The 57671-nt window shown below is 65.7% G+C and carries 35 protein-coding genes, 3 tRNA genes and 3 rRNA genes (2 of these 41 running past the window's edge); 5 read left to right on the forward strand and 36 right to left on the reverse strand.

What is annotated here, in order from left to right; translation table 11 throughout:
* The 3 genes from C8271_RS10190 to C8271_RS10200 form a co-directional block, all read right to left on the reverse strand.
* A tRNA-Met gene (locus tag C8271_RS10190) sits at positions 1 to 2 on the reverse strand; it reaches 75 nt to the left of the window's first position.
* 52 nt (positions 3 to 54) lie between these two features.
* Positions 55 to 127, reverse strand: a tRNA-Thr gene (locus tag C8271_RS10195).
* An 85-nt stretch (positions 128 to 212) separates the two neighbouring features.
* Positions 213 to 294, reverse strand: a tRNA-Tyr gene (locus C8271_RS10200).
* A gap of 268 nt (positions 295 to 562) precedes the next feature.
* Here C8271_RS10200 and C8271_RS10205 point away from each other — a divergent pair.
* On the forward strand, positions 563 to 1051 hold the full coding sequence (locus tag C8271_RS10205) for a YajQ family cyclic di-GMP-binding protein (protein ID WP_106507190.1): 489 nt from the start codon (positions 563 to 565) through the stop codon (positions 1049 to 1051).
* A gap of 108 nt (positions 1052 to 1159) precedes the next feature.
* On the opposite strand, the gene C8271_RS10210 is transcribed toward C8271_RS10205, so the two are convergent.
* The 31 genes from C8271_RS10210 to pheS form a co-directional block, all read right to left on the reverse strand.
* Positions 1160 to 1429, reverse strand: coding sequence for a hypothetical protein (locus tag C8271_RS10210; RefSeq protein WP_106507191.1), 270 nt, complete (start codon positions 1427 to 1429; stop codon positions 1160 to 1162).
* Positions 1430 to 1473: 44 nt separating this feature from the next.
* The gene (locus tag C8271_RS10215) at positions 1474 to 1734 is read right to left on the reverse strand and encodes a WXG100 family type VII secretion target (protein ID WP_106507192.1); all 261 of its coding nucleotides are present in this window, start codon (positions 1732 to 1734) and stop codon (positions 1474 to 1476) included.
* A 332-nt stretch (positions 1735 to 2066) separates the two neighbouring features.
* Positions 2067 to 2336, reverse strand: coding sequence for a hypothetical protein (locus C8271_RS10220; RefSeq protein WP_245921096.1), 270 nt, complete (start codon positions 2334 to 2336; stop codon positions 2067 to 2069).
* Between the two features lie 51 nt (positions 2337 to 2387).
* Complete coding sequence (locus tag C8271_RS10225; protein WP_106507193.1) at positions 2388 to 2648, reverse strand: WXG100 family type VII secretion target; 261 nt, start codon at positions 2646 to 2648, stop codon at positions 2388 to 2390.
* A gap of 399 nt (positions 2649 to 3047) precedes the next feature.
* The gene (locus C8271_RS10230; RefSeq protein ID WP_106507194.1) at positions 3048 to 3530 is read right to left on the reverse strand and encodes a hypothetical protein; all 483 of its coding nucleotides are present in this window, start codon (positions 3528 to 3530) and stop codon (positions 3048 to 3050) included.
* 101 nt (positions 3531 to 3631) lie between these two features.
* Positions 3632 to 3901 carry a WXG100 family type VII secretion target gene (locus tag C8271_RS10235; protein ID WP_106507195.1) on the reverse strand — a complete coding sequence of 90 codons (270 nt, stop codon included), beginning with the start codon at positions 3899 to 3901 and terminating at the stop codon, positions 3632 to 3634.
* Positions 3902 to 4079: 178 nt separating this feature from the next.
* On the reverse strand, positions 4080 to 8543 hold the full coding sequence (locus C8271_RS10240) for a type VII secretion EssC family protein (protein ID WP_106507196.1): 4464 nt from the start codon (positions 8541 to 8543) through the stop codon (positions 4080 to 4082).
* 80 nt (positions 8544 to 8623) lie between these two features.
* Entirely contained in the window at positions 8624 to 9334 is a 711-nt protein-coding gene (locus C8271_RS10245) for an FHA domain-containing protein (protein ID WP_106507197.1), read from the reverse strand.
* 91 nt (positions 9335 to 9425) lie between these two features.
* Complete coding sequence (locus C8271_RS10250) at positions 9426 to 11081, reverse strand: serine/threonine-protein kinase (RefSeq protein WP_106507198.1); 1656 nt, start codon at positions 11079 to 11081, stop codon at positions 9426 to 9428.
* Positions 11078 to 14326, reverse strand: a complete 3249-nt coding sequence (locus C8271_RS10255; RefSeq protein ID WP_106507199.1) for an FHA domain-containing protein — start codon at positions 14324 to 14326, stop codon at positions 11078 to 11080. The genes C8271_RS10250 and C8271_RS10255 overlap by 4 nt, the downstream gene beginning before the upstream one ends.
* The gene (locus C8271_RS10260; protein ID WP_106507200.1) at positions 14323 to 15198 is read right to left on the reverse strand and encodes a PP2C family protein-serine/threonine phosphatase; all 876 of its coding nucleotides are present in this window, start codon (positions 15196 to 15198) and stop codon (positions 14323 to 14325) included. Before C8271_RS10260 ends, C8271_RS10255 begins: the two co-directional genes overlap by 4 nt.
* Positions 15195 to 17174, reverse strand: coding sequence for an RDD family protein (locus C8271_RS10265; protein ID WP_106507201.1), 1980 nt, complete (start codon positions 17172 to 17174; stop codon positions 15195 to 15197). Before C8271_RS10265 ends, C8271_RS10260 begins: the two co-directional genes overlap by 4 nt.
* Positions 17171 to 19675 (reverse strand): transglutaminase domain-containing protein, encoded by a 2505-nt coding sequence (locus C8271_RS10270; RefSeq protein WP_106507202.1) that lies wholly within the window; start codon positions 19673 to 19675, stop codon positions 17171 to 17173. The genes C8271_RS10265 and C8271_RS10270 overlap by 4 nt, the downstream gene beginning before the upstream one ends.
* Positions 19672 to 21075, reverse strand: coding sequence for a DUF58 domain-containing protein (locus C8271_RS10275; RefSeq protein ID WP_106507203.1), 1404 nt, complete (start codon positions 21073 to 21075; stop codon positions 19672 to 19674). Before C8271_RS10275 ends, C8271_RS10270 begins: the two co-directional genes overlap by 4 nt.
* Entirely contained in the window at positions 21072 to 22046 is a 975-nt protein-coding gene (locus tag C8271_RS10280) for an AAA family ATPase (RefSeq protein WP_170957859.1), read from the reverse strand. The genes C8271_RS10275 and C8271_RS10280 overlap by 4 nt, the downstream gene beginning before the upstream one ends.
* Positions 22047 to 22130: 84 nt before the next feature.
* Positions 22131 to 28337: an Ig-like domain-containing protein gene (locus C8271_RS10285; protein WP_245921097.1), complete on the reverse strand. Its 6207-nt coding sequence runs from the start codon at positions 28335 to 28337 to the stop codon at positions 22131 to 22133.
* Positions 28338 to 28511: 174 nt separating this feature from the next.
* Positions 28512 to 29522 (reverse strand): polyprenyl synthetase family protein, encoded by a 1011-nt coding sequence (locus tag C8271_RS10290; protein WP_106507204.1) that lies wholly within the window; start codon positions 29520 to 29522, stop codon positions 28512 to 28514.
* 363 nt (positions 29523 to 29885) lie between these two features.
* Positions 29886 to 30003: ribosomal RNA gene (gene rrf, locus C8271_RS10295) — 5S ribosomal RNA — on the reverse strand.
* Positions 30004 to 30107: 104 nt separating this feature from the next.
* Positions 30108 to 33163: ribosomal RNA gene (locus tag C8271_RS10300) — 23S ribosomal RNA — on the reverse strand.
* A gap of 364 nt (positions 33164 to 33527) precedes the next feature.
* Positions 33528 to 35046 (reverse strand): 16S ribosomal RNA (locus C8271_RS10305).
* Together the 16S, 23S and 5S rRNA genes form the textbook arrangement of a ribosomal RNA operon.
* Before the next feature lie 726 nt (positions 35047 to 35772).
* On the reverse strand, positions 35773 to 37041 hold the full coding sequence (tyrS, locus tag C8271_RS10310) for a tyrosine--tRNA ligase (protein WP_106507205.1): 1269 nt from the start codon (positions 37039 to 37041) through the stop codon (positions 35773 to 35775).
* Positions 37042 to 37240: 199 nt separating this feature from the next.
* Positions 37241 to 38731, reverse strand: a complete 1491-nt coding sequence (argH, locus tag C8271_RS10315) for an argininosuccinate lyase (protein WP_170957955.1) — start codon at positions 38729 to 38731, stop codon at positions 37241 to 37243.
* 5 nt (positions 38732 to 38736) lie between these two features.
* The gene (locus C8271_RS10320; protein ID WP_106507207.1) at positions 38737 to 39966 is read right to left on the reverse strand and encodes an argininosuccinate synthase; all 1230 of its coding nucleotides are present in this window, start codon (positions 39964 to 39966) and stop codon (positions 38737 to 38739) included.
* A 107-nt stretch (positions 39967 to 40073) separates the two neighbouring features.
* Complete coding sequence (locus C8271_RS10325) at positions 40074 to 40619, reverse strand: arginine repressor (protein WP_106507208.1); 546 nt, start codon at positions 40617 to 40619, stop codon at positions 40074 to 40076.
* Positions 40616 to 41602 (reverse strand): ornithine carbamoyltransferase, encoded by a 987-nt coding sequence (gene argF, locus C8271_RS10330; protein WP_106507209.1) that lies wholly within the window; start codon positions 41600 to 41602, stop codon positions 40616 to 40618. Before argF ends, C8271_RS10325 begins: the two co-directional genes overlap by 4 nt.
* Positions 41602 to 42843, reverse strand: coding sequence for an acetylornithine transaminase (locus C8271_RS10335; protein ID WP_106507210.1), 1242 nt, complete (start codon positions 42841 to 42843; stop codon positions 41602 to 41604). Before C8271_RS10335 ends, argF begins: the two co-directional genes overlap by 1 nt.
* Positions 42830 to 43840: an acetylglutamate kinase gene (argB, locus tag C8271_RS10340; protein ID WP_106507211.1), complete on the reverse strand. Its 1011-nt coding sequence runs from the start codon at positions 43838 to 43840 to the stop codon at positions 42830 to 42832. The genes C8271_RS10335 and argB overlap by 14 nt, the downstream gene beginning before the upstream one ends.
* Positions 43837 to 45006: a bifunctional glutamate N-acetyltransferase/amino-acid acetyltransferase ArgJ gene (gene argJ / locus C8271_RS10345; RefSeq protein ID WP_106507212.1), complete on the reverse strand. Its 1170-nt coding sequence runs from the start codon at positions 45004 to 45006 to the stop codon at positions 43837 to 43839. The genes argB and argJ overlap by 4 nt, the downstream gene beginning before the upstream one ends.
* A 109-nt stretch (positions 45007 to 45115) precedes the next feature.
* Positions 45116 to 46192 carry an N-acetyl-gamma-glutamyl-phosphate reductase gene (gene argC / locus C8271_RS10350; RefSeq protein ID WP_106507213.1) on the reverse strand — a complete coding sequence of 359 codons (1077 nt, stop codon included), beginning with the start codon at positions 46190 to 46192 and terminating at the stop codon, positions 45116 to 45118.
* A 137-nt stretch (positions 46193 to 46329) separates the two neighbouring features.
* Positions 46330 to 48930 carry a phenylalanine--tRNA ligase subunit beta gene (pheT, locus tag C8271_RS10355; protein WP_106507214.1) on the reverse strand — a complete coding sequence of 867 codons (2601 nt, stop codon included), beginning with the start codon at positions 48928 to 48930 and terminating at the stop codon, positions 46330 to 46332.
* Between the two features lies 1 nt (position 48931).
* Complete coding sequence (pheS, locus tag C8271_RS10360; RefSeq protein ID WP_425428210.1) at positions 48932 to 50035, reverse strand: phenylalanine--tRNA ligase subunit alpha; 1104 nt, start codon at positions 50033 to 50035, stop codon at positions 48932 to 48934.
* Between the two features lie 169 nt (positions 50036 to 50204).
* Between pheS and C8271_RS10365 the strand changes: the two genes are divergently transcribed.
* From C8271_RS10365 to C8271_RS10380, 4 genes are all read left to right on the forward strand, one after another.
* Positions 50205 to 51305: an S-(hydroxymethyl)mycothiol dehydrogenase gene (locus C8271_RS10365; protein ID WP_106507216.1), complete on the forward strand. Its 1101-nt coding sequence runs from the start codon at positions 50205 to 50207 to the stop codon at positions 51303 to 51305.
* Positions 51302 to 51916 carry an MBL fold metallo-hydrolase gene (locus C8271_RS10370; protein ID WP_106507217.1) on the forward strand — a complete coding sequence of 205 codons (615 nt, stop codon included), beginning with the start codon at positions 51302 to 51304 and terminating at the stop codon, positions 51914 to 51916. Before C8271_RS10365 ends, C8271_RS10370 begins: the two co-directional genes overlap by 4 nt.
* A gap of 411 nt (positions 51917 to 52327) precedes the next feature.
* Positions 52328 to 53956, forward strand: a complete 1629-nt coding sequence (locus C8271_RS10375; RefSeq protein ID WP_106507218.1) for an HNH endonuclease signature motif containing protein — start codon at positions 52328 to 52330, stop codon at positions 53954 to 53956.
* 62 nt (positions 53957 to 54018) lie between these two features.
* Positions 54019 to 54564: an HIT family protein gene (locus C8271_RS10380; RefSeq protein ID WP_170957860.1), complete on the forward strand. Its 546-nt coding sequence runs from the start codon at positions 54019 to 54021 to the stop codon at positions 54562 to 54564.
* 189 nt (positions 54565 to 54753) lie between these two features.
* Here the strand turns inward: C8271_RS10380 and C8271_RS10385 are convergent, their stop codons facing one another.
* On the reverse strand, positions 54754 to 56952 hold the full coding sequence (locus C8271_RS10385; RefSeq protein WP_106507220.1) for a bifunctional copper resistance protein CopD/cytochrome c oxidase assembly protein: 2199 nt from the start codon (positions 56950 to 56952) through the stop codon (positions 54754 to 54756).
* Positions 56949 to 57671, reverse strand: partial view of a TrmH family RNA methyltransferase gene (locus tag C8271_RS10390; RefSeq protein ID WP_106507221.1) — the 3' portion only. Its footprint extends 225 nt past the window's final position; only the last 723 of its 948 coding nucleotides appear in the window; its start codon lies beyond the right edge, outside the window — the gene reads right to left on this strand; the stop codon is at positions 56949 to 56951. Before C8271_RS10390 ends, C8271_RS10385 begins: the two co-directional genes overlap by 4 nt.

Consider the following 57671-nt stretch of genomic DNA (forward strand, 5'->3'; position numbering starts at 1 on the left):
GCATGATCGATGCGACGGCCCGACCTCACAGAGGTCGGGCCGGTCATCCATCAGAGCCCTGAAAGGGAATCGAACCCTTGACCTTCTCCTTACCATGGAGATGCTCTGCCGACTGAGCTATCAGGGCAACCCGGTGAACGCTACACGCTTCGTGCCCAGGGGGCAATTCGCACGCGGCGACCGGTGCCTCGGATCACATGGATCTTCGGCGGTGGCAGGTGAGGGATTCGAACCCCCGTAGGCAATGCCAGCTGATTTACAGTCAGCCCCCTTTGGCCACTCGGGTAACCTGCCGGGTCGACCAGTCCGGAGCACCACACGGAATCCAACCGAGATTCTGCCGACGCCCGCGAACGGACCTGGAACAGCATACCGGCCACCCGGCCTCGAGGCGAACCTTCTCCCGGAGGCTGAGCCATGAGGCTGGTCACAGGTCCTGTATCGGCGCGGCTAGAGTGGGCGGATCAACCCCGATCATCCGCTGCTGCACCGACCGTCGGTCGCTGCACTCACCCACTTATCACTGCATTCATCTCACTGTCACTGCATTCAGGAGGCTCAGATGGCTGATTCCTCGTTCGACGTCGTCAGCAAGCTCGACCGCCAAGAGGTCGATAACGCCGTCAACCAGGCGATCAAAGAGGTCGGCTCCCGCTACGACTTCCGCGGCACCGGCGCTTCCGTCGCACTCAGCGGCGACGAGATCGTGATGACTGCGAACGCTGAGGAGCGCGTTATGGCCGTGCTCGACGTGCTGCAGACGAAGCTGCTTCGTCGCGGGGTCTCCCTGAAGGCCATCGAGGTGGGTGAGCCCAAGCAGTCAGGTAAGGAGGTGCGCCTGACTGCCGCACTGAAGGAGGGAATCTCCTCCGAGGATGCAAAGAAGATCGCGAAGATCATCCGCGATGAGGGCCCCAAGGGGGTCAAGGCGCAGATTCAGGGCGATGAGCTGCGGGTCAGCTCCAAGAGCCGGGACAACCTGCAGGCTGTCATTGCGCTGCTGAAGGGCAAGGATCTCGACGTCGCCCTGCAGTTCGTGAATTACAGGTAAGCCACTCCGCGGCCCGTCTCTGCTGACCCCGCTGCAGAGACACGGGCACAGCGCACATGCACGAGTGCCCCGGCCCTGATGGGCCGGGGCACTGCGTTGTGGGCGTGATCAGCCCTGGTTCGAGGTGTCGTCCTGCTCGTCGGCGTGCTTGTTCAGCTCGTCACCCTTGCCCACAAGAACCTGCTCGAGGTTGGCCACGGCGCCGTTCTGGAAGTTGTTCCAGTCATCGAGGAAGGCGTCGTAGTCCGGGCCGAGCCACTCGACGCCGCTGACGATGGTGCCGGCGTCGGCGATCGCGCTCGCCATGTCCGAACCGGTGGTGTTGAGGAGCTGCGCGACCTCGCGCCCCTCGTCCGGGTTCATCCCCTTGAATGACATTGTGTCCCCTTACTCCGAAAGCTCGATCAGTGTGATGGCGGTGCTCAGGCAGACGCGTCGCGCTGCTCGGTGGCGTTCTGACGGGCACGCTCGGCGAAATCCTCCGCCTGCTGCTTGACCTGCTGAACCAGCTGCTGGACGCTGGAATCGAAATCAGCGACGTACTGCTCGCGGTCATCACCGGTCCAGTCGAGCTCGGCCACGCGGTTCTGGGCCGTGGTGTACAGCTCCTGGACACGCTCTCCAGCCTGCTGGATCTGGTTAGCCATCTGCTCGACAGCCTCCGGGTCCATCCCCTTCTTCATGGTCTTCCCTCCATGTGTGTTCCCTCGGGTCACCCGGATTGACGATCCGAGCCGTGATCCTGGGCCCCTGCGACCCGTGATCTCCAGGTGATGGCTCCACTCTAGGCAGGTGGGGCATCCCGCGCGATGGGGACTAGTACCCATGACCTACCCCGACGGCTCCCCCTGGTCACCTGCCAGCAGAATGCGAGGTCAGGCGGCTGCCAGCGTGAGAACCCCGTGTGCGTCGAGCGCGCCGCCATCCCCATTCACCGTTCCTCCCCAATGACAAGAGCCCCGACTCCCAGAGGGAGCCGAGGCTCTTGTCGTGGCGCGAGCGATCTCGCCGGGGCTCAGCCCTGGTTCGAGGTCTCGTCCTGCTCGTCGGCGTGCTTGTTCAGCTCGTCAGCCTTGGCGGTGTACGCGTCGGCCAGAGCCTGCTTGGCGCCGCTGAGGTAGGAGGTCCAGTCGTTGGTGAAGTTGTCGTAGTCGGGGCCCACCCAGGCCACGGACATAACCTCGGAGTTGACGCTGTCGTGCGTGTCGCTGAGGACCGTAGCGGCCTCCTTGACCAGGTTAGCGGTCTCGCGTCCCGCCTCGGGATCCATTCCCTTGAAAGCCATGATTCTCCCCTTTTCTGAAAGTCAGTCAGTTGTTGGTATCGGTGACCGCGGTCAGTTCGACGCCTGGTCCTGGGCGTCGGCGTTCTGGCGCAGACGCTCGGCGAACTCGGTGAGCTGCTGCTGGCAGGTACGCGCGGCGTTGCCCACCTCGCTCTCGAACTGGCTGATGTACTGCTGCTGGTCCTCACCGGTCCAGTCGAGCTCGTTGACCTGGTTGAGGCGCAGCTCGTAGTTCTGCATGACGTTCTCGCCGAGCTCCTCGACGCGACCCGCCAGTGCGCGCACAGCCTCGGGATCCATGCCCTTCTTCATTGTGTCCCCCTCCGTGGTGACAGTGTTGGATGGTCCATCACGTCGGTGGTTCTCGGTGGCTCGGGGCCTGTCCTCGATCCGCTCCGTTCGTGATGGCTTCACACTATGCGTACCGCACAACACTTGGCGATGGGGAGAACTACCCACCCTGGTGATTTTTTGGAGACGCCCCGCTCAGGCCCCACATCTACGCAGGTCACAGCGCCGTGGATGGGTGCGAATGGGGAGGAAGGGCCGGCGGAACCGCCGAAAATCTGGCTCTGGGATGCCGCATGGTGTCGCGTCAGCCGTATGGCGTCGCGTCACAAGACTGTGGAGCACAGAGCGAGGGCCCCGCCCGATGCCGGCGAAGCCCTCATTCTCGATACGTCGTCGGTCTCCACGACCGACGCCGTCGCGTCACAGTCCAGTGATGGCCACCGAGTCCTGGATCCCGCGCACGACCTCGATCTCCTCCTCGGCCCCCTCAGCACCGCAGCTGCCAACGATCTCGATGACATCCACAGCAACGTCTTCGCGAGAGATCACCGCGTAGCGCGCTGCCTGCACCACGGTGGGACGCCCAGGCTGCGTGTACCCGTACTCGCTCGCCACCCACGTCGTGCCCTCAATGTCAATCTCCCCCGTGCCGAGCTCCTCCAGCTCCGGCAACGATGCCTTGCGCTGTTCGAGACCGTTTTTCGCCGCTTCAAGCGTGAACTCGGGGCCGAAACGCTGCACCGTGACCACCACATTGGCCCGGAAGCGCCCCTCAACGCGGGGCTGCGCGACTGCAAGCTGCACCCCCGGAACAGTCAAGGTTTCCCAATCGTCCGGAACGGACAGCGAAACGGTCGGAGGTCCGGGAAAGACCTCGCTCGGGTAAGAAATGGTCTTGCTCATATCGACGCTCCGTTCCTCCCACCGGTGGCCGCGATCAATCTACCAGTATGAGAGCGGCCCGGGTCACATCAGACCCGAGCCGCTCCCCATCCCTCATACGGTCAGTTCGAGGAGGTCGCCTCCTGCTGACCGGCGTTGCGGTCAGCGCTCTCACCGAGCTCGTTCACGGCGTCCTTGACCTGCAGCAGTGCAGGCACCATCTCGCCCGCCCACTGGTCGCGGAAGCGGTCCGCATCCGGGCCGGTCCAGTCGACTCCCTCCAGCCCACTGGTGAGCTCCTGCTCGATCCGCAGAATCTCATCCGCGGCATCACGCAGCTGGCCCGCCATGCGACGGACCTCTTCAATGTTCATGCCCTTGACAGCGTTCACGGCTCGGGTTCCCCTTTCCTGGTCTGCGACTCGCCCGCGCCCCCATCGGGTGCACCGGCCCCTGCCTCGGGATCACTCTAGAGGGGCTTCATCACCGGGGCGATGGGGAGGAGTCCCCATGTGGACATCCCGCGATCGCATGCGGATGACCCGGCCCCAGAGCTCTTCCCTCCAGGCGTCATGTGGTGATCTGGGCGGTCTGAAGCTTCACCGCACGCCCGCTGTAGACCAGGAAGCCACGGCCCGCCGGGAAATCAGCCCGACGAATGCGGCCCAGGTTGGTGCCCAGCAGGGAGTCACCGTCCATCTCACCGGGTTGCAGCAGCAGACCGCGACGCCCCGCCTTGAACGGCTGCGCGAGCAGATACGCCTGCGACCAGGAGGCAGACTCGTTCTCGCCCACCACGAACTGCCCCTCGCGGGTGCACGCTCGAATGAGCTTGTCCAGGTCGTTCTCCACGCCGGTGCCCGTGAAGTCAGCAACGCCGTCGATGAACAGTGCCAGCTGTCCCTCCGGCACCGCACCACTCTCGACGGCGCTGAACAGCTGGCCCGCGAGCTCCTTCACGGTCTCCGGGTCTGATCCCTCCACATCCCAGACGGGAAGGCCCGTCAGAGGCGTGCGTCGAGAGGAGAATCGCACCAGGCGCATTGGGTTCGGCATCGCCTTCAGGCCGCTGGCGATCGTCAGCATCGCCGTGGTGCGGCCGGAGCTCATCGGCCCGGTGACCATGAACGCGCCACGCGGTTCGTAGGTGACCTCGGCCAGTGTCTCGTCGCCCATGCCGATAACAGGCATGCCGTCCACGACCGGGCGCAACTGCGAGAACTCCACGCGCTCAGGCAGACGGAGCACCTCGGGCGCCTCCGGTACGCCGGCGCGGCGCATCGCCTTGGCGAGCTTAGAGACCTCGCGCGACTGGATCGCCACGTTCGCATCGCCGCCGTGGACGGCGATCTGAACCTCATGGCCCTGCAGAATGGCGCGGCCAGGAGGTGACTTGCTGTCCAGGATGTCTTTTGCCTCGCCGAACGCGAGATAGTCGTCGACGCTCGCCATGCGGTGAATGAGCCGCCGCTGGATCGAGGAGCCCAGGGACGTCGGGATGGCGTTGGGTCGATCACCGGTGACGATCACATGGATGCCCACCTGACGGCCATCGGTCGCGATCTGCACGAAGGTGGTGAACCACTTGGTGAGGTTCGAGAAGTCGTACGCCTCACGGAAGGCGGCCATGCCGTCCACCAGCAGCAGGATGCGCGGGGTGTCCGGTTTCCCAGCCAACTCGCGGTATTCGGACACAGATCCGGCACGGAGCTTCGCGAAGTCACGGGCCCGCTCGTCAATCGTCTGCCGCAAGGTGCGCAGCAAGCGGATCACGCGCTCCTCGTCATCGCCCGGCACGATCGATCCGACGTGCGGCAGCTCCTCCAGCATGGTCAGGCCAGAGGCACCGAAGTCCAGGCCGTACACCTGCACAGGGCCACCACGCACCGTGGACGCTGCAGAAATGGCGATCGTGCGCAGCGTGGTGGACTTGCCGGAACCACCGGTGCCGTAGATCGCCATATTGCCGTCCTGGTCCGGGAAATAGGAGACAGTCGGCTGAGCCTGATCCTCCGGCACGTCCATCACGCCCAGCAGCAGCTCTTCGTCGGTACGCCGCGTCGGAAGACGGGAGAGGTCGTACGCTTCGGCTAGCTCGGACAGCCACGGCTTGCGCGGGGCCGGCACACCCGCCTGCTCAGCCGCTTTGGTGATGGTTGCGACCATGCGGGAGATGTCATTCGGACCGGGGTCCTTGACCTCCTTCTTCGGCGGAGCTGGGATATCCCATTTCTCGCCGGTGCCGAAGTCCTTCTCGACCACGTCGATGCGGGCCCGCTCCGGTTCGTCGGTGGTCCAGCCTCCGGCATACCCCGTCTGGAAGGTGGCGATACGGCCGGGGCCGGTCTTCGCGGCGGCACGACCGGGAATGCCGGGATCGAAGTGGGCGGCCATCTTGTCGCCCAGGATGTCCTTGGAGTCTGCTTCGTCGGCCATGCGCAGGGCGATGCGCAGGTTGGTGTTCGCGCGCAGGTTGTCCTTGATCACGCCAGCGGGCCGCTGGGTGGCGAGGATCAGGTGCAGTCCGAGTGAGCGGCCACGGGCGGCGACGTCCACGACGCCGTCGACGAACTCCGGGATCTCCTTAGCCAGAGCTGCGAACTCATCGACGATGATGATCAGGCTCGGCGGCGCCTCGGGGTCACCGGTGCGCTCCAGCGAGACGAGGTCCTTGGCCTTCTTCCGGTTGAGCAGGTGCTCGCGGTAGTGCAGCTCAGCGCGCAAAGACGTCAGGGCGCGGCGCACGAGGTGCGGGGAGAGGTCGGTGACCAGGCCGACGGCGTGCGGCAGTGTGATCGCGTCGGCGAACGCGGCACCACCCTTGTAGTCCACGAACAGGAAGGTGACGCGGTCCGGGCTGTGGGCGGTGGCCATACCCATCACCCAGGCCTGCAGGAACTCTGATTTACCGGCACCGGTGGTGCCGCCGACGAGGGCGTGCGGGCCCTGGGTACGCAGGTCGAGGTGGAAGGCGTCCTGACCGTTATGGCCGATCAGCCCGCGCAGGTTCGCATCATGCTTACGGCGCTGCGGTTCGCTGCCATCGCGCGGGGTCAACGAGTTGTTCTGCTTCCAGCGCTCAATGATGGCGCCCGGGTCCTCCGCCAGTTCCATCCCGCCGAGCTTGAGGTAGGAGATCGCGCGCGGCAGATCGGAATCGTCGTCGATCGGTACGCCCGCGTCGACGACGGGGGACAGATGACGCGCCACACCGGCGGCGACGTCGACCGAGACGGTCTCGACGCTCACGGGGTAGAACCGTTCACCGAGTCGCACGTGGCCGGCACTGGCACCCTCGACGGACTCATCCACCGAGATGTAGGTGCGGCAGGCGGCCGGGAGGGCGGCGACGTTGGAGGCGCACCACACGATGTGCACGCCGACGTCGGGGCCGCGCTCCGCGAGGCGCACTAGGCGAGCGCGATCCACCGGCGCATCATCCTCGATGATGACCACCAGGTTCGGAGTGATGGGCTCCGGCGGGATGTCCGGTTCCTTGGTGATGTCCGTGGTCATCGGGGTGCGCAGCTGCGGCGCTTCACCGCCGCCACGTTGTTCGATCAGCTCTTCGATGCGGCTGAGCAACGACGTACCGCGCCCCGGGGTGTCCGCAAGGTGGTCACCGGGCAGCGGCGAGTGGGGACTGGAGGTGTGCGGCAGCCATTTCAGCCACTCCCACATGTCGCGGCTGGAACGCGAGGTGATCGCGGCGATGGCGATCTCCGCCGGGGAGTGCAGCGCGAACAGCTGGGTGATAATGCCGCGTGCCACACCGTCGGCGGCGTCCCCTCCCCCGGCGATGCCGATGTTGCCCGCGTACCGAAGCTCAGCAACGATCGGCACACCCGCGATGAGCTTATACTCCTCGTGCATGTCATCGAGCATGTCGTAGTACTTCGGGATGGCGTCGTTCTCTGCCGGCATCTCGATGCCCACGCGAGACTCGGCCACGCCCAGGCCCAGGCGCACGGTCGCGAAAGCGTTGTGCTCAGGTCGGTGGGTCCACAGCAGCCGCCCCAGCCGGAACGCGGCGTCGACGGTGTCCGCTGCGGAGGGCGTCTCCACCAGACGTACCGCTCGTTCGAGATCCTGTGCCGCGGTGACCCGCCGCTTCAGCGAGGCGAGCCCTTCTTCGAAGTTCTTGATCTGTCGTTCGAGGACCTTCTTCTGCTGGAATTTGCGGTTCAGGAAGCCGGCGGTCGCCATCATCGGCATCATGAACACGAACATGAGCGAGAACGGGCTGCGGGTCATCGAGAACATGAAGGCGCCCATGAGGATCGGCGCGAACATCATGAAGATCGGGAAGAACTGCGGCTGCGGCTCTTTTGGGGGTGTTGGCGCCTTCATCGGCCGGTAGGGGAAGCGCGGCACCACACGCGGAGACCGGTTGAACTCCACCACCGGCGAGTTCGGTGTCGTGCCGCCCAGACGGTGCAGGGCGATCACGGAGAAGGTGGTCTGACCGATCAGCACGGTGTCCGCCGGGCCGACGACGGCGCGTTGCACCTGTTCACCACCGATGACGACACCGTTGGAGGAGTGCAGGTCGACGATCTCGATGGAGTCGCCCACGTTGATGCGGGCGTGACGTTTGGACAGCATTGGGTCGGCGATGCGGATATCAAGGTCACCTTCGCGGCCGATCACGCTCGACCCGCTGGGCAGTGGAAACTCACGGCCTGCCTCTGGTCCCGACAGCACGCGCAGCAGTGCGACGGCCGCGCCGCGTGACTCGGATTTCGTGGCGTACTCGCTGCTGGAGCGCGCGATGGAGACAATGGATCCAGAGCGCAGACCCGCCTGGATGAGGTCGATCTCGCGATCGAGGGAGCGCACGCCTGCAGCACCGGGACCAGCGCCCGGATCCTGCACCTGCAGAGTGAGACCCTCGGGCGCCTCCACCTCCGAGCGCAGCGGGTCTGCGAGATACAGAGCATTGGCTACATCGGCGACCGTCGCGGTGGCATCGGCCGTCACCTCAAGATCGGTCAGCCTGTCCTCCGGCCGCCGCAGCGTGAGCTTGATGCGCATGGCCCTTCCTCCCTCATTCCGGGCTCGTGCCCGGCCTCCTCAGCCGGCCATATAGCCGGCTCATCTTCACGATGCCGGGGTCAGTCCTCGTCCTCATCCTGTGCCTGGTCCAGCAGCGGCAGATCCGCGGTCGTCACCAGACGCGAGAACACGGCATGCTCGACGAGTCGAGCGCGCCGGTTGCTGGCAAGCTTGCCGGGTCCACCCCGCAGGCCGCGCACCCCCATGCGGTCCAGCTTGTCGCACACGTTATCGAGCTTGCGGTTGAACTTCGTCAGCGCCCACCCCAGCCGTTTCGCGGCCTGCGCGGATGTGGGAACGGAACTCATGCCACTGCCTTCACGCACGAGCATCGGTTCGGCGAGCGCAAGGATCAACAGCTTCTGGCTGGCGGTCAGCTGAACCGACCCCACCGTGGTCTCCCCCACCGGGTCATCCGCCGAGGCGATCCGTTCGAAGTCGGGCGACTCGGCGTGCACCGACAGATCGTAGGTGGTCGGTCCCGCGGTGAAGACCACCTTCGTTTCATCGAATACCAGCGGGATCCGGGCCCCGGGTGCCAGCCACGCCTGCATCGACCCGCTGCCATCGGTGATGGTGGCGGACAGGCGCGAGCCGATGTTCACCAGCCACCACATCGACTCGACCTGCAGGATCGACAGGAACTTCCGGTGGAGGAACGGGTTGTCGTCATCCACGTTGAGGTCCGCGTCGCGGCCGATAGTGAACTCCTGTCCGTCAGCTACGCGGAACCATTCGCCGCAGAATTCCACAGAGATCGAGGACGCCATCGTCAGTTCCTTTCAATCAACACGTCGTGCAGTTCAGCAACGGCTCGCCACAGTCCTGGCCGGGAACACCCTGCGGGGAATGCACAGGGCATCATGTTCCCTCCAGGCAGGTGGTGGCCCAGGCGCTTGTCGTGCCGTCCTTGGTCATCGCACGCACACGGACGCATCGTTCGGGCAGGTTGGGAGGCACGTTCAGCACGGTGCTGTTACGTCCGTACACCTCAACCGGTTCGGAATAGTCCTGGTAGTTCTCGGGCAGGTCCTGCCACTGCACCGCGTAGTACACGTCCGCGGTCGCTTCTGGAGGCAATGACCACACCACCTGGGCGCGGCCGCCGAGACCGTGCTCCTCAGGGACGATGAGCTTGACGGACAGGTCTCCCGGCGGCGAGATCGAGGTAGGCCCGGCAACGGGAGGCGGGGCCGGCGCCGGGTCATCCTTCTCATCGCCGAACATGCTGCGCACCAGCAACGTGGACCCCACCCCGAGAGCGATCACGAGGAACCCGGCGATGAGGACGAATGGCCAGACCGGGGTACGTCGCGTCGGGGTGTCGTCCTGCGGCGCCGGGGCGGCCGACTCATTCGCCGACATCGGTGTGTGTGCACGGGGCAGTGCGGCTCCTGCGGGACGCAGCACCGTGGATTCCCCGGATTGCGTCTGGTCCAGCGCGGACATGGATGACGGCGCCGACATCGGCGAGGACAGTGCCGGGGCGACGCCCGCGTACCTGTCGAGCTGCGGCTTCGACGGCTCGCCCGTGGTTCCGGGGGACGCCGGCCCCGTCGGGTCGACCGTGGCGACCTTGCGGATACGGGTGTGGGACTCGAGCTCGTCGTCCCCGTCGGCGTCTGCGGTGGTTGCTCCGCGGTCGTCCAGCACGTCCATCTGCGTGACCGGCAGCGAGAGCGCCATCTCGGCCTGCTGGAGGGCACGGCCGAAGGCGAGCGCAGAGTCATATCGACCTGACGGGTCCTTCGCCATGGCGACCGACAACACGCGGTTCAGTTCGGGCGGCACGTCGGGGCGGGAGAGCGGGCGCAGCGGCTCGGTTTCGATGCGGGTGATGAGGTCCGCCGCAGTGTTGCGCTGGCCTACACGCTCGAACGGGGTGTGCGAGGCGAGCAGCGAGTACACGGTCGCCGCCAGGGAGAACACGTCGGAGCGCACGTCGGCACGCGGCGGGTCGGCGAAGAACTCCGGCGGCGACCACGGGATCGACATGCCCTGGGAGTCCTCGATGTCATGGCCCTGGCCCGAGGTGATGGAGATGCCGAAATCCGTCAGTGCCGGACGGTTGTAGTCCGTGACAAGGATGTTCGCCGGTTTGATGTCGCGGTGCAGGATGCCGGCGCGGTGGGCGGTTTCCACGGCACCCGCGATCTGGACGCCGACGCGCAACGCCTCCGACACCGAGATCCGTTCTTTGCGGAAGCGCACTCCATAGTTCGGGCGTGAGCAGAACTCCATCACGATGTACGGGCGGTGCTCGCTGGAGACGTCCGCCTGGTAGATCGTGACGATCGAGGGGTGCGTGGACATCGTGGCCATCACGTTGGCCTCGGACTCGAACTGCTGGCGCACCGTGTCATCGAGAATGCTCGCGAGCAGCACTTTGATGGCCACGCGGCGCTGCGGCCGCAGCTGCCGGTACAGGAACACGTCGGCGAATCCGCCGGATCCCAGCAGACGCTCGAAGTCGTAGCCAGGCAGTGAGGGTGGTGGGGACGGCGGTCGTGGCGTCACGGCAGCCCCCTCATGAGCAGCACGACGCCATCGCCCAGGTCGAGTGTGTCGCCGGAGATGAGCCCCACACCTTCGCGTGGCCGCAGCCGTCTGGCCGCGTTGCCTGCGCGAAGCAAGGTGGTGCCGTTGGTGGTGCCGAGGTCAACAGCGAGCACGCGCCAGCCTTCCAGACGCAGTTCGAGATGGGAACGGGAAACATCCTGCTGCGGGCTGGGCACGGTCACCAGCTGCGGCACATCCGACCCGCTCACACGGGAGGCGCGAGGCCTCCGCCCGATAATGGCGGAGCGTTCCAGGGTGAATGATCCGCCGGTGGAAATCTCGACGCTGCCCAAGACAGGCCGCGTCACAGTCTCGGTGGCCCCGCCGAGCGCTGCACCGCAGACGAAGCAGGCTCCGCGCTCCGGGGGGTTCGCGTGCCCGGCCGGGCACACCACGCCAACAAGTTGCGGCGCTGAGGTGTTCGAGCTGCTGGAGCGCGGGGTCCCACGGTGCGTGTTCTCGCTGCGTGCCGAGGCGGGATCGCTCCCGGGGCCTGTTGGGGCGGCAGGTGCGTGCTGCGGCGCCGCCGACGCTTGGGGCACAGGTCCCGCAGCCGGCACGGGGTGCGGGGCGCTCGCATGGCGCGGTCCCTGCGGCGAGGCGCCCTGAGGACGCATGCCCTGGGGAGGGTGCCCCTGCTGGGGCATGCCGGGGGGCGCTGCCGCAGGTGCCTGCGGGGAGGCTCCATGAGGTGGCTGCCTGGGGGCATCGAAGCCCTGCGTTGGATGCGGGCCGGCAGGGCGCTGCCGCATCTGCGGTGGCGCCGGACGGTGAACGGGCTGCGGCGCAGCAGGCGACGCGAACGAGCCGTGCTGCCACGCGGCAGGCGGTTGTGGCGCCCCCGGAGCGTGTCCCGCGGGGCCCATCGGAGCGGCTGGACGCTGTGGCCCGGCCGGGTAATGGGGGCCGACGGGGTGCTGCGGGGCACCGTATCCCTGCGGGGGCACCGCGGGAGAGCCCACCGCAGGATGTCCAGGCCCGTACTGTCCTGGCGCAGGCTGCTGCGGCGGAATCTGCTGAGCGGCGGAGCCTGGCACCGATGTCGCCGACGGGTATGCCGGGTTCTGGCCAGCTGGCGGCGAGGGCTGTTGCGAGACGTGCTGCGCCCGGGTGGGTGTCGGCGGCCGTTCGGGCATGTGGACCTGCGGGTATGCAGTCGGCGGTGGTGGCGGGGCGGCCGCTCGGCGAGCTGCCGTGTGCGCGATCTCCGGTGCTTCACGGCCAACGCCCGGCACCCAGTCGATGAAATCGCCGCCGATTGTGGACGATGCCGCATCCGCTGTGGCACCGAGCGGCTGGGCCAGCGCTGAGGTCTGCTCGTTCTCGGGGCCCTGCTGCGGAGATTCCGGCTCGGGTTTCGGCTCGGGCGCGGGAGACTTCTCCTTCTGCGCCGGTTCGTCCTCGTGCTCATCGTCGCGCTTGCGCACGGCGGCGTCCTCGATACGTCGGAAGATCGTCTTGCCGAACAGGTCGTCGTACTCGTCGGCACCGTCGTCCTCGGTCTCCGCTGGGAGCGATGGTGCGGATGCCGGAGCGTTCTGGGCGGGAGCAGCAGCCGCGGCGCTCTCGGCGTCGTCCTCGCCGGCATCCTCGTCGTCAATCGGCGCGACGAGGGTGACGGGTGAATCGTCGTCTTCTGGCGGCTCTGGCGTCGGCATCGAGGTGGCGGAGCTCCGCGGGGCTGGCTGCGGGCGCGCGGGCTCCCCCGGCATCGCAGGCTGTGCTGGCGCCGCGGAATCCGCAGACGCTGCGGCGGCTGCGGAATCCTCCTCGGCGGGAGCAGTCGGCTCTGCGGGCTCAGCAGGAGCACCGGGCTCGGGCTCGGCCCCGGCCGATGCAGGCGGCTCTGCGGACTCGGCACGAGCAGCTGGCTCTGCGGGCTCCACAGGAGCAGTCGGCTCTGCGGTCTCTGCCTCAGTCGAGGCAGGCGGCTCGACGGAGTCAGTGTTCTGTGTCGGCGCTGGATCATCTGCCGGTGCGGGACTCGGCTGCACAGGGCTTTCGCCCGCAGGACTCGGCTGTGGCGGAGTCTCCTTAGGCTGCGGGGCCTGCTGAGGCGCAGGGCTTTGCGCAGGAGCGGTCTTCTCCTTCGTCGGCGCCGCACGCCGACGATCGAAGAGAGATGTGCTGACCAGCCGCCGGCGAGGCCGTTGCCCGCTCTGAGGACTCGACGCTGTCCCCTGCGCCGATGCAGAACTGGCGGTGGCCCCGTCCGCAGAGGGAGCAGCCGCCGGAGTCGTCTCGGCGGCAGGCGCGGTCGAGGCCGACGCGGCCGATGCGGCTGCCGTCGACGCAGCTGGTGCAGCGGGGGCCACGGCATCCTGCGCAGCGGGAGCGGGCTGTGCCGGAGCGGGCGCTGCGGGAGCGGGCTGTGCCGGAGACGAACTGAAGAGGTTGTCGAACACACTCGGCCCTGCGGGCTTCTCCGGTGTCTCGGGCTTTGCGGGACCGCGTGTCGAGGATGTGCGTGAGGGCGATGACATACGCCGTGTGGCAGCCGTCGCGGAACGCGGCGACATCGAGGAGAACGATCCCGAGGACGAGCTCGACGTGGACGGCTTGGGCTTGGGTGGAGGCGGAGGCGCTTCGGCCCGCTTTTTCTTCGCCTCCTCGGTCTCGATCGAGCGTCCGTCGTCCTTGACCTGCTGTGCTAGCGCAGAACGCGCGTCATCGTCCAACGATGAGGGGTCCACCAGTGCGTGGACGAAGCCACGGATGCGTGCCATGCCAGCCTCGATACGAAGACCACCGGTGCTGCTCTCTTCGGGCAGGTCACCGAAGGCGACGCGGCGAACCCCGTCGAAGGTTTTCGTGACCACGGGTTCGTCGTCGGTGCCGATGACCTGCTGAGATCCGTCGGCCGTGTAGACGCCGATCGGGGTCGATCCCTTGACACAGATCGTTGTGCTCTCACCGTGGGTGAACCCGAACATCACGGCCTTGAGGTCATCGGGACCTTCGAAACCGGCCTTCTCGATCAGTGCACTCATCAGGGCATCTGCGGAGTCAGGCCGGTCCTTCAGCACGGTCCAGGCGGCGTCGATCAGCGACTTGCGAGCCCCGGGCACCAGAACGATCCAGGCTCCGTCGCGCACCACGAGCGTAGCCGGGCCAGCGCGGAACCAGAGCCCCTCATCGAGGAGGGGATTCTCGGTCTTCTCCGCGCCGTCGGTCGCGTCGTCGGCAGGCTTTTCGTTGCTCATGCGCTCTCACCGCCGAATCCGGGTAGTGCTCGCGGCAGCGTGTCCTCGTCCAGTTCGTGCACCGACGTGTTCGGGTCGGTGTCTTCATCTGACCTGTTACCACGTCCAGACAAGCCCACCACGTCGAGCGCCTCGACCACGAGAACGGTGACGTTGTCGCGGCCACCAGCGGCGAGCGCCAACTGCACGAGGTCTTCGCACACCGTGCGGACATCCACGGGGCTGCGCAGAACGCGTTCGATGGTGGCGTCGTCGACCTCGCCGGTGAGCCCGTCGGAGCATACGAGCATCCGGTCACCGACTTCCGCCGGGATCAGCCAGTAGTCCGGCTCCGACTCCGGCCCGGCGCCGAGGGCGCGGGTGACCATGTGCCGGTAGGGATGCACCTTCGCCTCGTCGGCGCTGAGCTCCCCACGGTCCATCAACTCCTGCACGACGGAGTGGTCCACGCTGACCTGCTCGAAGATGTCATCCGAGAGTCGGTACACACGCGAGTCGCCCAGGTTCAGCACCACCCAGTAGCCCACGCCGTCCAAAGCCATCGTCGCCACCAGTGCCACCGTCGTGCCGGCGCCAGCCTCTGCCTCACCGCCCAGCTCGCCGATCCGCTGCGCGGCCGAAGCCAGTGCATCCCCAAGCTGCTCGACGGTCACGGTGCTGCCGAGCGTGAGCTTCTCAAACTCCTCCACCGCGATCGCGCTGGCGACCTCACCGGCGTTGTGGCCGCCCATACCGTCGGCAACGAGGAAGACGGGGCTCTGGTCCAGATGCGAGTCCTCGTTCGTCGCGCGCACGTGTCCGACGTGCGTGACGGCTGCGGAGGTGACGTGGATGGTGCCGTTGACGGGCGCGTCGGGGTTCACCGGGGTCACTGCACCCGCTCCACAGTCAGCGTACGGTCACCGATCGCGAGGCCGGCGCCATCGGGCAACGCAACCGGGGTGTCCGCGGCGAGCGCCTCGCGTTCACCATCCTCACGGGTGATGGCCGATCCGTTGGTCGAGCCGAGGTCGGTAACCATCACGTCCTCACCCGTGGGATCCACGCGCAGATGGGTCTTCGAGACCGAACGCGTGGAGTCTTTGACGACGAACCGCTCATCCCCCTCCTCACGCGCGGCTGGATTACGGCCAACCACCACGGGGCGATCGACGGTGGTCTCGGTGCCATCGTCGGCCACGAGTCGGATGCGGAGCCGAGGCCGTGGGTGTGCCGCAGGTGACAGGCGCGTCGCTTCGAGGTCCTCGTCCTCGTCCTCGAGGCTGCTGAGGTCCGGTCGGGTGTGCTCGTCGATGTCAGAGGCCAGACGCGTGGCCTCGTCGACCCCCGCATCGACCCCAGTGCTGTTCCGCGGTTCCGGCGCGTGCATCGCGGGCGGCGCGGGAGTGTGAGCGGTCGGTTCCGGCACGCTGCTCGCCTGCTGTGCTGGGGTCACGCTCGAGTGTGGCGCGGGGACCTGAGCTGCAGGGTGTTCCGTGCTCTGCTGCATGGGGGCCGCCGGGCTCGGTTCGACGTCGACAACCGGTGGCTGCCAGGAGCCTGCCTCAGCCGCCGGAGAACCGGTGTCCCACGCCGATGCTGGCGGGCCCCAGTTCGGCGACGGTGCCGAGGTCTGCTCGTGCGGGGCAGATGCCGGTGCTGGCTGTGCGTCCCCCACGGGCGCGGCCGACGGGGCAGCAAACCCAGTGGGCCCCGGTGCAGGCTGCCCGGAACCGTACGGGGAGACTGGGTGCGCCTGCCCGGTTGCCTGCACCGGGCTGTGTCCTGGCGGCGGCGCCTGCCACGCATGCTGCTCGGTGGGCTGTGGCGCGGGGTGACCCTGCTCCTGCTGAGCCGGCGCTGGTTCAGCGGGCGCCCACGAGGTATCCACCGCTGCGGCGGGCGCCGGCTTGTGTGTCTGCTGTCCGTTCCAGGCTGCGCCCGGTGTGGCGAGCAGGTTGTCATGTGCCTGGACCTCGACAGAGCTCTGCCCCAGGTACTCCGAAGCGTCAGGGCGTTCGAAGTCGTCGGGACGAGGATGCATCGGATTGCGTCCGCTGCGTACGTCGGTCACGACGGCGCCCACTGCACGATCGTGGAAGCCTCGCAGCACCTTGCGGGGGTCGAAGAAGATCGACAGAGCCATCAGCCACGGGATCACGCCGTACAGGGCCCACCGTCCGAGCGACCGACCGAAGCCGATCGGGCCGCCCTGCTCAGTGCGTGTGACGCGTAGTCCCATGATGAGTTTGCCGAGCGTGAAGCCCTTGGCGCCCAGGAGCCACCACATGACCACCGTGTAGGCAGCGGGCACCGCCGCACCGACGCCCACGAGGATTTGCGCGAGCAGCCCGGCCTTGTCCTGCACAAGGATCAGCGTGATCCCAATGGTCATCGGGACCATCACGATGGTGCCGATCACTGTGTCGATAACCGCAGCGAGCAGACGCTTGAGCACGCTCGCAGGCTCGCAACCATCCAGGGGGTAGCCGAGCTCCCCGGTGCGCGGCGATGAGCCGTCGTCGGCAGAACCGTTGGCCGGCTGCGAAGCGGTGTGCGGTTGCTGAGTGGCCATCAGCTGATCGTACTGCTCCTGCGTGCGCAGGGCCGTGGCACCGGGGTTCTTCGGCGCCAGGGCGTCAGAGCTGAGCAGCTGGACTCCGGTGTCCGACGCTTTCTCCTGCGCATTCTCCTCAGGCGCACGCCCCAGGTCTCGGGACCGTGCCTTGGGAGTGGACGACCAGGCTCCCGGTGCGTCGGTGGCCCGTTTCTCATACGGCGACTCCTGGTACCGCGCACCGCATTCACCACAGATCACAGCGCTTTCGGACAGCAGCGTCCCGCAGGTGCTGCAGTACCGCGTGCTCATCGGGCACCCCCCATCCTCCAGCGTCGGCGCGACCGTTTCTGCGCACTCGCCCCGGCGCGGCGCCGACGCACGGCCTGAGCTCGTCGCTCGACCGACGCTCTCTCCTTCATGATGTTCTTGGATCGCTTGCGCTCCGCCCGCTGGGCCGAGCGGCGCCGACGGAACGACTTCAGCGACAGCAGGGCCCGTAACCGCCGATGCCACGACACCGAGGACGCCATGCTACGGCGTGCTGCCATGACGTCATTCCAATACTCGTCGGCCGCTGCTGGAGCTAGATCGTGCGGACCGAAGGTGGCCCGGTCGGCGCGACCTGCCAAGAGGAACGCACGTGCACCGGGGATGTCCGCATCCACCGTGGCCGCGATCTCCGCGCGGGTCGCCACCGGATCAGGTCTTCGTCCCATATCGGTGAGCAGATCAAGGATCTCATCCCAGCCACCGTCCACGCGGTCGGCCACACTGTCCCGACCGCGCCTCTGCCGACGCCGCCACCATTTCGCGGTCGCTACGGCGATCACGAACAGGGTGAACAGCAGCAGCGGGGTGAGCGCGATCGCTGTGTACACCACCCAGGCCGCGGTCTCCTGCGGCTCCTCCGGCGGCTCGGGTGCGTCATCGCTCATCGCACCCGGCGGTGGCGAAGGCGGTTCTGCTGGCGGCGGCGGTGGCTGCGCAACCTGGGGGCGTGGCTTCTCGATCTTCTTCGGTTCGGGCTGAACGGGATCGTCGTCGTTGTCCGGAGCAGCATCGAACCGTACCCAGCCAATGTCGGTGAACGCCACCTCCACCCAGGCCGTTACATCATCACCGGTGATCGTCGCATTACCGTCGGTGCCGGCTGGCACCTCGAAGCCCATGACCACCCGTGCCGGAATGTCGATCTCCCGGGCGAGCACCGCAGCGAGCACCGCATACTGCTCCTCGTCGCCGATCTTCCCCTTCGGGTAGTCATCCGCCTTGTTCTTGTCGAATGCACCCTCTTCGAACATGGCGCTGAGCCGCGACAGGCTGTGCCCGGACAGCGACGCCGGCTCGTTCTCGATGCCGTGGGAGTAGTACGCGTCCTGCTTGAGGCTGCGCAGCAGGTTCTGGAACTTCTCCATATCGGAGTCAGAAGTCCCCATCCACTCATCGGCGAGCTGCCCGAACTCGGAGGGCACGGCCGCGTTCTCGGGCATGCGCGCTTCGATGTTCGCATCGAACGTCGCACTGCGCTGCTGCTCAGCTGTCGGATCACTGTAGGGCTCGTACTCCAGCTCGTAGGAGTCACCCTCGGCAAGGTGCCCGGCCTGCACGGCCGTCTGCGTCATGTCGTTGAGGTACAGGTTCTCCGCCATGGACGCAGCGCGATCCCCGGTGAGCCCATCAGTGTTGATCCGATCGGTGCGGGTACCGAGCGTCGGCATCCACACGTCGGAGTACTCGCCGACGGTGATGGTCGACGTGCGAGCGTTCGAGGTCGGTTCATGGAGATCCACTCCCCCCGCGGTGCGCACGAACATGCCGGAGACGCTGTCGACCTTCTGGGAGCCCGCCACGTTGTACACCTGCAGGTCGTACTGGTCCAAGGTGGCCAGGCGAACCTTCTCCCCCTCCTTCACCCCGGAGATGGTGAACAGCGTCTGCTCCCGCTTGTGCTTCACGTATCCGCGGAAGTCCGCCAGTGGCGAGACGTACTCGCGCGGGTCGAACGGCGGGGAGATGCGGTCGCGCAGAGCGTAGCGCTGGGTGCCCTCCGGTGGATCCAAGAGTGGACGCGCGGCGATACTGCCGCCGACGGCGAGCAGCATGATCAGGGCACCGCCGATCACCCGTCGGCGCAGCACCGGGTTCTTCCACGAGCCCGGCCGCACCGTGTCAGAGATGATCGTGGACGCCGACGAGCTCAATCGCGCGCTCTCGAAGCGCCAGGTCAACCACGCCACGGTGATGAGCGCTGCAATGATGCCGCGCAGCATCGGGTAATAGGCCGCCGTGGTGCCGAACAGAATCGTCAGCCCCCACAGCACCATCGGAAACAGCAGCGCCAGCATATAGAAGCGCGTGCGCATCACGATCGTGAAGGCGAAGAAGCCCAGCAGCAGCATGCTGATCCACACCACCGCAAGCACTGCTTGAGCCGTCCCGACAGGAGGCGCCACCGTCAGCACCGACTTCCATGTGGTCACGGGTGCCTTCAGCAGTTCCCAGAGGGAACGCAGCGTCGGGATAGCACCGAACAGTGCATGCGTGGGTGCGGCGAACATCGACCCGAACAGGAAGTAGACCGCAAGCAGTGTCGGTGTGACACGCAGTGGACCCCAGCGGAACCGTGCCGCAACAAGCGCGATCAGCAACGCGAAGGCGAGCGCAGTCAGCCCGGTGATGAGGTACTGCACGCCGCCGTAGACAGTCCGGAATCCGAGCAGGCCCAGGATGAACAGGCTGGACAGCACCAGCAGGTCCACGGTGCGGCGCCCCGTGGAGACCGTGTCGAAGTATGTGTGCGGCTGGCTCATCGACCCACCGCCCTCAGTGCCTTCGGCAATTGGTCGAGATCGCCGAGGGTGACCACGTCGAGGCCTCCGATCGCGGATCGGCGCACATCGGCGCCGCTCGCACAGCGGACGGCGACCGCGAGGATGCCGATGGGCAGCTGGGTCGCGGCAGTGTTCAGCTCGCGGGCGCTGGCATGCGAACCGACGATCATCATCACGGCAGAGGCGGTGGGCGCCAGATCAGCTGCCTTCTGCCCCAACTCGTACAAGGGGTAGTTGCCTTTCAACGGCTCGATCAGCGTGTAATCGTCCATCATGGTGCGAAACGTCGCTGTGCGTTGACGCGCCTCGAGGCTGATCGGCGTCAGCTCCTTCTCCTCGCGCATCGTCTGAGCCGCAATCGAGGCGGCCGCGGAGACCGCAAGTTCGAATTCGTCATCGTCGGCGTAGTGGTCCGCGCTGTCGGCGAGGGCTACCACCACATGGGAGCGACGCGTCTCCTCGAACTGGCGCACCATGAGCTTGCCCGTGCGTGCTGTGGTGCGCCAGTGCACATGCCGCCGATCATCCCCGGGCACGTAATCGCGCAACGCGTGGAACGCGATGTCGGAGCTGGACAGATCCGAGGAGGGGGTTCCCTCGAGGTCACGCAGGTATCCGCTGGCGGCCTCATCCAGCCGCACGGTGCGCGGATGCACGTACAGTTCCTGGGATTTCGCCCAGGTGACCTGCCGTCGCATCAGGGAGAGCGGATCATCGCGCACCGACCGTACCGGGCCCACCACGAGCACGGCCCGCTTCTTCGTGGGCACAGCGAACAGTTCCTCATGCGCCGCTTCGGCGGCGAGCCTCGGGACCATGAACTGGGCCGTTGAACGGCCCACGGCCAGCTCAATGCGGGAGGGCAGGATGGCGCGGGAGGTGGGGTTGGCCACCTCGACTCGGCCGACGGCCCTCGATCCGACGACCACCCGGTGGCTGCGCAGATCGAGAGTGACCTGGTAGCGGGCGCGGCCCAGCACGAAGAGTGCCGCGACCACCAGGGGGATGGTGAGCATCGCGCCGATGACGTTGAGCTCGGTCACGTGCAGCCACAGACCGATGATCCAGCAGGTCGCGGCCACGCCGATCAGCATCCAGCCGATCGGTGAGATGACGTCGAGCACGGGATGAATGCGTGTGCTCCACAGGTCGGCGATCCGTCCGCGCAGGGCAGCGAACCAGCCGGTCTCGGGCGCGGGGGCCGACGGGTCTGTGGTTTCCGCCGGCACACCGGTGGCCTGGGCCCTGGCGTGCTTCTTCCGGGCGCGCCGAGCCTGAGCGCGTTCCTGGGCCCGTCGTTTCTTCTGCGCGGCTTTCGCTGCGCGACGGGACTTCTTTGCGTCCTCGGTGTCGGCGGGCAGAGAGGTCTCGACGTTCATGAGGCCTTCTGCCGAGCCTGAGGCGGTGCCACCTCGCTCAGGATCTTGGTCATCACCGAGCGTGCGGTAGTGCCGGCGAACTCCGCCTCAGGATCCAGCACGAAGCGGTGCAGCCACACGGGATGCACAAGCTGCTTGACGTCGTCGGGGATGACGTAGTGGCGTCCGTGGACGGCCGCCCACACCTTCACAGCACGCATCAGTGCGAGCGCACCACGGATCGAGACGCCCACTCGGACCTCGGGGGCCAGACGGGTCTCCTCCATCAGGCGAGCCACATATTCGAGCACAGCAGGATCGACATGGACGGTGGAGGCCAGCTGAGTCATATCGTTGACGGCCTGCAGCGAGATACGCGGAGTGAGCTGCCGGCTGCGGTCGCGGATCGCGGATCCCTGGAGGATCTGCACGCTGGAGGCGTGGTCGGGGTATCCGAGGGAGGTCCGCATGAGGAAGCGGTCCAGCTGGGCCTCAGGAAGCCGATAGGTGCCAGCCTGCTCGATGGGGTTCTGAGTGGCGATCACCAGGAAGGGGTGGCCAACCTCGTGGGTGACGCCATCAACGGTGACGCGGCCTTCTTCCATCACCTCGAGCATCGCCGACTGGGTCTTCGGCGATGCTCGGTTGATCTCATCGGCGAGCACGACGTTCGCGAACACGGGGCCTTTGTGAAACTCGAAGGACTTCGAGGCCTGGTCGTAGATCGTCACGCCCGTCACGTCGGAGGGGAGAAGATCCGGCGTGAACTGAATACGCGTGCTCGACCCCTGCACGGTGGCTGCCAGGGCACGCGCGAGCGAGGTCTTTCCGGTGCCCGGGGCGTCCTCGAGCAGCACATGGCCGGGCGACAGCATCGCGGTGAGCACGAGGCGGATGACCTCGTTCTTGCCGAGGACGGCCTGGCCGACGCTCTGGACGAGCTTGTCGAAGGTATCGGCGAACCATTTGGCCTGTTCAGGGGTCATGCTCATGAATCGGTTCTGCTCTCTTGATCGAGGGGACAGGGCAATGGGTTGGATCAGTTCTAATCGCCTCGGCAGGGCGATCGGCGGGGATCACGGCGCGTAGTAGCGTCCGATCTCCTTGCCGTCGACGGCGATGCGAAGTGGGTTATTCGAGGACTTCGGGTAGCCGTAGAACTCACGGGGCGTCGTGATGCGGCCGGAGGCGTCTGCCTTTTTGGTGTATGTCGAGTAGTTCGCATCCTTGTTGTTGGAGTACGTGACGGTATGCGTCGAGCCGGGCTCAAGGTTCTCAATGGTCACTGTGAAGTAGGTGCAGTTACCACCGGAGCTGGCAGAGGTACAGCCGCTCTCCTTGTTCGCGCTCCCCTTGGCTTCCCAGTTGGGTTTTCCGCCAGCGATCGTCGGCGGCGACCATTTCTTAGCAGTCGCGGAGGCAGCACTCGTGGATTTCAGCCCACGGGCGTTAACCACTTCGACCTCGATGTTCTGGGTCTGCCCAGAGTTGGCGACAAGCTGGGCTGTCACAGTGTCTCCGCCGTCCGATGGCCACGTCGCACCGTTATCGAGGGTCCAGCGGATACTCTCGATGCCTCCCCCACCGCCATCGCTTGTGGCTTCGATCGTGAAGGTGATCGGGCACTCAGACTCACTCTTGCATACACCGGTGGATGAGGTGATCCGAGGCTTGCCTGGTGTGGTGTAGGGGGTGACGGAGTTGGAGGCTTTGGAGAGTGGGGATTCGCCGCCTTGGAAGCGGTTTTTGGCTTGGACGGTGAAGGAGTAGGCCTTGCCGTTGGTCAGCCCGGTGATGCTGGCACTCGTGGCGCTGGCGGGCACGGTTTTCGAGCCCCCGCTCCAGCGCACGACGTATTCCTTGATCGCGGTGCCGTTACCGTCAGCGGCTTTCCAGCTGATGTTCGCGCGGCCGTTGGGGCCATCACCCTTGCCCTCGTCAGGCATGGACGCGGTGATCTGGCTGGGCGCATCCGGCACAGCCCACGGCACCACCGTGTTGGAGGGTGCGGATGCTGCGGTGCCTGGCCCGACCGAGTTCACCCCGGTGACGGTGAAGCTGTGCTCACTGTCGCGGTCGAGGTCACGGAATGTGACGTGCGTGGTGGATCCATCCACTGTCTGGCTGGCGCCGCTGGAGGCCTTCACGATGTACTGCGTGATCGGTTCCCCGTTGGCTTCCTTATCGCTCATCTTCGGCCAGGCCACCGTCACGCCACCGCCCAGGGGGTCGTTCACGCGGCTGGCTTCGAGCTTTCCACCGGGTTTCCCGGGACGGCCGGCGGGGTGCTCGGGCTTGGACCAGGCCGACCAGTCCGAGGGCTCATCGGCGAGGTTGTGGGCCCGAACCCGGAAGCTGTAGTCCACACCGTTGGTCAGCCCGTCCCATGTCAGCTGCCGTCCCGAGCCTTCCAGCACGCGCGTGTCGAGGGCGCCGCTGGCGCCGTCGCGGATCTGCACGTCGTATTTCTGAATGGCCGAGCCCTCGTTGACCGGGGCACCCCAGGAGACGGTCAGTTTCGAGTCACCCCGTTCGGCGGTGGGAGCTGGTGGCGCTTCGGGGCGCACGTCCGGTCGAGCTACCGCACTCGGCGTGGAGGGATCTGACTCTCCCACCTCGTTGATCGCCACCACCTGGAAGGTGTACTCGACGTCGTTGGTCAGTCCAGTGATGGTGCAAGAGGTCGAGGGGCAATCCTGGGCAACAGCAGGCCCACTCGCGCTGCGCACCTGGTAGCCGGTGATCGGTGCACCGTTATCGGCACCGGCTGTGAACTGCAGTTCCACCGTGCCGTTACCGATCTGGCCAATACGCGGCGCGGATGGCGGCTCAGGGTATCCGCGCACGGTCGTGCGGATCTCGCCGGTGACTTCCCGGGCAGGGTCGCCCGTGGTGTCCTGCACGGTGTAGGTGGCAGTGAGGATGCCGTGGAAATCCTTATCCGGGGCAACGCTCACCTCATTCCCGGTGACCTGCACGCTCCCCGACCCCGACGCGAGGCTCGCACCGGTGAGTTTGAGTTCCCCGTCGGGGAAGGGGTTGGAGTCATTGGCGAGCACAGGGATCGACTGGCTCTGGCCAGCATCGATCGTCGCCTCGTCCCGCACTGCCGCCACCAGGGGCCTGGACGAGGACACCACCCGCACCTGCACGGACGCCGCGACCGGATCATTGGTGCCGTCGCTGACCGTGACGGGAATGGAGAGGGAGGTACCGGGACGAGTCTTCGCGTCAGCGCTCGCGCTAAGGGTCGAGCCCTGCAGCGCAACATCAATCTGTGGGTTCGCGGTGTAGTCACCCAGTGCGTAGGTGAGCTCCTCGCCCTCGGGGTCTTTCGCCCCGGAGGAGAGGTCGACCGTGACCTCCGGGCCGCCGGGTTCGGGCTCGATAATGGTGCCCTGCAGGGTCGGCGGAAGGTTTGATTCCTCGGACTTCACGGTGACGGGGATCTGTAGGGTCGCACTCGCGGCCGTTGCGTCACCGACCTCACCATCAGTGACCTCCACCGTGATCGTGTCCGGGCCGGAGTATCCCTGGGCCGGTCGATACACCAGCGTGGAGCCGTCCTGCACGAGCTGCGAGCCATCGGTGTGCTCGGCGGACACCAGGTACGGGTCCGTGATCTGTGCCGGCTGCGCCCCTGGCCGCACGCGCACATTCTCCGGGTCACTGAGGTCGATGCGGGTCTCGCCGCCGTCCTTTGCTTCTACCGTGCCACCTACCCACACGGGGGCCTGCTTCGCGGTGCCGGGGATCCACACATACCCGTAAGAGGTCAGGTCGTCGGGGTCTGTCAGTTTGTAGCGCACGCGGGTCAGCTCGCTAGGCGGTTTTACCCGCAGCACACCACCCTCGAGAAGCTCAGCGCCGTCGGGGCCGTCCATGAGCTCCACGGTGAGCTCGTTCACGGATCCATCTGGGTCGCTGTCGTTGGCCAGGACGTCAATGTCGATGTACTCGGCATCCGGGTCAAGCACGTCGGCGGCCTCAACGAAGTCGTCGCGCGCAATCGGCGCACGCAGCTGCGCGTTCTCGTCAACCTTCACCGTGATCATGCCGGGACTGGTCAACTGCCCATCAGAAGCGGCATACAGCACCGTATGCGTCCCCGATTCAGAGGGAGTCCGCACGGTCACCATGCCCTCTTGAGAACCGGCAGGATCCACCACCTCAATATCGGTGGTCGCCTCAACCTGGGAGTGGTCGACGCTGAGAGGCTGCCCCTCCGGGTCGGTGTCGTTAGCGAGGACAGGGATCTGCAGTTCACGGTCCGGGCGCGCCTCGATGGCGTCGTCCACCGCGAACGGCGGTTGGTTCTGCTTCGCTGGCTCAGCAATACCGACAAGCACCTCCGCAGTGCCGATCGCACCGTGGCGGTCCATCACCTGGTAACGGAACCGATCAGTACCCACCTCGCCCTCGTGCGGCACGTACTCGATCCACTCACCTGTTGCTTTGGTGACGTCGCCCCGTGTGGGCGTGGGCGAGGTTGTGCCCATCAAGACGATGGAATCACCATCAGGATCGATACCGGTCGTCCGCACCGGGATCCGCACCGGCGTACCAGCAACCGTGCGGGCTGTCAGATTCTCCGGCCGCGGCGGCTCGTTCCCCGCATCAGCAGGCACAATTCGGATCGAAAGACGAGCTGAGCCCGTACGGCCGGTCGCATCGACCGTCTCATACGTCAGGTGCGCCTCTCCCTCCGCATCGTCATTCGCCGTGAAACGGATCATGTCCTGCGTCGTCTCGACATGGCCGAGGCCATCAGCGGCCTCTGTCTGAGTGAGCTTGCCCAGCGAGAGCGATGCGTCCGTGGGCGAGACATCATTACTGAGCACAGGCACGATCACCATGTCCCCAGCACGCACAACAGCCTGGTCCGGCACGGCGATGGGATTCGCGAACTGCGTGTCCACCTGGGCAATCATCACCCGGACGGTGCCAGTGGTCGAGCCAGCAGAGTTGGCAACCTCGTACTCAAGCGGAACCGGCTCCTCGCTGACCTTCGCATTCGGTTCCGCTTCGATCCGCACCAGATGATGGTCGATCACCGTGGCCTTCACCCCGGACTGTGGCGGCACGGTGATGCGGTTGACCACGAGCACCCCACCGGTGGGGTCCACGTCATTACTCAGAGGATCCACCAACGTATCCGAACCTGAGATCACCGCACCCATGTCATCAACAGCAACCGGCACAAGATCCTCGTCCGCCGCCTCCACGACATCGACGCGAATCAATCCCAGCGAGCTGGAGGATGCACCGCTGGACGCCACCGTGTACTCCAGGTAATGCGTGCCCGGAGAACCGGCTGTCAGGTTGACAGTCCCGGCCTCCAACGATGCATCAATGTCGAGCCCCTCAGATTCAGAGACGTGGGTGAGCTCGAGCTTGCCGCCATTGGGGTTGAGATCATTGCCAAGAGGTTTGATCGTGGTGGAACGCCCAGCGACGATCTGCGCATGATCAGCAGTCGTGATCGGCGCAAGGTCACTTTCCTCCACCACATCGACCTGCAACACACCTTCAGCGGATGCGCCGTGCTCATCACGGAAAACCAGATCCACCTGCTTCTCACCAGTGGCAAGACCCGCATCCGTGAAGGTGATCAGGCCATCGGCGCGGAAAGACACGACGTCTTCAGGCTCGATCGTCGCCCCGGCCAGGTAGAAGGCGTCGCCGTCGGGGTCCTCCCAGTACGGCAGGATGTTGAAAGACACTTCCTCGCCGGAGCGCACCTTCACCTTCGGCACCGTGTCCTGCGCCAGACGCGGCTCGCTGTTCTCTGTATCCGGCACCACGTTCACGGTCACATTCGCGGTGTCCTTACCGCCGCGCCCGTCGTCGGCCGTGTACTCGAACGTTGCCGAACCCGACGCGTCTGGCTTCACCTCGATCTGCAGCTGCGTGCCGCCCTGAATCGGTGTCACCGTCCCGATTCCCGGTTGGTCCGAGCTCACCGACACTGTCAGCACGTCACCATCCGGGTCCGTGTCGTTACGCACCACCGGCAGCACCACGCTGGCTCCCGCGCGCACTCCGAACTCATCATCATTCGCTACCGGCGGATGATTCTCCTGATCACGTTCCTTCGCCACATTCGTGATCGTCGAGGTCAGAGTCTCCTCTTCCTTCTCCTGCTGCTGATCCGTCTTGATCTCCTGCTGGATCTGCCACTCATCCACCAGCTGCATATCCTGCGCGATCATCCACGCCAACCCGAACTGCTGGTCGTTCAGCACCACGAGGTCACGGTTCTGCCTCAGCACCAGGTCTCCATCACCCTTGGCGCCGTCGATCACCTCACTGACCGCCTCAGAGCCCCCGCACGCGCGCACGTAGGCTCTCGATCCGTTCCACGCCGCGTAGTTGCAGTCCTTCATCTGCACCGGGGCAACCGGTTCGCCGGTTCCCGCAGCTGAAAAAGAGGCCACCTTCCCGCCACCAAGCGGAACATCCAAGAGCGCGTCCGGGGTCGCCACGAGCACGCTGTCACCAGTCGGCGAGGGCTGCTGCAACCGAAGCCCGGAAAAATCGGTCACTCCCTCCCCCGTCAGATCAATCTCTTTCGCTTTGCGCCCCACCCGCAGCAAACGATTCTCCCGGTCCAGTACCACCGGTGTCTCCCCCACCGATGACAACTCCACCGACTCCGCATCCGAAGACACGCCCCCCACAGTCACCGTCGAGGACACCTTCGAATCCGACGCCTCCCCCGCACGCTCAATCACGCTGAGCGTCTCACCGTCCAAGACCAGTACCGTGCCCGCACTGGTCACCGACACCACCGGTTCTTTCTTCCCCTCCACAACCGGCTTCATCGCGCCCGGATCAAACGCCGCCGCTTCCGACACCGACAACACCCACACCCGACCATCTGCCATTGCAATCGCGACACGGTCCCCGCCAAGCGCCACCTGCGTCCCCGGTGCGAGCTCCACAGTGCCACCACGCTTGACCAGCGAAGCATCAATAGGCGTCAGTCCCCGAGCACCCCGCTCGAACACCGCATATCCCGACTGCAACACGTCAAGGTCATCCCCCACCGACGTGACCCGCGCATCCAACTCTCGCGCGTCCACATTGACACGCCCCATCAAACCGTCCTGACGGTTCAGCACCCACACCCCGCCATCGGACACATCAATATCCGACGAACTCAAACCTTCAAACCGCAGTGCCAGACCAGCCACCACCAGCCCCAGGACCGCCAGCACCACAGCCGACACCACCGAGCTACGCCGGCGACGCCGACCGCCAACCCCCGACGTGACCGACATGAACTCCCCCGTGTAACGTGTTCTGACCCTCGAACCGCTCCAGCAGCGGTATCGGACACAAGGGCCAGATCTCAAGCCTACGACCCCATCATGCCGCTGACCAGCCGGTCAACCGAACACGCGGACAATCACCGCTGGTCGTGTCCCGGGCCTTATCGAAGGTTCACGTGGAGTTCACCGACCGCGCTCGACCATACTCCGCGTAAACGTGACCAGCGCATCACGAATCGGCCCGGCTGGGAGCTCGTGGAGGATAGCGATAGCGTCATTGGCGCGTGCCTGCGCCATCTGTCGAGCCTCTGCGAGCGCCGCATCGGTCCGGAGAGCGTCGACAACGTCCTGCAACGCCCTATCGGAGCTGAGGTCGCCCTCGAGCATGCGCATGATGCGGACGGCACCAGGCTCGCCACCAGCTGCGCGACGACGAAGCAAGAGAGTGGGCATCGTGGGCACCCCCTCCCTCAGATCGGTGCCGGGCTGTTTCCCGCTCGTGGATGCGTCACTCTCGAGATCCAGCACATCATCAGCCAGCTGGAAGGCAATCCCTACGCATTCCCCGTACCGACGCATGATCTCGCACGTCCGTTCATCTGCTCCGCCATGCAGCGCCCCGAGTTCACCGGCAAGCGCGATGAGCGACGCCGTCTTATCTGCGAGGACAGAGAGATAGTGGTCAAACTCGTCGTCATCCGCCGACGGGCCGACTGTCTCGTGCAGCTGCCCCAGGCAGAGACGCTCAAACGTCGCAGAGTGCAGCTCTACCGAGCGGAGACCGAGTCGTGCACTGAGTGCCGATGCACGGGCGAAGAGAAAGTCACCCGTCAGAATCGCAACCGAATTGCTCCAGACCTCATGAGCGCTCCGGGTTCCGCGCCGAGTCGGGGCAGAGTCCATCACATCGTCGTGGTAAAGACTCGCCAGGTGGGTGAGCTCGACGAGCACGGCAGCGTCGATAGCCGCGTCCGTGACACCGTTGGTCGAACCAAGAGCTGCACTCGTCAGTGTCAAGACTGGACGGACTCGCTTGCCTCCTGCGTCGAGGAGGTGCCTCGCTGTCCACTTCACCATGGGATCTTCGATGGCGACGGCCTGTTTCAGGCGCTCCTCGACTACCGCGAGACCTTCAAGGAGGGCATTCGCGAGTACGTCGTCAATGTCCGGCAGACCCGGGACGATTCCCGACATGATGCTCCTGGCTGGTACGGGTGATAGCTCTGACGCCTTGGGAGAGGCAACGATCGTCGATCACGGGGCCATCGGGCGCCCGCTGCGTAAACGCAACGGCCATCCTATCTCCCCCTGGCCCGGAGGCGGCCTCGGCACGGGGCCGATACGACGTACCCAGAAGCCATCTACGCGTGGGACACCGATGCAGCCGTCGCCGAATACGGTTACTCGCAAACCCTCATACGCGCGTACCGGGTCAACCAACAGCTAGCGCCCGGCCGGAAGACACGCCTTACCTAGCTCAAAGAGCGCACCAAAAAGTGGGGTGTGTGCTCCGAGCCACACGAGAGGCTCAAGGAACACACACCCCACCACAAGAATGTCCGGCGGCGACCTACTCTCCCACACCCTCCCGAGTGCAGTACCATCGGCGCAGTCGAGCTTAGCTACCGGGTTCGGAATGGAAACCGGGCGTTTCCCCGACGCTATGACCGCCGTAACACCACGAGACCAACCAGCCCACCAACCCCAAACCACGGAGCCAGGAGACTGCCTCCCGAGAACCACACAGTGAACGCGAACACACAAGCAAACAACGAAGTGTTGAATAAGCCATCGGCCATTAGTACCAGTCAGCTCCACACATTACTGCGCTTCCACATCTGGCCTATCAACCCAGTCATCTACTGGGGGCCTCCCACACAAAAGGTGCACGGATATCTCATCTTGAAGCAGGCTTCCCGCTTAGATGCTTTCAGCGGTTATCCCTTCCCGACGTAGCCAACCAGCCATGCCCTTGGCAGAACAACTGGCACACCAGAGGTCAGTCCATCCCGGTCCTCTCGTACTAGGGACAGAACTTCTCAAATATCCAACGCGCGCAGCGGATAGGGACCGAACTGTCTCACGACGTTCTAATCCCAGCTCGCGTACCGCTTTAATAGGCGAGCAGCCTAACCCTTGGGACCGACTCCAGCCCCAGGATGCGACGAGCCGACATCGAGGTGCCAAACCATGCCGTCGATATGAGCTCTTGGGCAAGATCAGCCTGTTATCCCCGGGGTACCTTTTATCCGTTGAGCGACACCCATTCCACAATGAGGTGCCGGATCACTAGTTCCTGCTTTCGCACCTGCCCGACATGTCTGTCTCGCAGTCAAGCTCCCTTGTGCACTTACACTCAACACCTGATTGCCAACCAGGCTGAGGGAACCTTTGAGCGCCTCCGTTACTCTTTAGGAGGCAACCGCCCCAGTTAAACTACCCATCAGGCACTGTCCCTGATCCGGATCACGGACCGAAGTTAGGAATCCAGAACGACCAGAGTGGTATTTCAACAACGACTCCACACAAACTAGCGTCCATGCTTCCCAGTCTCCCACCTATCCTACACAAGCCGTTCCGAACACCAATACCAAACTGTAGTAAAGGTCCCGGGGTCTTTCCGTCCTGCTGCGCGTAACGAGCATCTTTACTCGTAATGCAATTTCGCCGAGTTCGCGGTTGAGACAGTGGAGAAGTCGTTACGCCATTCGTGCAGGTCGGAACTTACCCGACAAGGAATTTCGCTACCTTAGGATGGTTATAGTTACCACCGCCGTTTACTGGGGCTTAAATTCTCAGCTTCGCTCCAAAGAGCTAACCAGTCCTCTTAACCTTCCAGCACCGGGCAGGCGTCAGTCCGTATACAGCGTCTTACGACTTCGCACGGACCTGTGTTTTTAGTAAACAGTCGCTTCTCCCTGGTCTCTGCGGCCCTCCCCGCTCTCACGGATCGGGCCCCCCTTCTCCCGAAGTTACGGGGGCATTTTGCCGAGTTCCTTAACCACGATTCTCTCGAACGCCTCGGTATTCTCTACCAGATCACCTGAGTCGGTTTAGGGTACGGGCGACCGTATTCGTCACGCCGGAACTTTTCTCGGCAGTACAGGATCACTCACCTACGCCCATACGGGATCCCCATCACGTCTCACCCACACGGCCCAGCATTACCCGGGCTCAGGCTGCACGCTTAGACGGACTATTCCATTAAGTCCGCGGAAGCTACCTCACTGCGTCATCCCATGCGCTGACCTACTACACCCTTGGTTCCCAGCCTCATCCACAACCACACCCCGAAGGGCATGGAGCAAACTCGGGTGGTTAGCATCAGATGCCTCGGTATGGGTCCTCCTACGATCGGTTCGGGAATATCAACCCGATGTCCATCGACTACGCCTGTCGGCCTCGCCTTAGGTCCCGACTAACCCAGGGCGGATTAACCTGGCCCTGGAACCCTTGATCAATCGGCGGACGGGTTTCTCACCCGTCTTTCGCTACTCATGCCTGCATTCTCACTCGTACGGCCTCCACCACTGGGTCACCCCGCGGCTTCGCAGTCCGTACGACGCTCCCCTACCCACCCGGAAAACCGAGTGACACAGCTTCGGCGGTGTACTTGAGCCCCGCTACATTGTCGGCGCAGAATCACTTGACCAGTGAGCTATTACGCACTCTTTCAAGGGTGGCTGCTTCTAAGCCAACCTCCTGGTTGTCTCAGCAACTCCACATCCTTTTCCACTTAGCACACGCTTAGGGGCCTTAGCTGATGTTCTGGGCTGTTTCCCTCTCGACGATGAAGCTTATCCCCCACCGTCTCACTGCTGCGCTCTCACGTACCGGCATTCGGAGTTTGGCTAAGGTCAGTAACCCGGTGGGGCCCATCGCCTATCCAGTGCTCTACCTCCAGCACGAAACACGCAACGCTGCACCTAAATGCATTTCGGGGAGAACCAGCTATCACGAAGTTTGATTGGCCTTTCACCCCTATCCACAGGTCATCCCCTCCATTTTCAACTGAAGTGGGTTCGCGCCTCCACGCGGTCTTACCCGCGCTTCACACTGCCCATGGATAGATCACTTCGCTTCGGGTCTAGAGCCGGCGACTGAACGCCCCGTTCAGACTCGCTTTCGCTACGGCTACCCCACACGGGTTAACCTCGCCACCGACCACTAACTCGCAGGCTCATTCTTCAAAAGGCACGCCGTCACCCCAAAAGGCTCCGACGGATTGTAAGCACACGGTTTCAGGTACTATTTCACTCCCCTCCCGGGGTACTTTTCACCTTTCCCTCACGGTACTTGTCCGCTATCGGTCACGAGGTAGTATTCAGGCTTACCAGGTGGTCCTGGCAGATTCACACCGGATTTCACGGGCCCGGTGCTACTCGGGACAACACACACGCCGCACAACAGTTTCGTCTACGGGGGTCACACCCTCTACGCCGCCCCACTCACCAAGGCTTCGACTACCATCACACGTCCACGCTGCAGGGCCGGCAGACCCCACCAATGCATCCCACAACCCCCAACCTGCAACCCCTGCCGGGTATCACACAGACCAGGTTTAGCCACCTCCGCTTTCGCTCGCCACTACTCACGGAATCACTATTGTTTTCTCTTCCTGCGGGTACTAAGATGTTTCACTTCCCCACGTTCCCTCCACACCACCTATACATTCAGTGGCGGGTACCGGGACATGACTCCCGGTGGGTTTCCCCATTCGGACATCCTCGGATCACAGGTCGGTTGTCACCTCCCCGAGGCTTATCGCAGACTCCCACGTCCTTCGTCGGCTCCTCGTGCCCAGGCATTCACCGTGCGCCCTTGAAGACTTAGGCAACACAACAAAGACACAAAAATATTGCTCTGTAATTGCTTACAAGATGCTCGCGTCCACTATGCAGTTCTCAAGAAACAGCCCCACACCAACCATCCACCACACACAGCAGCAGACAATCAGGGAGGACCAGCCACACACCCCACACACAAAGCAGGGGGCACATGCAGCCTCACAACCCAATAGCGTGCCTCCACCTGAAACCAACCACCCCAGTCCCCCGTTCCACGAGCACACAGCCCAGTACTAAGAGAAACCAGCAGAAGCCAGCCAAGCGCCCATTCATTGATGTTCCACCCATGAGCAACCACCCCCACCACACGCGGGCAGGCAGATGGCCACCATTACTTGGTGATGCTCCTTAGAAAGGAGGTGATCCAGCCGCACCTTCCGGTACGGCTACCTTGTTACGACTTAGTCCCAATCACCGATCCCACCTTCGACAGCTCCCTCACGAGGATGGGCCACTGGCTTCGGGTGTTACCGACTTTCGTGACTTGACGGGCGGTGTGTACAAGGCCCGGGAACGTATTCACCGCAGCGTTGCTGATCTGCGATTACTAGCGACTCCGACTTCCTGCGGTCGAGTTGCAGACCCCAATCCGAACTGAGACCGGCTTTTTGGGATTCGCTCCACCTCACAGTTTCGCAACCCATTGTCCCGGCCATTGTAGCATGCGTGAAGCCCACGACATAAGGGGCATGGTGCTTTGCCGTCGTCCCCACCATCCTCCGAGTTGCCCCCGGCAGTTTCCCATGAGTCCCCACCCGAAGTGCTGGCAACATGGAACGAGGGTTGCGCTCGTTGCGGGACTTAACCCAACATCTCACGACACGAGCTGACGACAACCATGCACCACCTGTGCACCAGTCCAAAGAAAGCCACATCTCTGCAGCAGTCCAGTGCATGTCAAGCCTTGGTAAGGTTCTTCGCGTTGCATCGAATTAATCCGCATGCTCCGCCGCTTGTGCGGGCCCCCGTCAATTCCTTTGAGTTTTAGCCTTGCGGCCGTACTCCCCAGGCGGGGCACTTAATGCGTTAGCTACGACGCGGAAAACGTGGAATGTTCCCCACATCTAGTGCCCAACGTTTACGGCATGGACTACCAGGGTATCTAATCCTGTTCGCTCCCCATGCTTTCGCTTCTCAGTGTCAGTAATGGCCCAGAGACCTGCCTTCGCCATCGGTGTTCTTCCTGATATCTGCGCATTTCACCGCTACACCAGGAGTTCCAGTCTCCCCTACCACACTCTAGCCTGCCCGTACCCACCGCACGCCCGAGGTTGAGCCTCGGGTTTTCACGGCAGACGCGACAAGCCACCTACAAGCTCTTTACGCCCAATAATTCCGGACAACGCTTGCGCCCTACGTATTACCGCGGCTGCTGGCACGTAGTTAGCCGGCGCTTCTTCTGCAGGTACCGTCACTCTCGCTTCTTCCCTACTGAAAGAGGTTTACAACCCGAAGGCCGTCATCCCTCACGCGGCGTCGCTGCATCAGGCTTTCGCCCATTGTGCAATATTCTCCACTGCTGCCTCCCGTAGGAGTCTGGGCCGTGTCTCAGTCCCAGTGTGGCCGGTCGCCCTCTCAGGCCGGCTACCCGTCATCGCCTTGGTGAGCCATTACCTCACCAACAAACTGATAGGCCGCGAGTCCATCCACCACCGATAAATCTTTCCACCACACACCATGCGATGCGCAGTCATATCCGGTATTAGCCCCAATTTCCCGAGGTTATCCCGAAGTGGAGGGCAGGTTACTCACGTGTTACTCACCCGTTCGCCACTAATCAACCCGTGCAAGCACGGGCGTCATCGTTCGACTTGCATGTGTTAAGCACGCCGCCAGCGTTCGTCCTGAGCCAGGATCAAACTCTCCATGAAAAACATGAAAAAATCCTAGCAAAAACAAACAACTAGACAATAAATGTCAGTCATCCATCAATGCCAAACAAAACTGGCATCANTGTGTTAAGCACGCCGCCAGCGTTCGTCCTGAGCCAGGATCAAACTCTCCATGAAAAACATGAAAAAATCCTAGCAAAAACAAACAACTAGACAATAAATGTCAGTCATCCATCAATGCCAAACAAAACTGGCATCAACAAACAGACACGCTATTGAGATATCAAGCAACATGTGCACATCCGCATCCCCGCTACGCGAAGACTTGGAAGCCTGCGCCGGTGAGCCCGACTCAGATTCTGCGTCGCGGTTCCGACGCGAGTCACTACTCTAGCAGATCCTCGCGAGCGGTTCCAACTCCGCTCCACGTGTCCTCCGTCTCATCCGGTCCGCTGGGCGGTCCTTCTGATCCGCAGGAGCTGCGGTGGCCCGAGGGCCTGTCATCGCACGATGACCTGGCGGCGATTCGCTGGTTCCGTTCGGCTCCGGCCCATCGCCGCCGCGTCCTCGTCGGTGACAGCGGAAGACATTACGGGTCCTCCCGAGCGTCGTCAACTCGGTGGTTCAGCCACTGTTCACCGGCGCGGATTAACATTGCTCCAGGTCGGAGCGGATTTTTAGGCCTAGTCCTGGCTCTGGTTCACCTCGATGTGACCTGTATCCGAGAGGCAGGTCACCTCATCGTGGTCGCCGCCGTCACATCGCTCAGAGCGCGACCTGCACCATCGCGGCGGTCTTTCGTCCCCGCCGCAGCAACAGATGCCCTCCGGACAGGGCTGGGATCGTCTCAAGAGAACGCTCGAGATCGTCAGCCGTGAGTTTCTCTCCGTTGATCGACAGGCCGCCCTCAGCAGCTGCCCGGCGCACCTCACCCTTACTCGCCAGGATGCCGGAGGCCAGGTATGCCTCCAGCACCGTCGCACTCGGCGCGCAGGTCGCCTGTGGCAGTTCACGCGCCACGGCAGCCAGGGTCGGTTCGTCGAGCTCCCGCACATCACCGCGCCCGAACAGCACAGCAGCAGCCGCGGTGACCTGACGGGTGGCGTCGGCGCCATGCACCAGCGTGGTCATGTCATCTGCGAGCGCACGTTGGGCGCGACGTTCATGCGACGCGGTACGCGTGGCTTCCTCGAGCCCCGCTAGGTCCTCAGCGTCCCGGAAGGAGAAGAACCGCAGGTAGTTCATGACATCAGCGTCTGCGGCATTCAGCCAGAACTGGTAGAAGGCATAGGGGCTCGTGAGGGCGGGATCCAGCCACACCGAGCCGCCCTCGCTCTTTCCGAACTTCGTCCCGTCGGCCTTTGTGACCAGAGGAGTGGTCATGGCGTGCGCGTCATGGCCAGTCACCTTATGGATGAGGTCGACGCCGCCCACGATGTTGCCCCACTGGTCGTTCCCGCCGTACTGAAGGGTGATGCCGTACCGGCGGTGCAGCTCGAGGTAGTCGATCGCCTGCAGCACTTGGTAGCTGAACTCGGTGTAGGAGATGCCTTCATCGGACTGAAGGCGTCGAGCGACGGTGTCCTTGGCGAGCATCGTGCCCATGCGGAAGTGCTTGCCCATGTCGCGCAGGAAGGAGAGCGCGGACAGCTGCCCGACCCAGTCGAGGTTGTTGACCATGGTGACGCCAAACTCCCCGTCGGGGTCGAGGAAGCGAGAGATCTGCTCGCGCAGCGACTCCACCCAGCCGGCTACCACCGACTCGTCATTCAGTACGCGCTCACCGGACATACGAGGATCACCGATCAAGCCTGTCGCGCCGCCCACGAGGGCGTACGGCTTATGACCGCCGAGCTGGAAACGCCGCATCGTGAGAACCTGCGTCAGGTGCCCGACGTGCAGGGAACCAGCCGTCGGATCGAATCCGCAGTACAGGCTGACTGGACCCTGCGCTAGAGCCTTCCCGAGCGCCTCGGGGCCAGTGGTCTGCACAACGAGACCTCGCTGGTTGAGGTCCTCCCACACGGTGGTCATCGGTTCCAGATCCTTCCCACGGATATCCGGCCGCCGGGGACGACGGCTCGCATGGATTGTCTCATCACCGCGACGGAGTCTGCTCTGCTGGACGCCCGCAGCGCACGGCGTGCGCAGAGCTGAGCGCGCAGACGGCAGCTGAGCGAGTGCCGCTGACCGTCACAGTGACGATGCCCCGCGAGCAGAACCAGAACGCGACTCAGCGCGCGCCGGTGAAGGCCCGCAACTGAGCGACCTGCTCAGCGAGCGCCTGCTCCTGTTCGGCCACACGCGCCGGGGCCGTGCCGCCCTTCGCGTCACGCGACGCGATTGACCCTTCCACACTGAGCACCTCCCGTACCGAGCTGTCCAGATGCTCGGAGATGTCGGCAAGCTCCTGATCGGTCAGGTCCCACAGCTCCTTGCCCTGCTCCTCGGCGCGGCGTACGCACGCCCCCGAGATCTCGTGGGCACTGCGGAACGGAACTCCACGCCTCACAAGGTGATCAGCGATATCGGTGGCGAGTGAGAAACCCTGCGGGGCCAGCTCAGCCATGCGCTCCGTGTGGAACACAAGAGTCGCCATCATGCCGGTGAAGGCCGGCAGCACCAGGTGCAGGGAATCGACTTGATCGAACACCGGCTCCTTGTCCTCCTGCAGGTCTCGGTTGTACGCAAGAGGCAGGGCCTTCAACGTCGCAAGCAGACCGGTGAGATCACCGAGGATGCGTCCAGCCTTGCCGCGGGCCAGCTCGGGGATGTCCGGGTTCTTCTTCTGAGGCATGATCGAAGAGCCCGTGGAGTAGGAGTCATCAAGCGTGATGAAAGAGAACTCCTTCGTGTTCCACAGGATGATCTCCTCCGAGAGACGGGAGAGGTCGATCCCGATCATGGCGAGCACGAAGGCGAACTCTGCGGTGAGGTCCCGCGCGGCGGTGCCGTCGATCGAGTTCTCTACAGCGGCATCGAAACCGAGCTCAGCGGCAACGGCCTCGGGGTCAAGGCCCAGGCTCGAGCCGGCGAGTGCACCGGAGCCGTAGGGCGAGAGCGCGCAGCGCAGATCGAGGTCACGCAGACGCTGGACATCGCGCATCAGCGGCCAGGCGTGCGCCAGCAGATGGTGGCTCAGCAGCAGCGGCTGGGCGTGCTGGAGGTGGGTACGGCCGGGCATCGCCGCGCCATGCACCTCGATCGCACGGGCCAGCAGCACATCCACCAGATCGAGCACCATAGCGCCGATCTCGCGGGCCTGATCGCGGATGTACATGCGGATCAGGGTGGCGATCTGGTCATTGCGGGAGCGTCCTGCACGCAGCCTGCCGCCGAGTTCCTCACCGGCCCGTTCGAGCAGGCCGCGTTCCAGGGCGGTGTGCACATCCTCGTCGTCGGGCCCGGGGACGAAGGCACCCGAGGCAACGTCGTCCGCGAGCTGCGTGATCGCGGCCTGCATTGCCTCGAGCTGGTCGTCGCTGAGCAGTCCTGCGGCATGCAGAACGTTGGCATGGGCCGAGGAGCCCCGCAGGTCGTAGGGCGCGAGGCGCCAGTCGAAATGCGTGGACACCGACAGCGCGGCGAGTGCAGCGGCCGGGCCAGTGCCGAAGCGGCCACCCCACAAGGCCAGCCGTTCGGCATGCTCCTCAGAGAGGGTCTGTCCCTCGTCCTGCGCGGTCCTGTCGCGTCCCGTCAAGTCCTGCGAGGCATCCTCGGCCATGCTCATCACTTGTCCTTCGCGTCGAGATCGGGGCCGTTGCCGAAGGCGACATCGCGTGCGGTGGCCTGCTTGGAGGCCAGCCCATAGATCTCGATGAAGCCCTTGGCCTGGGACTGGTCGAACGTATCGCCCTCGTCGTACGTGGCCAGATTGAAATCGTACAGACCGCTCTCGGAGCGACGCCCGGTCACGGTGGCGCGTCCGCCGTGCAGCGACATTCGGATCTCACCGTTGACGTACCGCTGGGTGTCGTTGATGAAGACATCGAGGGACTTCTTGAGCGGGCTGAACCACTGGCCGTCGTAGACCAATTCGGTCCACCTGTCCCCCACCGTCCGCTTGAAACGAGCCTGCTCGCGCTCGAGGGTGACGCGTTCGAGCTCCTGATGGGCGGTGATCAGGGCCATCGCGCCGGGCGCCTCGTAGACCTCCCGGGACTTGATGCCCACGAGACGGTCCTCGACGATGTCGATCCGGCCGATACCCTGCGCACCGGCGCGGCGGTTCATCTCCTGGATGGCCTCCAGCGGGGGGACGGCGCGGCCATCGATCTTCACGGGGACGCCCTGCTCGAAGGTGATGACGACCTCGTCGGCGACCGGAGGGAAGGCCGGGTCGTCCGTGTAGGAGTAGACATCCTTCGTGGGCTCGTTCCAGATGTCCTCGAGGTAGCCGGTCTCCACCGCGCGGCCCCACACGTTCTGGTCGATCGAGAACGGGTTGTGCTTGGTGGTCTCGATCGGCAGGTTCTTGCGCTCGGCGTAGTCGATGGCTTTGTCACGCGTGAGGGCCAGGTCGCGCACCGGGGCGATGCACTTCAGCTCCGGGGCGAGCGAGGTGATGGAGACTTCGAAACGGACCTGGTCATTGCCCTTGCCGGTGCAGCCGTGCGCCACGGTGGAGGCACCAAAATTCTTGGCGGCCTTGACCAGGTGCTTCGTGATCACGGGACGGCTGATAGCGGACACGACCGGGTAGGCGTCCATGTAGAGGGCATTCGCCTTCAGGGCCGGCATGCAGTACTCCGCGGCGAACTCGTCACGGGCGTCAGCGATGTATGCCTCGACGGCGCCGCAGTCCAGGGCGCGCTGGCGGACCACCTCGAGGTCCTCTCCGCCCTGGCCCACGTCGACCGCGCAGGCGATGACGTCGGCGCCGGTGGCGTCGTGGATCCAGCCGATGGCCACGGAGGTGTCGAGGCCGCCGGAGTAGGCGAGAACGATGCGTTCCGTCATGAGGTTCTCCTTCAGATCGGGGTTCCGGGATACCGGGAGAGGTTCAGGGGCGGTGGGTCAGGTGGTATTAGGGGCCGACGGGACAGTGCACCGTCGGCGCAGCTATATCAGTCAGGTTCGGACGGGGACGGTGCCGACGGGTTGCGGCGCCCCTCGGCGAGGGCAAGCAGCCGTTCGGCCAGCGGCGCGCCACCGTCGGCCTCTCGGCAGACCAGAAGCACCGTGTCGTCACCGGCGATGGTTCCCAAGACATCGGGCAGCACCGAACGGTCCATGGCGGAGGCCAGATACTGGGCGGCGCCAGGCGGGGTACGGACCACGACGATATTGGCACTAGCCTCCGCGGAGACCAGCAGGCCTTCGGCAAGACGCGGCAGCCGTGCCTCGAGCAGCTCTTCCAGGCCTTCGCCGCGCGGGGCAGTGCCTTCCGGCGGCAGCCGGTAGACGAGTCCACCACCGGGGCCGCGCACTTTCTCTGCCTGCAGCTCAACCAGGTCACGGGAGAGCGTCGCCTGGGTGACATCGATACCGTCGGCGATCAGCAGTTCCGCAAGGCGCGACTGGGAGCCGACGACTTCACGTTCAAGGATCTCGGTGATGCGACGCTGCCGCGAGGTCTTCGTGGCGGGAGCGCCAGGGCGGGGGCTGCTCATCGCACCTCCTTCCGCGGTAACGCATGGACGGCGGTGTTCTCGTCCGGGTGGTCCATAAGCCACGTCAGCAGAGCCTTCTGAGCGTGCAGGCGGTTCTCGGCCTCCTGCCACACCACGGAGCGCGGCCCATCGATCACAGAGGCGGTGACCTCCTTGCCGCGGTAGGCGGGCAGGCAGTGCAGGAACACGCCGTCGCCGCTCGCGGCCATCAGCTCGTCGGTGACCTGGAAGCGGGCGAAGGTCTGCTCGTCACGGCCGTCCTCGCCCTCCTGCCCCATGGATACCCATGTGTCAGTCAGCACAGCATCGACGCCGTCGACGGCTGCCGCGGGATCATCGGTGATCGTGACCGATCCGCCGGTGCACTGCGCGATCGCGCGGGCATCAGCGAGGACCGCGTCATCAGGGCGGTGGGATGCGGGGCTCGCAATCCGCACGTCCATGCCGGCAGTCGCGCCGCCGAGCAGGTAGGAGTGCGCCATATTGTTCGCGCCGTCGCCCAGGTAGGCCAGGGACCGGCCAGCGAGGGCGGCGTCGCCATCGGCCAGACCGCCGCGCTGCTGAGCAATGGTGAGCAGGTCCGCGAGGATCTGGCAGGGGTGGAACTGGTCGGTGAGGGCGTTGACCACAGGCACCGTGGCGTGGGCGGCCATCTCTTCGATCCGCTTCTGCCCGAAGGTGCGCCACACGATCGTGGAGGCCATCGAGGTGAGCACGCGGGTGGTGTCTGCGATCGATTCACCGCGGCCGAGTTGGCTGGCGCGCGACTCGATCACCAACGGGTTTCCACCGAGCTCGGCAATGCCGGTCGCGAAGGAGACCCGGGTGCGGGTGGAGGACTTGTCGAACAGCACCGCCACGGTGCGCGGGCCGGCATAGGGCCGACGGGCGAAGCGGTCATCGGTCAGATCCAGGGCGAGGGCAAGCACCTCCTTCTGCTCAGCAGGAGTGAGGTCGTCATCGCGCAAGAAATGTCGGGGCATCAGTTCTCTCCTCGGGCAGCGGCGGCATCGAGCAGGCCGGGCAGGGCCGCGATGAAACCGCGCAGCTGCGACTCCTGAATGATGAGTGGCGGCGCCAGACGGATCGTGGTGGGGTTCGGAGCGTTGACGATGTACCCCTCCTCCAGGGCGACGGCAGCGACAGCGGCGGCACGAGGATCACGCAGTGCGATGCCGCGCAGCAAGCCGGCACCGCGCACCGCGACCAGGCGGGGGTCATGGAGCGCTGTGACGGCGTGCTCGATCAGCTCACCCATCTGCTGAGCATGCTCAAGCAGGCCGTCGTCGGCGATCGTGCGGATCACGGCGAGTGCGGCTGCCGCGGCGAGAGGGTTGCCGCCGAAGGTGGTGCCGTGCTGGCCGGGCTGCAGGAGGCCTCTCGTGGCCGGGCCACAGGCGATCACGGCACCGATCGGCACGCCTCCGCCGAGTCCTTTGGCCAAGGTCATCACGTCGGGCTGTAGGCCGTCGATCCGCTGGTGGGAGAACCAGTGGCCGGTGCGGGCCATACCTGTCTGCACCTCGTCGAGCACGAGCAGAGTGCCGTGCTCACGGGTCAGGCGACGCGCGGCGAGCAGATACTCGGTCTCCAGCGGGACAACGCCTGCCTCGCCCTGGATCGGCTCTGCGAACACGGCCGCAACATCGCCGGGAGCGAGAGCGCGTGCTAGCGCCTCGGTGTCACCGGCGGGCAGGAACTCCACGCCGCCGGGCAGCGGCTCGAACGGTTCGCGGTAGGCCTTCTTCCAGGTCAGCGACAGCGAGCCAAGGGTGCGGCCGTGGAAGGAGTCCTCGAGGGCGATGACGCGCGGCCGTCCGGTCAGGCGCGCAAGCTTCAGGGCGGCCTCGTTCGCCTCAGCCCCGGAGTTCGCGAAGAACACGCCGGATCCGTCCGGTGCCTGCGCGAGGCGCAGCAGGGTCTCGGCCAGCTCGATCTGCGGCGGGGTGGCGAAGAAGTTCGAGACGTGGATGATCGACTCCGCCTGCTGTTGCACGGCGGCCACGAGCGCCGGATGAGCGTGACCGAGGGCGTTCACGGCGATCCCGGCGAGCAGGTCCAGGTACTCGGTGCCGTCGGCGTCCCAGACCCGCGCCCCCTCGCCGCGCACGAGCACGCGCTGCGGCGGGCCGAAAGCGTTCAGCAGCGCACTGCGGTATCGGTCGGTGAACTCGTGCCCGGTGGGATTGGTCGCCGTGATGTGCTCGCTCTCAAACATAGTCATCCCTCCTGACCATGGTGCCTACACCCTTCGTGGTGAACACCTCCAGCAGCACCGCATGCTCGATGCGGCCGTCGATCATGGCTGCGGTACGCACCCCGGCCTCCACGGCGCCGAGCAGAGCCTCCGCCTTGGGGATCATGCCCTCCGTAAGGTCTGGGAGCATGGCCCGCAGCTCACTCGCCGGGATCTCAGGAATAAGCGAGGTGCGGTCGGGCCAGTTCCGATACAGGCCCTCGACGTCGGTCAGCATGACGAGCTTCTCTGCGTTCAGTCCACGGGCGATCGCAGCGGCGGCAAGGTCGGCGTTGATGTTGAGCACCTCGCCGGTGGGGTCGCCATTCACGTCGACTTCCGGGGCGATGGAGGACACAACGGGGATACGACCGGCGTCAAGCATGTCCTGTACGGAGCCGATGTTCACGGTGGTCACCTCGCCCACGTGTCCCAGGTCCACGTCTTCACCGTCGATCTCGGTGCCGCGGCGGCGGGCGGCGAACAGCCTCGCATCCTCCCCGGACATGCCGATCGCGTAGGGGCCATGCTGGTTGATCAGCCCGACCAGTTCACGACCTACCTGGCCGACGAGCACCATACGCACCACGTCCATGGTCTCGGCGTCGGTCACGCGCATGCCGCCGCGGAACGAGGCCTCCATGCCGAGCCGGGAGAGCATCGCGGAGATCTGCGGCCCGCCACCGTGCACCACGACCACGTGGATCCCAGCCAGCCGCATGAAGACCATGTCGGCGGCGAAGGCGCGGCGCAGGTCGTCGTCGATCATCGCGTTGCCGCCGTACTTCACAACCACGATGCGGTCACGAAACCGCTGGATCCACGGCAGCGCCTCGATGAGCACCTCTGATTTGGCGTGTGCCTCACGGCGCGCGGCATCGAGCGGCGCGATCGGGTTCTTACCGGCCACGGTGTGCTCCACGGTCGTCTCCGCGGTGCGCGTGGAACCGCGGTTCTCGGCGGAGGTGGGGGCGTCGGGTTTCATGAGGAATAGGCGCTGTTCTCTTCGACGTACTCGTGTGTGAGGTCGTTCGTCCAGATGTCGCCCTCGGCGGTGCCGGCATCGAGGTTGACCTCGATGACGGTCTCGCGCGGGGTCATGTCCACCTCGCTGCGGTCGATGTGGGCGCCGCCGTGGCGACACACCTCGACGCCATTGACGCTCACGGACAGCTGGGCGGGGTCAAAGGGGGCGACGTCCTCCGGCACGCAGCCGGCGGCAGCGACGATCCGACCCCAGTTCGGGTCGTTCCCAGCGATCGCGGTCTTGACCAGGTTCGAGCGGGCGATTTCACGGGCAACAGCAACAGCAGCAGGCTCGCTGTGCGCGCCGCGAACCACCACATGGACGTCGTGGCTGGCGCCCTCGGCATCGGCGACGAGCTGCCGTGCAAGGTCCGCGGCAACGGCACGGATCGCCTCGGCGAGTTCCGGGGCCGACGGGACGATGCCACTGGCACCGGAGGCAAGCAGCAGCACCGTGTCATTCGTGGACATGCAGGCATCGGAATCGACCCGGTCAAACGTGGTCGCTGTGGCTGCTGTCAGAGCCTCCTGCAGGGCAGCGGGCTCCACGTCGGCGTCGGTGGTGATGACCACGAGCATGGTGGCGAGCTGCGGGGCGAGCATGCCTGCGCCCTTCGCGATTCCGCCGACGCGCACGCCGGACGGCAACTGGATAGCGGCGGTCTTCGGCACCGAGTCGGTGGTCATGATTGCCCGCGAGGCGTCGGAATCCGCGAACGGTCCCGCGGCGAGCGTCGTATGGGCGGTCTCGATCCCGGCCAGCAGCGTTGGCATCGGCAGGCGTTCGCCGATCAGTCCGGTCGAGCAGACAAGGATCTGGTCTGCGGCGCAGCCGAGGAGGCCGGCGGCGTGTTCGGCGGTGGCGATGGTGTCGGTGTATCCCTCTGGCCCGGTGCAGGCGTTGGCTCCGCCGGAGTTGAGGACCACGGCATGTGCGCGGCCGTCGGCGACAGCGTGTGAGGACCAGGTAACCGGTGCCGCCTTCACGCGGTTCGCAGTGAAGACGCCAGCGGCACTCTGACTGGGGCCGTCGTTGACGACAAGGGCGAGGTCATGGGCGCCGGCGGCCTTGATACCGGCGGCCACACCGGCGGCACGGAAGCCGCGGGGCTGCGTGATCGACATGGAATCTCTCCTCGGTGTGGAAGGCTGTGGTGATGCGTGTGCGACGGCTGGTGGTCGGGATCTGCTCGACGAGCCGGGAGCCGCGGATGGGCGTGACCGGGCGGTGCGGTCAGGGAGACATGGCTGTGCGGGTGAGCCCCAGCATCTCCTCGAGGCCGAGCGCAAGGTTCATGCACTGCACGGCGGCGCCGGCAGTGCCTTTCATGAGGTTGTCGAGGGCGGCGATCACGGTGGCCTGGCCGGAGTGACGGTCCACGGCGGCACTGATGCGCACCGTGTTGGATCCGAGCACCTGGGCCGTTGACGGGACCTGCCCTTCGGGCAGCACGCGGAGGAAAAATTCGTGTTCGTAGTCCGTCTGGAAGGCGCGGAGCAGATCCGCAGTGGTGGTGCCCGCTGCGACGGGTGCTGTGAGCACGGCGAGAATCCCGCGGCTCATCGGCACGAGCACGGGGGTGAAGGTGAGGCGACGACTCTCATCGACTCCAGCAGCCCGGCGAAGGTTCTGCAGGATCTCAGGAATATGCCGGTGGCTGCCGCCAACGGCATAGGGGGCTGCGCTGTGTGACGCTTCGGAGAAGAGCAGATGCGGCTTCGGCGTGCGGCCGGCACCGGAGTAGCCGACGGGCAATACCGCATTCAGCGCGCCTGCATCGATCAGGCCGGCACGCACAAGAGGAGCGGCTGCGAGAGATACGGCCGTGGCGTTGCAGCCGGGCACCGCAACCTCACGGGCATCGCGCAGCAGGTCACGCTGACGGGTGCCGTCGGCCAGAGGGAGCTCGGGCATGCCGTAGGTCCAGGTGCCGGAGTGTTCGGATCCGTAGTAGTCGGTCCAGTCCTGGGCGGAGTCGAGCCGGTGGTCGGCGGCCAGGTCGAGCACGATCACGTCGGGATCGGCGGCGCGAAGCTCAGCGGCGATCCGTCCGGAATGGCCATGCGGAAGCGCGAGCACGACAACGTCATGCCCTGCGAGGTGCTGCGCACTGGTCTCCTGGATGAGGAGCTGCTCGGCGCCGTCGATATGCGGGGCGATCGTTACCAGGCTCTCACCAGCGCTGCTGTGTCCGGTGACCGTGCGCAGTGTTACCGCAGGGTGCGCCGAGAGCAGGCGCAGCATCTCACCGCCGGCGTATCCGGTTGCTCCGGCGATGGCGACAGTGGGTGACGCGGTGGCTCCGATCATGCAGTAAGTCTATACATACCTCTGCATGATCAGGCATTCAGGTCCAGTGCTGGCCACCGGTCAGCTCGCGGCAGGGTGCGGACCGGCCAGCGATCGCGGACTGCGTTACTCAGTCACGTGCCGGTGTCGACGTACGCTCAGGCCCGCAGTTCACCGCCGACGGCCTGTTCGACCGCACGCACGCAGCGTGTGCGTGCCGCGGCAATCTGCTCAGCGGACAGCGTCCCCTCAGTGGAGCGCAGCCGCACCGCGAACGCGAGCGACTTCTTGCCCTCACCCACCTGATCGCCCGTGAACACGTCGAACAGATGCACGGACTCTGCCTCGTCACCGATGCCCACAAGGATCGCTGCCTCCACGGCAGCGGCCGGCACAGATTCATCGACGACGAAAGCGAAGTCTTCCTTGGCCAGTGGGAACGTTGGTACCGGCGCAGCCTGCACCACGGCGGGGGCGGCCAGGGCAACCGCGTCGAGATCAAGCTCCACGGCGCTGGTGCGTGTCGGCAGTGAGAAGGCCTTCACCACACGTGGGTGCAGCTCGCCGGCGTAGCCCACGACCTGCCGTTCGCCGTCGGCCCCTGTGACCGATAGCTCAGCGCAACGACCCGGATGGAAGGGCGCATACTCGCACTGACGCACCTCGAGCTCCGTGCCGCACGCGGCAGCTGCTCGACGGGCAGTGTCCACAGCGTCGGCCCAGTCCGCCACGCGGCCTGCCCCGTACCAGGACGTGGGGCCGGTCACACCGCCGAGCACCGCAGCCAAGTGCTTCGCCTGCGTGGGCAGCGCGCCCATGATTGCCGCAAGCTCCTGCTCGCTCGGACGCTCATCGGCCGACGGCACAGCACTGGCTGCACCCTCCCCCTGGGAGCGGGCCACCGCATCGATCTGGAAGATCGCGAGCGATTCGGCGCCACGGCCCAGATTGCGTCGGGCGGTCTGCAGCAGGGTCTGCAGCAGGCTGGTGCGGATCAGCGGCTCGTCCTCGGCCAGCGGGTTCAGAAGGCGCACTGCCTGGCGGCGTTCATCGTCGGTGGTATAGCCGAGCTCATCGAACACACCAGGGGCGATGAACGGTAGGGAGGCGACCTCGGTCAGGCCAGCGTCAGCGAGCGCAGCGCCGGCGCGGCGACGGGCTCGCTGCACGCGCGTGAGACCGCGGCCACCTGTGGCCTTCGGCAGGATCGACGGGATCTGCTCGTAGCCGACCAGGCGCGCGATCTCCTCGACCAGGTCCTCGCGAATCGTGAGATCAGGACGCCACGATGGTGGGGTCACCTGCAGAGTCTCGGCATCCCCATCGACCTGGCAGCCGATCAGTTCCAGGCTGTCCACAACCTGCTCACGGGTGTACTCGACACCGGTGACGCGCTGCGCATCAGAAACTGGGAAGACGATGGGCTGCGGAGCGGCGGCTGAGCCTTCGTCGGTCACGCGATGGTCGATCTCGCCGCCGCCGTACTGGACGATCAGCTCCGCAGCGCGCTGCGCAGCGATGAGCGGAAGGTTCGGATCCACGCCGCGCTCGAACCGTTTGGAAGCCTCCGACGGCAGACGGTGACGCCGCGCAGAGCGGGCAACAGTGTGGTTCTGGAAGGTTGCCGCTTCGAGGATCACGTTGACGGTCTCGTCGGTGACCTCGGTATCAGCTCCACCCATGACGCCCGCGATGCCGAGCACGCGGGAGGTCCCCTCGGGGCCACCAAAGTCGGTGATCAGCAGGTCCTCGGGATCCAGGGTGCGCTCGACGTCATCAAGGGTGGTGAGCTTCTCCCCTGGCTCCGCACGACGCACCACGATCGGCGCCACAACCTTGTGGGAGTCGTAGGCGTGCAGCGGCTGGCCCAGGTCAAGCATCACGTAGTTCGTGACATCGACGATCAGGGAGATGGGCCGCATACCGGCAAGCGTGAGCCGACGCTGCATCCATGTGGGGCTCGGCGCCGTTGCGTCGGTGCCGCGCACCTCGATCGTGGTGAAGCGGGTGCAGCCTGCGCCTGCGCGGATCGGAGCGTCATCGCGGATCTGCACAGGGACGCCACCACGGGTGCCCTCCGGTGCGTTCACGGTCAGGGCAGGGTCGGTGAACGTCTGCCCGGTGGCGTGTGCGTACTCGCGGGCGACACCACGCATGGAGAAGCAGTAGCCGCGATCTGGCGTCACGTTGATCTCGACGACCTCTTCGCCCAGGCCCAACAGGCTGATCGCGTCGTCCCCGGGTTCGCCGGTCAGGCCCTTCCCGTGGCCGCGGCCGAGCACGATGATGCCGTCCTCGCCGTCCGGGTCCGGGCCGAGCCCCAGCTCGTCGCCGGAGCAGATCATGCCGTCGCTCTTGTGGCCGTAGGTTTTGCGGGCCGCGATCGCGAAGTCGCCGGGCAGCACGGTGCCGGGCAGGGAGACGACCACCAAATCGCCGGGCACGAAGTTATGCGCGCCGCAGATGATGCCGCGGCTGGGGCGTTCCTCGCCAGGCTGCGGGTCCTTCGGGTCATCGAGCTCGTGGTTGTGCTCCGGGCCCACATCGACGCGGCACCAGTTGATGGTCTTGCCGTTCTTCTGCGGTTCCTTCACCAGGTCAAGTACACGGCCCACAACGAGCGGGCCGGTGACCTGCGCGCCGTGGATCGCCTCCTCCTCGAGACCGACGGAGACGAGATCGGCCGCCACCTGCTCGGCGTCGGCGTCCGCGCGGAGCTCGACGTGCTCGGCGAGCCAGGTCAGGGGGATGCGAGGCATGTCAGATCTCCGTTCCGTAGTGCTGGGAGAAGCGGACGTCGCCCTCCGCCATGTCGCGCATATCCTCCACACCATTGCGCAGCATGAGGATCCGCTCGATTCCAAGTCCAAAGGCGAAGCCCTGGTATTCCTCCGGGTCCACGCCGCAGGCGCGCAGTACGGCCGGGTTGACCATGCCGCAGCCGCCCATCTCGATCCACCCGGTGCCACCGCAGACACGACAGTCGGGCGAGGCATCGCGATCGGTCCCGAGCTTTGCATCGCAGGAGAAGCAACGGAAATCCATCTCCGCGCTGGGCTCGGTGAAGGGGAAGTAGCTGGGGCGCAGACGCGTGATGGCGCCCTCACCGAACATGGTGCGGGCAATCGCGTCCAAGGTTCCCACCAGGTTCGCCATGGTCAGACCCTTGTCAATGGCCAGGCCCTCGACCTGGTGGAACACCGGCGAATGGGTGGCATCTGGTTCATCGGTGCGGAAGGTGGTGCCCGGGCAGGCGATGTATAGCGGCACCCCGCGTTCGAGCAGCGCACGGGCCTGCACCGGTGAGGTGTGCGTGCGCAGCACCTGGCCAGACCCCTCCGGTGCGACATAGAAGGTGTCCTGCATCTGCCGCGCCGGATGGTCGACGTCGAAGTTCAGCGCGTCGAAGTTGAACCATTCCGCCTCGATCTCCGGGCCCTCCGCGATCTCCCAGCCGAGCCCCACGAACAGGTCCTCCAGCCGTTCGGTGAGCAGGGACAGCGGGTGGCGGGCACCGCGCGGAAGACGGTCCGTGGGCAGAGTGACATCAACCTTCTCGGTGGCGAGCGCCTGCTCTTCCTCTGCCGCCGCAAGCTCCTGCTGCCGCTCGGCGAGCGCCTTCTGCACACGGCCCTTGCCCTGGCCGATCAGCTTGCCAGCCGCGGCGCGCTGATCCTTGGGCAGATCCTTGATCCCGGCGTTGGCGGTGGCGATCACGCTGCGGTCGCCCACATGCTCGATACGAACCTGCTTCAGCGCAGCGGTATCGGGCGCAGCGGCGATGGCGGCCAGTGCCTGCTCAACTGCCGCGGTGATCGCCTGCTCGTCGATCGCCGGCGGGGTCTGGGGTGTCTCGGACACGATGCTCGCTTTCGTCCGGTGGCGGTCAGGGGTGCCGGTGTGCGGCCGGGGCGGGCGCGGGCACCGCGAACCATTCTAGGAGGACGGTCCGACAGATCTCAGACCCGTCCACCTGATCCCCTCACCCGATAGCCTGACCGGGACAGTGCCCCACGCCCCCGAGGAGGCCAGCATGTCCCAGACCGTGAAGGGCGTCATCGCCCGCGCAGCCGAGCAGCCCGCCGAGCTCGTCGACATCATCATCCCCGATCCGGGGCCGAATGACGTCGTCGTCGATATCGACGCCTGCGGCGTCTGCCACACTGACCTCGCCTACCGCGACGGTGGTATCACCGATGACTTCCCGTTCTTGCTGGGCCATGAGGCCGCAGGGCATGTCAGCGCCGTCGGCGAGGACGTCACCCACGTCGAGGTCGGCGACTACGTGATTCTGAACTGGCGCGCCGTGTGCGGCCAGTGCCGAGCCTGCCGCAAGGGTGTTTCGCAGTACTGCTTCGCCACCCACAACGCCTCGCAGAAGATGACCCTGACCGACGGCACCGAGCTCGAGCCCGCCCTCGGCATCGGCGCCTTCGCCGAAAAAACCCTGGTCCACGAGATGCAGTGCACCAAAGTCTCCGAAGACGCTCCCGCCGAGGTCGCAGGCCTGCTGGGCTGTGGCGTCATGGCGGGCATCGGCGCCGCCGTGAATACCGGCGAGGTGCAGCGAGGCGAGTCGGTTGCCGTGATCGGCCTGGGCGGCGTCGGCTGCGCGGCGATCGCCGGTGCGAAGCTCGCGGGCGCCACGACGATCATCGGCCTGGACATCGACGGAAAGAAGCTGGATGCCGCCACCGAGCTGGGCGCAACGCACACCGTGAACACAAAGGACCTCTCTCCCGAGCAGGTCGCGGAGAAGATCCAGGAGCTCACCGACGGGTTCGGCGCTGACGTGGTGATCGACGCGGTCGCTATTCCACCCACATACGAGGCCGCTTTCTACGGCCGCGACCTCGCTGGCCGTGTGGTCCTCGTCGGCGTTCCCCGCCCGGGAGTGGAACTGACCCTCCCGCTGCTGGATGTGTTCGGCCGCGGGGGCGCCCTGAAGTCCTCCTGGTACGGCGACTGCCTGCCCGAACGTGACTTCCCGTACCTGATCGACCTCTACCTGCAAGGACGGCTCCCCTTGGAACGCTTCGTCACCGGCCACACTGACCTCGACGGTGTGAACACAGCCCTCGACTCGCTGCACGACGGCGAGACCCTGCGCACCGTGGCGGTGATCGGCCGATGACCGCCCGTTTCGACCACGCGACCGCCTCCGGCACCTTCTCGCTCGATGGCGAAACCCACGAGGTGGAGAACAACATCTGGGTGCTCGGCGATGACGAGCAGTGTGTCGTCTTCGACGCCCCGCACGACGTGAAGGTCGTCCAGGACCTCGTGGGCGACCGTGAGTGCGTCGGCATCCTGCTCACCCACGCGCACGACGATCACGTCCGTTTCGCCCCGGAGCTCGCCGAGGCTCTCGACGCACCCTTGCTGCTGAACCCTGCCGACAAGGAGGTCTGGGCGCTCACCCACGGTGACCTGCCCTGGGATGGGGATGTTGCCGATTCCGACATGTTCTCTGTTGCAGGCGTCGACATCGAGGCGATCCACACGCCGGGTCACTCCCCAGGCTCGACCTGCTATTTCATCGAGGAGCTCGGGACGCTGGTCTCCGGCGACACCCTCTTCGAAGGCGGGCCGGGTGCGACGGGCCGTTCGTTCTCCTCACGGGAGACCATCGAACAGTCCGTGCGGGACCGCCTGTTCGTGCTCCCCGATGAGACCGTGGTGCACACGGGGCATGGCCCCTCGACCACGATCGGCGCAGAGAAGAAGGCGGCCGACGGCGACTAGCTGTGAGCCCACGCTGAGCTGCGAAGCGGCAGGCGGCGCATGAGGCGCGTGACGACGGTCTCGCCGCGATCGCACATCTGCCGACAGTTCTGAGCCCCGGACGACGCCCCGCAGGCGGCGTGGTCCGGGGCTCCGGTCATCCAGGGACTCGGCGCGGGGCGCGATCACCCACGAGACCGCGGCGCCACCGCACGATGCCAGCAGATCATCCCCAACGTCGCCCCACTGGTCATCCCTCCACATTCCCCGCGCGCCTTTCTCAGCTGCGAAGATCCTTCGGCCTGCTCGACCTCTGTCCACACCGCCGCCGTTTGTCGGAGGTAACCCATAGAGTCGGATCATCGAACAGAGATTCGATCTGGATCTGCCAGCGATGTCAGATCGAAGCGGTGATGTCGGAGGGAGGCAGCCATGGGTGACTGGAACGACGTGGCACACAGCGGGCGACAGGAGTCCGTGTTCACGCTGCTGTCGCCCACCGCCGACGCCGACCTCATCTCCGCGGCCCGCGCGCGCCTTGATGACCGTTCTCGCCGTCGGCGCGCCGGGGCGAAGACCCGCATGGAACGCACGTTGACCGGTATCGACGCGGCACAGACCGAGCGGATCAGCTTCCTGTGGGACCGCACCCGGGAGGACGCTCGACATGAGGCCGCACGTCTGACCACTCTCGCCAGCAGCGTCGCGCGCGCCGACGATCCGGACGCCGACCCCGACCGCCGACAGGCCGCTCTTCTGCAGGTCGCCGCAGCGATGCGCTGTACGCGCCAGCAGGCCGAGGCAGCCGTCCACAGGGCGCATCACGCCGTCGAGAACCTGCCGAGCACCCTCGAGCATCTCTCCAATGGTGAGCTGCCCACCTCCTGGTTCGACCGGCTCGTCCGCGCCACCCGCCCATTGGAAGACGCGGCGGCCCAGGAGGTCGATGCAGCGATCGCGGCGAGTGATCTCGAGGTCACGCCGGAATCCTTCGCCCGCCGCCTGAACCTTGTCGTCGCCCAGGTCCGTGCACGCACAGAACTGCCGGCCTGCTACCGCCCGGAGGCACGCCGACGCGTGGAGCTCGATGATCCGCGCCCGGACGGCACGGGCTGCCTGCGGATCATCGGGCCGATCCCGGAGATCCTGGGGCTTGCCCGCAGGCTCGACTCGGCCGCCCATGCCGTGCAGCACGCCCAGCGTCTGGCCTTGCACGACGGCACCGACGTGCCGGTGGACCCCCGCGGCGAAGTCGCCGCCTATGAGGAGCTGCCCACCCTCGCCCAGCTGCGCTATGACCTGCTGTACGGTGCCGTCCTCGACACCGGCGCCGTCACTGTTCCGCCGGCACGCTTCCGCATGAACGTGACGGTGCCGGCGCTGACGCTGCTCGGAGAGTCCGATGCCCCGGGCCTGCTCGACGGCCGCCACCCGATACCGGCCGAGATGGCCCGCGAGCTGGCTGGCACCGAGGAGACCTGGTTCCGTGTCCTCACCGATCCCGGCAGCGGCGAGTTCCTGCGTCTGCCGGCGGACCGCTACCGGCCCACCCCAGCGATGCTCGAGCACCTGCGGCTGCGCCACCCGGAATGCGCCGCCCCCGGCTGCTCACGGCCCACCAACTCCCCCGTCCTGTGCGACCACATCGAGGAGTTCGACCACGAGGATCCCGCCGCCGGTGGGTCCACCACCGTCGAGAACCTCCAGCTGCTGTGCCGTCAGCATCACAGGTTGAAGACCGCCGGGCTGCTGGAACCGATCCGCGATGAGGAGGATTCCTGCACCATCTGGGGGCTGCCGGACCTCGCGATCGCACTCCAGGAGGACGCCAAGGATCTCGCCACCGAACAGGTGGTCTGCGAGATGGAGGAGGCATGGGCGGCGTTCCTCGCCGCGGATCAGGCCCGGCGCGATGCCGCGAAGCGTCGCGCGCAGCTGCAGGCCGGGGAGATCGTCGAGGGCGAAAGCGTCATCGGCCCTGGCGGCGAGCCCGGATGGACGGTGCGGGCCGACGGGACGCTGCGGCCGCCCCTGCCCGAGGCACCTCCGCCACCGTTCTGACGTCGTGCAGACGCCTCGACGTCTGCGGTCGTTCCCGGTCCACTGACTGCTATCCTCGCCGGATGACCTTGAGCGGAGACTCCGAGGACCGATACTCTCCCCGCCGCGTGGCCGACGACCAGGAGATTCGAGACTGGCGGGAGCGACAAGCAGCCATCGGATCCGTGGTGGACGGGTTGAGTGCACAGGGCATCTGCTACCAGTGCGAGGAGCTGAGCACCGGAGAGATTCTCGGTGAGCAGGCGATCATCACCGAGGATGACCTGATTCGCGTGGTCCTGGCGAGCGACCCGCGGACGCCGGGGCACACGATCATCGTCTGGAAGCCTCACGCCCATGACTTCTCGGAGCTCGACGACGACTCGACGGCCAGGTTGTTCATCACCTGCCGAGATGTGGCCCGTGCCCTCAAGAACACGTTGGCAGGAGTCGAACGGGTGTATCAGGTGACCATGTGCGACGGTCCGATCAACCATCTCCACATCCAGTTGATCCCCCGCTACGCTCACACGCCGATCGGATCTCAGCGACTCGTCGATCCCAGGGGACCGCTTCTGGACGGGGACGCCATCGCGGAGCGTGTGCGGTCCGCGCTGTATGCCGCCTGACCCGGGCGGGGAAATCCGACACCGCCTGACCCGAGCGGGGAGATCCGACGCAGCTCCTCATGGACGACGCTTTCCCCACCAGCAGCGACCCCAGCGAGCCCGTGCGCCGGACCTACCGTGCGGCCGATTGAGCGACCCGATCCCCTGATCGGGTGGACCGAGCCTCGAGGGTCTTCCCCCGGAACGGTTCTACGACTCCACGGTGTCTCCGCCGCGCTGAATGTCTCCAGCAGCACGGGACTCCGTCTCTCCGCCGGGCCGGGCATTGATCGGGCCATCGGTGCCGCTATGGCTCGCACCATGAGCGCGGCCGCCCGTACCGCTGCCACGGCCGAGCCCCGCGAGATACGCGTTGTACGCAGCGAGCTCCGCTTCCCCGTCGCGGTCGGCTTTGCGGTCCCACTGCCGAGCTCGGCGATCTTCCGAGCGCGACCACTGGACGACGGCGAGCACGGCGTACAACACCGTCGGCACCTCGGAGACAGCCCACATGAACGAGCCGCCCGCGATCTGAATCCGTGTGAGCTGCTCGATCGAGTACATACCGAGCTCGAGATACCAGTCCTCGGCGATCAACCATGTGGCCGACACCAGAGCCACACCGAAGAACGCGTGGAACGTGAGCGTGACCAGAAGTGTGATGATCTTCAGCACCGGATTGATCGGCCGCGTCGACGGGTCGATACCGATGATCACCCAGGCGAACAAGTACCCCGACAGCAGGAAGTGCACCGTCATCAGCACATGCCCCAGGTGGTGATACATCGCCGCCTCGAACAGAGGCGTGAAGTAGAAGATCACCAACGAACCGGCGAAGAACACGCCCGCGAGCGGAGGCGAGGAGACGAAGCGTGCATACCCCGAGTGGAGGGCGGCCAGCACCCACTCACGAATCCCCCGAGAACCATCAGAGCGCGGCGGCATCGCGCGGGAGAGCAGCGTGACCGGCGCACCGAGCACCCACAGCGGCGGCACGATCATCATCATTGCCATGTGCTGCACCATGTGCGCATCGAACCGGAATCGCCCCCACGCCGCGACCCCACCGCACATCACCCATGTGAAAGCCAGGCACCCCAGCAGAAACGGTACGGTGCGTCGCAACGACCAGGCGTCCCCACGCCTGCGAAGCCGCACCACGCCCGCCACATAAAACCCGGCCATGGCCAGCGCAAGGGCGAAGGCTGCCCAGTCCATCTCGACGTCGACAAACAGTGACGCCACCGTGAACGTGTCCGACGGCGGCAGGAAACCGACGAGCGAGAGAGTGCGCAGGTCGCCGACCGCTGGCACCTCCTGCGGCACGGGCGGCGCGGAACGGGACAGCCCGATCGATGCTCCGATAGCGACCGCCATCAGTAGTCCCTCAGTGAGGGCGAGGTGCCGGAAACGAACCCGCTCTCCCAGCCGTTGACGCTGCGCGGCTCCAAGCCCTGCAAGCACCACAAGCAGCGCAGTCTTCACCAGAACGAGCCACCCGTAGGGACTCTGCACGAGAGCGCCCCAGCTGCCCACGCGGATCACAGCACTGACGACACCGCCGAAGGCCAGCGCCACCACGGCTGCAAGAGCCCATGCGGAAAAGCGGCGAATCGTCGTGGCGAGCACGGCATCGGAGGTGCGCGGTGTGATGAGGCCGATCACCAACAGTCCACCACCCCAGACCGCCACACCGAGCAGATGCAGCACCATGGCGTTGACGGCGTTGGTGTGATCGAGACTGGCGCCGGCATGCCCCGCGAAGCCCAGCAGAGCGGTGCCGATGCCAGCGAAGGCAAGGCCCCAGGCCACCAATACTGTGGATCGACCCAGCCCCATGAACAGTGCCGCGATCAGCGCCGCGACTGCGACGGCGGCGCGCAGGCGCCCGAGGTCTCCGGTGATCCCGACGCCCCATGGATCCAGACCGGAGCCCGAACCTGTGGCCTCGAGCCCCCCGAGCGGTATCAGCATGAGCGCGCAGACTGCCCAGAGCAACGCGCCGGCAGCGCCGATGCGTGCGGTGTATCGCCGCAGCGGGTCGAGCCTTGTCACCTCGCGTCGCGACGGCCCGGGCAAGAGCAACACCACGGTGCCTCCGGCACCGATCGCGAGCAACAGCCCCAGGTGGTGTAGCGCGGTGATGATGGGAGTGCCCCACGTGACGAGCGGTGAGGCGGGGACCAGCGTTGCGCCTGACAATGTGGCAGGCAGAGCGCCCGTCACGGTCAGGCCACCCAGCGCGGCGGCCACGGTCAGGGCGAGCAGGATGGCGGGGATTGCGGTGATGCGCGCACGGCCGGGGCTCGTCGGTGCGACGCCGCCCTGCGGTGCGCGTCCTGGAGTGGCCCGTGCAGCGGGGGCAGGCCCCACGCCCCGGTCGACTGGCGCACGGCCGGGGCTGTTCATCGCCCCTCCCCGTGATGGCCAGCCCGGGGCCGACGGCGCAGCGTCTCGAACAGGCAGACCGTTGCCGCCGTGTGCACGTTGAGGGATTCTGCACGGCCCACCAGAGGGATCCGTACCGCGAGCGGGGCGGCGGCGAGCGTATCCGCGTCCAGACCGTGGGCTTCATTGCCCATGATCCAGGCGATTCGCTCGGGCAGGTCCGAATCGTAAAGGTCGCGGTCGGCGTAGCCGCTGGTGGCGACCGCGGTGACGTGCTTCGCGGCGAGAGCGGTGAGCACCTGGTCGATGTGTGTGTCGAGCACAAGCGGAAGATGGAACACGCTGCCGACGCTCGCACGGATCACCTTCGGGGCGTACGGATCGGCGCAGGTCTTTGTGAGGATCACGGCGTCGGCGCCGGCCGCGTCGGCGGTGCGAATCAGGGTGCCAACGTTGCCGGGGTCGCGCACCTCGTGGAGCACGAGCAGCGTGAGCGGGACGTCGGTGGAAACCAGATTCGTACGGCCGCGAGAGACCGCCGGCCTCCCGCCGTCGTCCGGGACCACGTGCCCCATACCGCCCAGCACCGCATCGAGCGAGGCACTCGCGGGCTGGTGTGCGATGGCGACGACGCCCTGCGGGCTAACCAGCGCCCCCCCGGTGCCGGCTTCACGGACCATCGCCGCGAGGATCCGCTCGTCCGTCGGACGTACTGGCACGTTCGCTGTGCGGGCGAGGTC

The organism is Brachybacterium timonense, assembly GCF_900258505.1.
GTDB lineage: Bacteria > Actinomycetota > Actinomycetes > Actinomycetales > Dermabacteraceae > Brachybacterium > Brachybacterium timonense.

Coding starts and splice junctions, on each gene's coding strand:
- C8271_RS10205 (WP_106507190.1), top strand. CDS start 563: ATGGCTGATTCCTCGTTCGACGTCGTCAGCAAGCTCGACCGCCAAGAG.
- C8271_RS10210 (WP_106507191.1), bottom strand. CDS start 1,429: ATGTCATTCAAGGGGATGAACCCGGACGAGGGGCGCGAGGTCGCGCAG.
- C8271_RS10215 (WP_106507192.1), bottom strand. CDS start 1,734: ATGAAGAAGGGGATGGACCCGGAGGCTGTCGAGCAGATGGCTAACCAG.
- C8271_RS10220 (WP_245921096.1), bottom strand. CDS start 2,336: ATGGCTTTCAAGGGAATGGATCCCGAGGCGGGACGCGAGACCGCTAAC.
- C8271_RS10225 (WP_106507193.1), bottom strand. CDS start 2,648: ATGAAGAAGGGCATGGATCCCGAGGCTGTGCGCGCACTGGCGGGTCGC.
- C8271_RS10230 (WP_106507194.1), bottom strand. CDS start 3,530: ATGAGCAAGACCATTTCTTACCCGAGCGAGGTCTTTCCCGGACCTCCG.
- C8271_RS10240 (WP_106507196.1), bottom strand. CDS start 8,543: ATGCGCATCAAGCTCACGCTGCGGCGGCCGGAGGACAGGCTGACCGAT.
- C8271_RS10245 (WP_106507197.1), bottom strand. CDS start 9,334: ATGGCGTCCTCGATCTCTGTGGAATTCTGCGGCGAATGGTTCCGCGTA.
- C8271_RS10255 (WP_106507199.1), bottom strand. CDS start 14,326: ATGAGCAACGAAAAGCCTGCCGACGACGCGACCGACGGCGCGGAGAAG.
- C8271_RS10265 (WP_106507201.1), bottom strand. CDS start 17,174: ATGAGCACGCGGTACTGCAGCACCTGCGGGACGCTGCTGTCCGAAAGC.
- C8271_RS10270 (WP_106507202.1), bottom strand. CDS start 19,675: ATGAGCCAGCCGCACACATACTTCGACACGGTCTCCACGGGGCGCCGC.
- C8271_RS10275 (WP_106507203.1), bottom strand. CDS start 21,075: ATGAACGTCGAGACCTCTCTGCCCGCCGACACCGAGGACGCAAAGAAG.
- C8271_RS10280 (WP_170957859.1), bottom strand. CDS start 22,046: ATGAGCATGACCCCTGAACAGGCCAAATGGTTCGCCGATACCTTCGAC.
- C8271_RS10285 (WP_245921097.1), bottom strand. CDS start 28,337: ATGTCGGTCACGTCGGGGGTTGGCGGTCGGCGTCGCCGGCGTAGCTCG.
- C8271_RS10290 (WP_106507204.1), bottom strand. CDS start 29,522: ATGTCGGGAATCGTCCCGGGTCTGCCGGACATTGACGACGTACTCGCG.
- tyrS (WP_106507205.1), bottom strand. CDS start 37,041: ATGACCACCGTGTGGGAGGACCTCAACCAGCGAGGTCTCGTTGTGCAG.
- argH (WP_170957955.1), bottom strand. CDS start 38,731: ATGGCCGAGGATGCCTCGCAGGACTTGACGGGACGCGACAGGACCGCG.
- C8271_RS10320 (WP_106507207.1), bottom strand. CDS start 39,966: ATGACGGAACGCATCGTTCTCGCCTACTCCGGCGGCCTCGACACCTCC.
- C8271_RS10325 (WP_106507208.1), bottom strand. CDS start 40,619: ATGAGCAGCCCCCGCCCTGGCGCTCCCGCCACGAAGACCTCGCGGCAG.
- argF (WP_106507209.1), bottom strand. CDS start 41,602: ATGCCCCGACATTTCTTGCGCGATGACGACCTCACTCCTGCTGAGCAG.
- C8271_RS10335 (WP_106507210.1), bottom strand. CDS start 42,843: ATGACTATGTTTGAGAGCGAGCACATCACGGCGACCAATCCCACCGGG.
- argB (WP_106507211.1), bottom strand. CDS start 43,840: ATGAAACCCGACGCCCCCACCTCCGCCGAGAACCGCGGTTCCACGCGC.
- argJ (WP_106507212.1), bottom strand. CDS start 45,006: ATGTCGATCACGCAGCCCCGCGGCTTCCGTGCCGCCGGTGTGGCCGCC.
- argC (WP_106507213.1), bottom strand. CDS start 46,192: ATGATCGGAGCCACCGCGTCACCCACTGTCGCCATCGCCGGAGCAACC.
- pheT (WP_106507214.1), bottom strand. CDS start 48,930: ATGCCTCGCATCCCCCTGACCTGGCTCGCCGAGCACGTCGAGCTCCGC.
- C8271_RS10365 (WP_106507216.1), top strand. CDS start 50,205: ATGTCCCAGACCGTGAAGGGCGTCATCGCCCGCGCAGCCGAGCAGCCC.
- C8271_RS10370 (WP_106507217.1), top strand. CDS start 51,302: ATGACCGCCCGTTTCGACCACGCGACCGCCTCCGGCACCTTCTCGCTC.
- C8271_RS10375 (WP_106507218.1), top strand. CDS start 52,328: ATGGGTGACTGGAACGACGTGGCACACAGCGGGCGACAGGAGTCCGTG.
- C8271_RS10380 (WP_170957860.1), top strand. CDS start 54,019: ATGACCTTGAGCGGAGACTCCGAGGACCGATACTCTCCCCGCCGCGTG.
- C8271_RS10385 (WP_106507220.1), bottom strand. CDS start 56,952: ATGAACAGCCCCGGCCGTGCGCCAGTCGACCGGGGCGTGGGGCCTGCC.